46 protein-coding genes and 3 pseudogenes (1 of these 49 running past the window's edge) are annotated in these 57,671 nt (G+C 65.1%); 33 read left to right on the top strand and 16 right to left on the bottom strand.

Features of this window, described 5'->3' with window-relative positions; translation table 11 throughout:
• Positions 1 to 1,298, bottom strand: the 5' portion of a protein-coding gene (locus ACNJ7E_RS04500; protein WP_418339239.1) for a glycoside hydrolase family 15 protein. It extends 463 nt beyond the left edge of the window; 1,298 of the gene's 1,761 nt are visible here — the first part of the coding sequence; the start codon lies at positions 1,296 to 1,298; the stop codon falls past the left edge of the window.
• A gap of 355 nt (positions 1,299 to 1,653) precedes the next feature.
• On the opposite strand from ACNJ7E_RS04500, the gene ACNJ7E_RS04495 reads away from it, so the two are divergent.
• The 7 genes from ACNJ7E_RS04495 to ACNJ7E_RS04465 all read left to right on the top strand — a co-directional run bounded on the left by ACNJ7E_RS04495 (position 1,654) and on the right by ACNJ7E_RS04465 (position 11,263).
• Positions 1,654 to 3,447: a thiamine pyrophosphate-requiring protein gene (locus ACNJ7E_RS04495; RefSeq protein ID WP_418339238.1), complete on the top strand. Its 1,794-nt coding sequence runs from the start codon at positions 1,654 to 1,656 to the stop codon at positions 3,445 to 3,447.
• A 13-nt stretch (positions 3,448 to 3,460) separates the two neighbouring features.
• On the top strand, positions 3,461 to 4,564 hold the full coding sequence (locus tag ACNJ7E_RS04490; protein ID WP_418339237.1) for an enolase C-terminal domain-like protein: 1,104 nt from the start codon (positions 3,461 to 3,463) through the stop codon (positions 4,562 to 4,564).
• Positions 4,565 to 4,681: 117 nt separating this feature from the next.
• A complete protein-coding gene (locus ACNJ7E_RS04485; RefSeq protein ID WP_418339236.1) occupies positions 4,682 to 7,711 on the top strand; it encodes an FAD-binding and (Fe-S)-binding domain-containing protein in 3,030 nt (1,009 codons plus the stop codon).
• Positions 7,712 to 7,734: 23 nt separating this feature from the next.
• Positions 7,735 to 9,291: a phytoene desaturase family protein gene (locus ACNJ7E_RS04480; RefSeq protein ID WP_418339235.1), complete on the top strand. Its 1,557-nt coding sequence runs from the start codon at positions 7,735 to 7,737 to the stop codon at positions 9,289 to 9,291.
• 243 nt (positions 9,292 to 9,534) lie between these two features.
• Positions 9,535 to 9,813 (top strand): hypothetical protein, encoded by a 279-nt coding sequence (locus tag ACNJ7E_RS04475; protein WP_418339234.1) that lies wholly within the window; start codon positions 9,535 to 9,537, stop codon positions 9,811 to 9,813.
• Positions 9,814 to 10,265: 452 nt separating this feature from the next.
• Positions 10,266 to 10,535: an Atu4866 domain-containing protein gene (locus ACNJ7E_RS04470; RefSeq protein ID WP_172652427.1), complete on the top strand. Its 270-nt coding sequence runs from the start codon at positions 10,266 to 10,268 to the stop codon at positions 10,533 to 10,535.
• Positions 10,532 to 11,263: an SDR family oxidoreductase gene (locus ACNJ7E_RS04465; protein WP_172652428.1), complete on the top strand. Its 732-nt coding sequence runs from the start codon at positions 10,532 to 10,534 to the stop codon at positions 11,261 to 11,263. Before ACNJ7E_RS04470 ends, ACNJ7E_RS04465 begins: the two co-directional genes overlap by 4 nt.
• A gap of 495 nt (positions 11,264 to 11,758) precedes the next feature.
• Here the strand turns inward: ACNJ7E_RS04465 and ACNJ7E_RS04460 are convergent, their stop codons facing one another.
• Positions 11,759 to 12,160, bottom strand: coding sequence for an SRPBCC family protein (locus ACNJ7E_RS04460; protein WP_172652429.1), 402 nt, complete (start codon positions 12,158 to 12,160; stop codon positions 11,759 to 11,761).
• Positions 12,161 to 12,322: 162 nt separating this feature from the next.
• On the opposite strand from ACNJ7E_RS04460, the gene ACNJ7E_RS04455 reads away from it, so the two are divergent.
• On the top strand, positions 12,323 to 13,180 hold the full coding sequence (locus tag ACNJ7E_RS04455; RefSeq protein WP_418339233.1) for a helix-turn-helix domain-containing protein: 858 nt from the start codon (positions 12,323 to 12,325) through the stop codon (positions 13,178 to 13,180).
• A gap of 82 nt (positions 13,181 to 13,262) precedes the next feature.
• On the opposite strand, the gene ACNJ7E_RS04450 is transcribed toward ACNJ7E_RS04455, so the two are convergent.
• Positions 13,263 to 13,829: a flavin reductase family protein gene (locus tag ACNJ7E_RS04450; protein WP_418339232.1), complete on the bottom strand. Its 567-nt coding sequence runs from the start codon at positions 13,827 to 13,829 to the stop codon at positions 13,263 to 13,265.
• Between the two features lie 112 nt (positions 13,830 to 13,941).
• Between ACNJ7E_RS04450 and ACNJ7E_RS04445 the strand changes: the two genes are divergently transcribed.
• The gene (locus tag ACNJ7E_RS04445) at positions 13,942 to 14,817 is read left to right on the top strand and encodes a helix-turn-helix transcriptional regulator (RefSeq protein ID WP_172652431.1); all 876 of its coding nucleotides are present in this window, start codon (positions 13,942 to 13,944) and stop codon (positions 14,815 to 14,817) included.
• A gap of 65 nt (positions 14,818 to 14,882) precedes the next feature.
• Here the strand turns inward: ACNJ7E_RS04445 and ACNJ7E_RS04440 are convergent.
• Together ACNJ7E_RS04440 and ACNJ7E_RS04435 are read right to left on the bottom strand one after the other, a co-directional pair.
• A pseudogene (locus ACNJ7E_RS04440) lies at positions 14,883 to 15,305 on the bottom strand (hotdog family protein); the annotation flags it as partial.
• A 63-nt stretch (positions 15,306 to 15,368) separates the two neighbouring features.
• Positions 15,369 to 15,446, bottom strand: a pseudogene (locus ACNJ7E_RS04435) (hypothetical protein); the annotation flags it as partial.
• 518 nt (positions 15,447 to 15,964) lie between these two features.
• Here ACNJ7E_RS04435 and ACNJ7E_RS04430 point away from each other — a divergent pair.
• Both ACNJ7E_RS04430 and ACNJ7E_RS04425 read left to right on the top strand, forming a co-directional pair.
• Entirely contained in the window at positions 15,965 to 16,741 is a 777-nt protein-coding gene (locus ACNJ7E_RS04430) for an SDR family oxidoreductase (RefSeq protein ID WP_418339231.1), read from the top strand.
• Between the two features lie 229 nt (positions 16,742 to 16,970).
• Positions 16,971 to 18,566, top strand: coding sequence for a Na+/H+ antiporter (locus ACNJ7E_RS04425; protein WP_172652433.1), 1,596 nt, complete (start codon positions 16,971 to 16,973; stop codon positions 18,564 to 18,566).
• 594 nt (positions 18,567 to 19,160) lie between these two features.
• Here the strand turns inward: ACNJ7E_RS04425 and ACNJ7E_RS04420 are convergent.
• The 5 genes from ACNJ7E_RS04420 to ACNJ7E_RS04400 form a co-directional block, all read right to left on the bottom strand.
• Complete coding sequence (locus tag ACNJ7E_RS04420) at positions 19,161 to 19,916, bottom strand: GntR family transcriptional regulator (RefSeq protein ID WP_257226539.1); 756 nt, start codon at positions 19,914 to 19,916, stop codon at positions 19,161 to 19,163.
• A 341-nt stretch (positions 19,917 to 20,257) separates the two neighbouring features.
• Positions 20,258 to 21,424 (bottom strand): CaiB/BaiF CoA transferase family protein, encoded by a 1,167-nt coding sequence (locus ACNJ7E_RS04415; RefSeq protein ID WP_172652435.1) that lies wholly within the window; start codon positions 21,422 to 21,424, stop codon positions 20,258 to 20,260.
• A gap of 1 nt (position 21,425) precedes the next feature.
• Positions 21,426 to 22,577, bottom strand: coding sequence for a zinc-binding dehydrogenase (locus ACNJ7E_RS04410; protein WP_283541328.1), 1,152 nt, complete (start codon positions 22,575 to 22,577; stop codon positions 21,426 to 21,428).
• A 19-nt stretch (positions 22,578 to 22,596) separates the two neighbouring features.
• On the bottom strand, positions 22,597 to 24,114 hold the full coding sequence (locus ACNJ7E_RS04405) for an aldehyde dehydrogenase (protein WP_172652437.1): 1,518 nt from the start codon (positions 24,112 to 24,114) through the stop codon (positions 22,597 to 22,599).
• 111 nt (positions 24,115 to 24,225) lie between these two features.
• The gene (locus ACNJ7E_RS04400; protein WP_418339230.1) at positions 24,226 to 25,596 is read right to left on the bottom strand and encodes an MmgE/PrpD family protein; all 1,371 of its coding nucleotides are present in this window, start codon (positions 25,594 to 25,596) and stop codon (positions 24,226 to 24,228) included.
• 446 nt (positions 25,597 to 26,042) lie between these two features.
• Here ACNJ7E_RS04400 and ACNJ7E_RS04395 point away from each other — a divergent pair, with 446 nt between their 5' ends.
• From ACNJ7E_RS04395 to ACNJ7E_RS04385, 3 genes are all read left to right on the top strand, one after another.
• Positions 26,043 to 27,428, top strand: a complete 1,386-nt coding sequence (locus tag ACNJ7E_RS04395; RefSeq protein WP_257226540.1) for an MFS transporter — start codon at positions 26,043 to 26,045, stop codon at positions 27,426 to 27,428.
• Positions 27,429 to 27,443: 15 nt separating this feature from the next.
• The gene (locus tag ACNJ7E_RS04390) at positions 27,444 to 28,184 is read left to right on the top strand and encodes a GntR family transcriptional regulator (RefSeq protein ID WP_418339229.1); all 741 of its coding nucleotides are present in this window, start codon (positions 27,444 to 27,446) and stop codon (positions 28,182 to 28,184) included.
• 101 nt (positions 28,185 to 28,285) lie between these two features.
• Positions 28,286 to 29,545, top strand: coding sequence for an MFS transporter (locus tag ACNJ7E_RS04385; RefSeq protein WP_172652440.1), 1,260 nt, complete (start codon positions 28,286 to 28,288; stop codon positions 29,543 to 29,545).
• 4 nt (positions 29,546 to 29,549) lie between these two features.
• Here the strand turns inward: ACNJ7E_RS04385 and ACNJ7E_RS04380 are convergent, their stop codons facing one another.
• Positions 29,550 to 33,026 (bottom strand): protein kinase domain-containing protein, encoded by a 3,477-nt coding sequence (locus ACNJ7E_RS04380; protein WP_418339228.1) that lies wholly within the window; start codon positions 33,024 to 33,026, stop codon positions 29,550 to 29,552.
• Between the two features lie 247 nt (positions 33,027 to 33,273).
• Here ACNJ7E_RS04380 and alr point away from each other — a divergent pair, with 247 nt between their 5' ends.
• The gene (gene alr / locus ACNJ7E_RS04375) at positions 33,274 to 34,467 is read left to right on the top strand and encodes an alanine racemase (protein WP_172652442.1); all 1,194 of its coding nucleotides are present in this window, start codon (positions 33,274 to 33,276) and stop codon (positions 34,465 to 34,467) included.
• Positions 34,468 to 34,510: 43 nt separating this feature from the next.
• On the opposite strand, the gene ACNJ7E_RS04370 is transcribed toward alr, so the two are convergent.
• From ACNJ7E_RS04370 to ACNJ7E_RS04360, 3 genes are all read right to left on the bottom strand, one after another.
• Complete coding sequence (locus tag ACNJ7E_RS04370) at positions 34,511 to 35,875, bottom strand: MFS transporter (RefSeq protein ID WP_172652443.1); 1,365 nt, start codon at positions 35,873 to 35,875, stop codon at positions 34,511 to 34,513.
• 187 nt (positions 35,876 to 36,062) lie between these two features.
• The gene (locus tag ACNJ7E_RS04365; protein ID WP_054715088.1) at positions 36,063 to 36,842 is read right to left on the bottom strand and encodes an alpha/beta fold hydrolase; all 780 of its coding nucleotides are present in this window, start codon (positions 36,840 to 36,842) and stop codon (positions 36,063 to 36,065) included.
• Between the two features lie 126 nt (positions 36,843 to 36,968).
• Positions 36,969 to 38,288: an MFS transporter gene (locus ACNJ7E_RS04360; RefSeq protein ID WP_095869765.1), complete on the bottom strand. Its 1,320-nt coding sequence runs from the start codon at positions 38,286 to 38,288 to the stop codon at positions 36,969 to 36,971.
• A gap of 347 nt (positions 38,289 to 38,635) precedes the next feature.
• Between ACNJ7E_RS04360 and ACNJ7E_RS04355 the strand changes: the two genes are divergently transcribed.
• The gene (locus ACNJ7E_RS04355) at positions 38,636 to 38,965 is read left to right on the top strand and encodes a helix-turn-helix domain-containing protein (protein ID WP_283541334.1); all 330 of its coding nucleotides are present in this window, start codon (positions 38,636 to 38,638) and stop codon (positions 38,963 to 38,965) included.
• Between the two features lie 94 nt (positions 38,966 to 39,059).
• Here the strand turns inward: ACNJ7E_RS04355 and ACNJ7E_RS04350 are convergent, their stop codons facing one another.
• Positions 39,060 to 39,695, bottom strand: a complete 636-nt coding sequence (locus tag ACNJ7E_RS04350; protein WP_418339227.1) for a GntR family transcriptional regulator — start codon at positions 39,693 to 39,695, stop codon at positions 39,060 to 39,062.
• A gap of 380 nt (positions 39,696 to 40,075) precedes the next feature.
• Between ACNJ7E_RS04350 and ACNJ7E_RS04345 the strand changes: the two genes are divergently transcribed.
• The 15 genes from ACNJ7E_RS04345 to ACNJ7E_RS04275 all read left to right on the top strand — a co-directional run bounded on the left by ACNJ7E_RS04345 (position 40,076) and on the right by ACNJ7E_RS04275 (position 54,814).
• The gene (locus tag ACNJ7E_RS04345; protein WP_257226545.1) at positions 40,076 to 41,563 is read left to right on the top strand and encodes an aldehyde dehydrogenase family protein; all 1,488 of its coding nucleotides are present in this window, start codon (positions 40,076 to 40,078) and stop codon (positions 41,561 to 41,563) included.
• A gap of 26 nt (positions 41,564 to 41,589) precedes the next feature.
• Positions 41,590 to 42,702, top strand: coding sequence for an NDMA-dependent alcohol dehydrogenase (locus ACNJ7E_RS04340; protein ID WP_105417685.1), 1,113 nt, complete (start codon positions 41,590 to 41,592; stop codon positions 42,700 to 42,702).
• Positions 42,703 to 42,913: 211 nt separating this feature from the next.
• Entirely contained in the window at positions 42,914 to 44,092 is a 1,179-nt protein-coding gene (locus ACNJ7E_RS04335; RefSeq protein WP_418339226.1) for a thiolase family protein, read from the top strand.
• Positions 44,089 to 44,493: a Zn-ribbon domain-containing OB-fold protein gene (locus ACNJ7E_RS04330; RefSeq protein ID WP_105417687.1), complete on the top strand. Its 405-nt coding sequence runs from the start codon at positions 44,089 to 44,091 to the stop codon at positions 44,491 to 44,493. Before ACNJ7E_RS04335 ends, ACNJ7E_RS04330 begins: the two co-directional genes overlap by 4 nt.
• Positions 44,490 to 45,623 carry a CaiB/BaiF CoA transferase family protein gene (locus ACNJ7E_RS04325; RefSeq protein WP_054713541.1) on the top strand — a complete coding sequence of 378 codons (1,134 nt, stop codon included), beginning with the start codon at positions 44,490 to 44,492 and terminating at the stop codon, positions 45,621 to 45,623. The genes ACNJ7E_RS04330 and ACNJ7E_RS04325 overlap by 4 nt, the downstream gene beginning before the upstream one ends.
• Positions 45,623 to 46,558, top strand: coding sequence for an SMP-30/gluconolactonase/LRE family protein (locus ACNJ7E_RS04320; protein ID WP_172652448.1), 936 nt, complete (start codon positions 45,623 to 45,625; stop codon positions 46,556 to 46,558). The genes ACNJ7E_RS04325 and ACNJ7E_RS04320 overlap by 1 nt, the downstream gene beginning before the upstream one ends.
• Complete coding sequence (locus ACNJ7E_RS04315) at positions 46,555 to 48,237, top strand: AMP-binding protein (RefSeq protein WP_172652449.1); 1,683 nt, start codon at positions 46,555 to 46,557, stop codon at positions 48,235 to 48,237. The genes ACNJ7E_RS04320 and ACNJ7E_RS04315 overlap by 4 nt, the downstream gene beginning before the upstream one ends.
• A 17-nt stretch (positions 48,238 to 48,254) precedes the next feature.
• Complete coding sequence (locus ACNJ7E_RS04310; protein ID WP_418339225.1) at positions 48,255 to 49,409, top strand: acyl-CoA dehydrogenase family protein; 1,155 nt, start codon at positions 48,255 to 48,257, stop codon at positions 49,407 to 49,409.
• Between the two features lie 3 nt (positions 49,410 to 49,412).
• Entirely contained in the window at positions 49,413 to 49,805 is a 393-nt protein-coding gene (locus ACNJ7E_RS04305; RefSeq protein WP_132476494.1) for a Zn-ribbon domain-containing OB-fold protein, read from the top strand.
• Positions 49,802 to 50,947: a thiolase family protein gene (locus ACNJ7E_RS04300; RefSeq protein WP_132476491.1), complete on the top strand. Its 1,146-nt coding sequence runs from the start codon at positions 49,802 to 49,804 to the stop codon at positions 50,945 to 50,947. Before ACNJ7E_RS04305 ends, ACNJ7E_RS04300 begins: the two co-directional genes overlap by 4 nt.
• Positions 50,944 to 51,441 (top strand): hypothetical protein, encoded by a 498-nt coding sequence (locus ACNJ7E_RS04295; protein WP_054713546.1) that lies wholly within the window; start codon positions 50,944 to 50,946, stop codon positions 51,439 to 51,441. The genes ACNJ7E_RS04300 and ACNJ7E_RS04295 overlap by 4 nt, the downstream gene beginning before the upstream one ends.
• A complete protein-coding gene (locus ACNJ7E_RS04290; RefSeq protein ID WP_172652451.1) occupies positions 51,438 to 52,232 on the top strand; it encodes an SDR family NAD(P)-dependent oxidoreductase in 795 nt (264 codons plus the stop codon). Before ACNJ7E_RS04295 ends, ACNJ7E_RS04290 begins: the two co-directional genes overlap by 4 nt.
• A 217-nt stretch (positions 52,233 to 52,449) precedes the next feature.
• Positions 52,450 to 52,944 (top strand): nuclear transport factor 2 family protein, encoded by a 495-nt coding sequence (locus ACNJ7E_RS04285; protein ID WP_172652452.1) that lies wholly within the window; start codon positions 52,450 to 52,452, stop codon positions 52,942 to 52,944.
• A gap of 25 nt (positions 52,945 to 52,969) precedes the next feature.
• The gene (locus ACNJ7E_RS04280; RefSeq protein ID WP_172652453.1) at positions 52,970 to 53,728 is read left to right on the top strand and encodes an SDR family NAD(P)-dependent oxidoreductase; all 759 of its coding nucleotides are present in this window, start codon (positions 52,970 to 52,972) and stop codon (positions 53,726 to 53,728) included.
• A 318-nt stretch (positions 53,729 to 54,046) separates the two neighbouring features.
• On the top strand, positions 54,047 to 54,814 hold the full coding sequence (locus ACNJ7E_RS04275; protein WP_418339224.1) for an SDR family NAD(P)-dependent oxidoreductase: 768 nt from the start codon (positions 54,047 to 54,049) through the stop codon (positions 54,812 to 54,814).
• Between the two features lie 769 nt (positions 54,815 to 55,583).
• Here ACNJ7E_RS04275 and ACNJ7E_RS04270 read toward each other — a convergent pair.
• Positions 55,584 to 55,877: a hypothetical protein gene (locus tag ACNJ7E_RS04270; RefSeq protein ID WP_054713554.1), complete on the bottom strand. Its 294-nt coding sequence runs from the start codon at positions 55,875 to 55,877 to the stop codon at positions 55,584 to 55,586.
• 379 nt (positions 55,878 to 56,256) lie between these two features.
• Between ACNJ7E_RS04270 and ACNJ7E_RS04265 the strand changes: the two genes are divergently transcribed.
• Positions 56,257 to 57,204, top strand: a complete 948-nt coding sequence (locus ACNJ7E_RS04265) for a phospholipase D-like domain-containing protein (RefSeq protein WP_418339223.1) — start codon at positions 56,257 to 56,259, stop codon at positions 57,202 to 57,204.
• Positions 57,205 to 57,406: 202 nt separating this feature from the next.
• Positions 57,407 to 57,671 (top strand): annotated as a pseudogene (locus ACNJ7E_RS04260) (hypothetical protein); the annotation flags it as partial.

Here is a 57,671-nt window from a genome sequence, read left to right as displayed (position 1 = left end):
ACAATCCGGTCGGCGAGATGGGACCATGGCGCCGACTGCGGGGCCGGGGCAGCGGCGGCGATCGACCGCAGCCCGGCCGCGCAGATCAGCCGCGAGTGCGCCCAGTGCTCGTTACGGAGTTCCCAGATCCCGGCGTCGCGGCGTCGCCAGCGGTGTTCGATCGCGGCCACCGCGATTTCGGCGGACTTCCAGTGCTCGCGGTCGAGCCGGTCGTGGCGGTCGGCGGCGGCGAGCAACAGCAGCGCCTCACCGAAGTTGTCGAGTTGGAACTGGTCGTTGACCCAGTTTCCGGTGCGGGCGTCGCCGCCGGGATAGCCGGGCAGATCGAGGGTGGTCTCGTCCGGGACGCGGCCCCCGCCCACGGTGTAGGCGGGTTTGAGGTCGGGGCCGTCGGCGAGCAGGCGGTCGCTGACGAAGCCGACGGCGTCGTCGAGGAGCGGCAACGGGCCGGCCGCGGCGACGGCGTGTCCGGCGTAGCACTGGTCCCGGATCCAGCAGTACCGGTAGTCGTAGTTGCGGCCCTGCTCGGCGCGTTCGGGCAGGGCGGTGGTGGCAGCGGCGACCATGCCCCCGGTGCTGCTGGTCAGCCCGCGCAGTACCGCGTAGGCGTGCCGGGCGTCGCGGTCCGCCAGCGACCCGTCGATCCGCGGAACCTGCTGGTGCCAGGCGTGTTCGGTGCGCTCCCACAACCGGCCTGGGTCCGGCGCCGTGCCGGGCAGGGCGCGGTCGCCGATCTCGAGGACCAGATCGTGATGCTGCCCGGCCGGAATGTCGAGAACCGCCTCGAGCCGCCCGCTGCGGTGATGCGCCGCCGGCGCCCCGGACCAGCGCACCTGCAGGGGCCCGGCGCGCAGTGTCCGGATCCCGTCCCGGTGGCCGATCTGCTGCATCGGGTGTGCACCGAACCCGGCGGCCACGTCGAGTCGCACCGTGACCTGCGCGTCGCCGTCGACGGCCAGGACCCGGCGCAGCAGGACCGCGGTGTGCCGGTCGCCGGGAAAGGCGAGCGCCTCACGGCATTCGACGATGCCGGTGGTCGTAACCCAGCGGCTGCGCCAGATCAGCGTGCCGTGCTCGTAGTACCCACCCCAGGTGAACCGCCGGTCGGTCGGCGCGAGGGCGTAGACGCCGGGACCACCGAGCAACACCGAGAACACCGCGTCGTCGTGCCAGGTCGGCACGCACAACCACGCGATGTCCCCGCGCGGGCCGATCAACGCGCCGCGCTCACCGTCGGCGATCAACGAATACTCCCGCAGCACGTGTGGGGGAAACAGCGCACCGGCCGTGGTCACCATCGAACCACCCTTCACATCGCAATCTTTGCGCGCTCGCAAACAACTGTCGTCGAATCGAGTTCCCGATGACCGGACGCTCAAACCGTGAACTCGGATTGATCAGGAAAATCTCAGAATGTGCGACCGCCGCGGGGCCGCCGTCGAGATCGGCGAAACTTTGCCTCAGCCCTTGCGCTATCGCAACCTTTGCGCGTACAGATGGAGGAGGACGTCCGCCGCTCGAGAAGGCCACACCCTGCGAGCCGGCGCGGACCGCGTCACGTCGCGGGACGTCGATCCCGTGTCGGTCAGACGCCCCAGCCGGCCGACCCCCGCCGGGCCGAAGACGTCGCACCTGCCGCGAGGAGGACCACCGATGGCCAGCCAGAACGTCGCCGACTACCTACTCGAACGCCTGCGCGCGTGGGGGATCGAGCACGTGTTCGCCTACGCCGGGGACGGCATCAACGCCATCCTCGCCGCCTGGGCCCGCGCGGACAACCGGCCGCAGTTCGTCCAGGCCCGGCACGAGGAGATGTGCGCATTCGAAGCCGTCGGCTACGCGAAGTTCACCGGCCGGGTCGGGGTGTGCATGGCCACCTCCGGGCCGGGCGCGGTGCACCTGCTCAACGGCCTCTACGACGCCAAACTCGACCACGTCCCGGTGGTCGCGATCGTCGGGCAGACCAACCGCACCGCCATGGGCGGCTCCTATCAGCAGGAGATCGACCTACTCAGCCTCTACAAGGACGTCGCCAGCGACTACGTGCAGATGGTCACCGTCCCGCAGCAACTGCCCAACGTCCTCGACCGGGCCATCCGGGTGGCCCTGACCCAACGCGCCCCCACCAACCTGATCATCCCGGCGGACGTCCAAGAACTCGACTACTCCCCGCCCACCCACGAGTTCAAGATGGTGCCCTCCAGCATCGGTATCGACTGGCCCACCACCACCCCCGACGATCAGGCGATCATGCGGGCGGCGGAGATCCTCAACGCCGGCAGCAAGGTCGCGATGTTGGTCGGGCAGGGTGCCCGCGGCGCGCACGAGGAGATCGCCCAGGTCGCCGACCTGCTCGGCGCCGGGGCCGCGAAGGCACTGCTGGGCAAGGACGTGCTCTCCGACGAACTGACCTGGGTCACCGGGTCCATCGGTCTGCTGGGTACCCGCCCGTCCTACGAGCTGATGACCGGCTGCGACACCCTACTCACCATCGGGTCGTCCTTCCCCTACAGCCAGTTCCTGCCCGAGTACGGGCAGGCCCGCGGCGTGCAGATCGACATCGACGGCCGGATGATCGGGATCCGCTACCCCAACGAGGTCAACCTGGTCGCCGACGCGACAACCGCGCTGCGCGCCCTGATCCCCCATCTGATCCGTAAGGACGATCGGTCCTGGCGGGAGGAGATCGAGGCGAATGTGGCCCGCTGGTGGGAAACGATGGACATGCAAGCCCAGGTGGACGGCGATCCGGTCAACCCTCTGCGGCTGTTCGGCGAACTGTCCCCCCGGCTGCCCGACGATGCGATCGTCACCGCCGACTCCGGGTCGTCGGCGAACTGGTACGCCCGCCAGTTGCGGTTCCGCGGGAACATGCGCGGCTCCCTGTCCGGGACGCTGGCAACCATGGGACCCGGTGTCCCGTACGGGATCGGCGCCAAATTCGCCCATCCCGGCCGCCCGGTGATCGTCTTCGCCGGCGACGGCGCCATGCAGATGAACGGGCTCGCCGAACTGATCACCGTCAAGCATTACTGGCGGCAGTGGGACGACCCGCGGCTGATCATCGCGATCCTGCACAACAACGACCTCAACCAGGTCACCTGGGAGATGCGGGCGATGTCCGGGTCCCCCAAATTCGCCGAGTCGCAAACCCTTCCGGACGTCGACTACGCCGGGTTCGCCGCGTCCCTGGGATTGCACGGCGACACCGTCACCGGCCCCGATCAACTCGCCGGGGTCTGGGAGACAGCGTTGTCGGCGGACCGGCCCACCGTCCTGGACGTGCACACCGACCCGAACATGCCCCCGATCCCCCCGCATGCGACGTGGGAGCAGTTCAAGTCCGCCACCGCCGCGGTCCTGGGCGGCGACGAGGACTCCTGGGGGTTCATCAAGACCGGGATCAAGACCAAGGCGCAGGAATTCCTCCCCCACAAGAACACGTGAGCCGAGATCCGTCATGATCGACACCCCGATCACCGACCTGACCGCGACCGCCTACACCATCCCCACCGACGCGCCGGAGGCCGACGGCACTCTGTCGTGGGACTCCACCACGATGGTGCTGGCGCAGGTGTCCGCGGGCGGGCAGGTCGGGACGGGCTGGACCTACGCACCCCCCGCGGCCGCGGCCGTGGTCACCGGGATCCTCGCCGACCTGATCACCGGCGAGGACCCGACGGCTGTGCCGGGCCTGCACGCGGCCATGGCCGCGGCGGTCCGCAACGCCGGCCGCCCCGGGATCGCCGGGTGCGCCCTCTCCGCGGTCGACATCGCCCTGTGGGACCTCAAAGCCCGGCTACTCGCGGTGCCGCTGCACCGGTTGCTCGGCGCCGCCCGCGACACGGTGCCGATATACGGGTCCGGCGGATTCACCACCTATCACCGTCACCAACTCGAGACGCAACTGTCCGAATGGGTGCAGGAGCAGTCGATTCCGCGGGTGAAGATCAAGATCGGCGAAGCCTGGGGCACCCGCACCGACCGGGACCTCGACCGGATCCGGCAGGCCCGCCACGTCATCGGTGACGACACCGAACTGTATGTGGACGCCAACGGCGCCTACGGGCGCAAACAGGCGATCCGGATGGCCGCCGACGCCGCCGACGCGAATGTGGTCTGGTTCGAAGAACCGGTCTCCTCCGACGACCTCGACGGACTTCGTCAGATCCGGCAGGTCGTGCGCCCGGATGTGGCCGCCGGCGAATACGGCTACGACCTGTCCTACTTCGAGCGGATGTGCACCGCCGGGGCGGTGGACTGCCTACAGGCCGACGTCACCCGCTGCGGCGGCATCACCGATTGGCTGCGGGTGGCCGCCGTCGCCGCCGCCCACAACCTGGAGATCTCCTGGCACTGCGCACCCCATGCGCACGCCCATGCCGCCGCCGCGATCCCGAATCTGCAGCACCTGGAGTGGTTTCACGACCACGTCCGGATCGAACAGCGGTTCTTCGACGGCGCGTTCAATCCCGCCGGCGGTGCCCTGCGACCGGACCCACACGCGCCCGGGCACGGGCTTGCCCTGCGCGCACCCGACATCGCACCGTTCCAGATCGCCTGATCTTCCGGACATGAAGGAGTCGACACCGATGTCCAGGACTTACCCCGGTCGCGTCCTCGCCGCACCGGTTCCCGCATGTTGCGAAGCTCTGTCCGCTCCTGACTCGAGGAGCTTGCGGTGACCGCCGAGCACACCCGTACCACTCCCCTGTTCCAGGCTCTCGAACAGCGCCTGCGTGAGACGGTCGACGGTGAGGTGCGGTTCGACCCCGGTTCGCGGGCAGCGTATTCCACCGACGCCTCCAATTACCGGCAGGTCCCGATCGGGGTGGTCATCCCCCGCACCCCGGATGCCGCCGCGGCGGCGATCGCGGTGTGCCACGAGCACGACGTTCCGGTCCTCTCCCGCGGTGGGGCGACCAGCCTGGCTGGGCAGTGCTGCAACACCGCGGTGGTGCTGGATTGGAGCAAGTACTGCACCGTCATCGAATCCCTGGACGCCGAGGCCGGCACGCTGGTGGTGCAACCCGGCATCGCCCTCGACCCGCTCAACGACCACCTTGCCCGGTGGGGGTGGATGGTCGGCCCGAAACCGTCCACCCACGTCTCCTGCACCATCGGCGGGATGATCGGCAACAACTCCTGCGGGTCCACCGCGCAGGCCTACGGGAAGATGGCCGACTCGGTGCGTCGCCTGGAAATTCTCACCTACGACGGGCACCGGATGTGGGTCGGCCCCACCACACCGGACGAACGCGAGCGCATCACCGCCACCGGCGACCGCACCGCCGACATCTACACCGGCCTGCGGAAACTGCGCGACACCTACGCCGACGAGATCCGCGCCCGCTACCCCGACATCCCCCGCCGGGTATCCGGCTACAACCTCGACCAACTGTTGCCCGAGAACAACTTCAATGTCGCCCGCCTGCTCGTCGGCTCGGAAAGCACCCTGGTCACCGTCCTGCGGGCGGAACTGACCCTGGTGCGAGTGCCGGCAGCGACATCGCTGGTCCTGCTCGGGTTCGACGACATCTGCGCCGCCGCCGACGCCGTCCCCCAGATCCTCGACCACTCCCCGGCCGCACTGGAAGGGATCGATCACCGGTTGGTGCAGCTCGAGCACAGCCAGCACCTCGCCGCCGCCGCGCTGCGGGAGCTCCCCGACGGAAACGCGTGGCTGATGGTGCAATTCAACGGCGACACCAAGGACGACGCCGATGCCGCGGCGCAGGCCATGATCGACGACCTGCATTCGGTCACCCCGCACCCGAAGCTCCTCGACAATCCCGACCACGAGAAACAGGTATGGGCCGCCCGCGAGGCCGGCCTCGGCGCCACCGCCTATCCGCCGAACGACCCGGAAACCCACGAGGGCTGGGAGGACGCCGCCGTCCCATCCCGCTTCCTCGGCAACTACCTCCGCGACTTCCGCAGGCTGCTCGATGACTACGGGTACGGAACCGCGTCCCTGTACGGGCATTTCGGGCACGGCTGCGTCCACACCCGCATCCCGTTCGACCTACGCACCGCCGAGGGCATCGCGAAGTACCGGTCCTTCGCCACCGCATCCGCGCAGCTGGTGGTCGACTACGGCGGATCTTTGTCCGGGGAGCACGGCGACGGGCAATCCCGCGGGGAACTGCTGCCGATCATGTTCGGGGACCGCCTGGTCACCGCCTTCGAAACCCTCAAACGACTCTTCGACCCCGACAACCGGATGAACCCCGGCAAGATCGTCCACCCCTACCGCCTCGACGAGAACCTGCGGCAAGGAGTGAATTACCTGCCGATCGAACCGGCCACCCACTTCGCCTACCCCGACGACGAGCACAGGTTCAGCCGCGCCGCCGCCCGCTGCGTCGGCGTCGGCAAGTGCCGAGGCCACGAATCCGGGGTGATGTGCCCGTCCTACCGGGCCACCGGCGAGGAGGAACACTCCACCCGCGGACGCGCCCGGCTGCTGTTCGAAATGCTCCAGGGCGAGGTCATCACCGACGGCTGGAAATCGGCCGCCGTCCGCGACGCCCTCGACCTGTGCCTGGCCTGCAAAGGATGCCTGTCCGACTGCCCGGTGAACGTCGACATGGCCACCTACAAGGCCGAATTCCTCTCCCACCACTACCGGTGGCGGATCCGGCCCCGCGCCCATTATTCGATGGGCGCGATACCCCTGTGGGCCCGGATTGCGGCCGTCGCACCCACCCTGATCAACACCGTCACCCACACCCCCGGACTGAAGACGGTGCTCGAGACCGTGGGCGGCGTCGACCCCCGCCGCCCCATCCCGAGGTTCGCGCGGCGGCGGTTCACCGCCACCTGGCGGGACCGACCACCTGTGGCCCGCCCCGGCAGCCGGGGACGGGTGGTGCTCTGGCCGGACACCTTCACCAACAACTTCGACCCGCAGATCGCCGCCGATGCCGTCACCGTGCTCGAGGCCGCCGGGTTCACCGTCGAGGTCCCCACCCAGACGGTGTGCTGCGGGCTGACCTGGATCTCCACCGGCCAACTCACCACCGCCACCCATGTTCTCCGCCGCACCCTGACGGTGCTGGCGCCCGCGCTGCGGGCCGGCACCCCGATCGTGGTCCTCGAACCGAGCTGCGCGGCGGTGTTCCGCTCGGACCTGCCGGAGTTGTTGCACGGCAACGAAGACGCCCACCGACTCGCCCAACAGACCGTCACCCTGGGCGAGCTCCTGCAACAGAAGGCACCGGACTGGTCCCCACCCGGCCTACGCGGGGTCTCGGCGCTGATCCAGCCGCACTGCCACCAGCACGCGGTCCTCGGCTACGACGCCGACGACAAGGCCCTGCGAGCGGCCGGGGTGGACACCCGCGTCCTCGACGCCGGATGCTGCGGTCTCGCCGGGAACTTCGGGTTCGAAAAAGGGCACTACGAGGTGTCCGTCGCCTGCGCCGAAGACACCCTCCTGCCCACCCTCCGCACAGCGGACCCCGCCACCCTGGTGCTGGCCGACGGGTTCAGTTGCCGCACCCAGATCCGCGACCTGCACCCCGGCGCGTCGCCTCTGCACGGGGCGCAGGTCCTCGCCGCCGCCCTCCGCGGCGACGACCCCACCGACTCCCGGGCACAGACCAAGGTGTCCCGGCCCCTCACCCCGACGCGGACCGCGCTCCTCACCGCCCCCACAGCGGTGGCCCTCGCCCTGCTCGTCCGCCGGATGCGCCGCCCACACCACTGACCCCGCCCGGTACAGGAGAAATTATGCCCAGACACATCAACGATGTCGTGGTCATCGGATCGGGACCGAACGGGCTGGCCGCCGCCGTCCTCTGCGCCCGCGCCGGACTGGACGTCCAGGTCCTCGAGGACCAACCCACCCCCGGCGGTGGGTGCCGCACCGAGGAGATCGCCCTCGCCGGCGCCGCACTGCCGCACGACCTCTGCTCGGCGGTGCACCCGATGGCCGCCGCGTCCCCGTTCTTCACCGCCTTCGACCTCCCCGCCCGCGGGGTCCAACTCAACGTTCCGGCAGCGTCCTACGCGCACCCGCTCGACCGCCGTCCCGCCGGAATCGCCTACCCCGACCTGACGCGGACCGTCGCCGAACTCGCCGAATACGGCACCCCCGGCGACGCCGCCGCCTGGCGGAACCTGATGCACCCGCTGGTCGACGACTTCACCACCCTCGTCGCCCTGTGTCTCGGGGACATGCGCTCGATTCCCCCCGCCGCCCGCGACGTGCCCGGGATTCGGACCGCGCTCGGCTTCGCCGCCCGGGTCCTCGAGCAAGGAACCCGGGCCTGGAACCGCCGGTTCACCGACGACATGGCGCCGGCGCTGCTGACCGGCATCGGCGGGCACGTTCCCGCCCCCATGCCCTCGCTCGCCGGCGCCGCGAGCATGCTGCTGCTCGGCTCCGCCGCCCACACCGTCGGCTGGCCGATCCCCACCGGCGGCTCCCAGGCCATCACCAACGCACTGATCGCCGACCTGCACGCTCACGGCGGGCACCTCGACTGCGACCAGGGAGTCTCGGACTGGCGGCTGCTGCCCCCGGCCCGGGCATACCTGTTCGACACCTCCCCCTGGATGCTGGCCCACATCCTCGGCAACCGGCTGCCGGGCCGGTACCGGCGGGCGATCAACCGCTACCGGCCCGGCCTCGGGATCGCGAAGGTCGACTTCGTCCTGGGCGCCGCGGTGCCATGGGCGGATCCGCGGGTACGGCAGGCCGGGACGGTGCACTGCGGCGGCACCCGGGCCGAGATCACCGCCGCCGAAACCGCCATCGCCGTCGGCCACCACCCGCCCCGGCCGTTGGTCCTGGTCAGCCAACCCACCGTCGTCGACCCCACCCGGGTCAATCGGGACGCCCGGCCGCTGTGGACCTACACCCACGTCCCCAACGGCTCCGACACCGATGTCACCGAGACGATCACCGCGCAGATCGAACGATTCGCACCCGGCTTCCGCGACACCGTCGTCACCTCCCGCTGCACTCCCGCCGCCCGGCTGAGCGCCCACGACCTCAACTACCGCGGCGGCGACATCGCCGCCGGACGGGTGTCGATGTACCGGATGATTGCCCGCCCCGCACCGAAATGGAACCCGTACCGCACCCCGCTCGACGGCGTGTACCTGTGCTCGGCATCCACCCCACCCGGGCCCAGCGTCCACGGAATGCCCGGCTACTACGCCGCCCGGCAGGTCCTGAAAGACAAATTCGGTATCACCACCCGCCCCGACCTCGGGCCCACCCCGGAACAGCGCGCCCCCGTGCCGACGAACATCGACGATCGGAGGCGGCGTTTGCCATGAACGCACACCGGCTCCGCCGCACCGACATCGACGCACTGCGCCCACGCGGCACCCGTGTCCTCGACACCCGCCGACGGTGTCCCGATCACTCTGCGCCGATGCATACCCGGCGAGGCGATCACCGAACTGATCCCGGTCGCCACCCGCCGCGGCATCCCAATCGTTCGCCCTCGCACCGTATCCACCGGCGCCCCACGGCACGGACAACCTCCTACCCACCCCGACTGCACGAGGAGCACCGTCATGACCTGTCGGCACGTGACCACCGACCACAACGAGATCCGCCTCTGGATCCAAACCCACCACGGCGCGCCCGGCCGCATTACTCCCCCGGCCCGCGCCGACGACGCGCAACTGTGCATCGACTTCCTCGGCCTGAGCACCCCGAGCCTCGAGCACCTCGGGTGGCAGGACTGGTTCACCGCGTTCGACGCGCAGTTACTTGCCCTGAGCTACCCCGACACCGCACCATCGGCCGGCCCTGGGCGGTGGGAGATGGTTCACCGTCCCCACGCACGGTGAGAGCCCGGCCCGGCTGCGCGGCGATACCCTGGGCTCGATCAGCTCGCCCTAGCTAGTCCTCTCGGAACGGGCGGTCACCAACGTCGCATCGAGGTCGATAACGGTCGGGGTGATGCGTGATCGTACTGGTCGCCCGCGTGCGATCTGGTCTTCCGTCATGTGGTGGCACGCCGGTGTCGATCGCGCCGAGGACCGCGGGTGTGAGCAACCGAGGTTCATCGCCGCACTCTCGCGACGCCGTGTGCGCAGGTCATCGATGCCAGGCTGCCCGGCAACCCCTCTGTGCGCCCCAGGGTGGAAGGCGTGAACTCCGCCCCATCGGTTTGATATGTCCCACGCGTCGCGCGAGGTCGCGACCTGACTGGGTGCGCGGCACCTAGTCGAGCTGCGTCCTGTCTACGCATCCCACTTCTCGCAAGAATTGGATCACCAAGTTGTGAGAGAGGATCGTGATGGATGAATCCGGAACCACCACCGACCGGGCAGATGTCATCGGCATGTGGGTGACAGCAGACGGCTTCATTCGCCAGGAACTGCGTGCGGACGGGCGGTACGACGAGGCGCGTGGCACACGGCTGGGTGCGTACACCGGAAGTTACACGGTGACAGGAAACCATCTCGACTACATCGACGACCTTGGTTTTACCGCAACAGGAGACATCAGTGACGGGGTGCTGTTCCACGAGCATCTCGTCCTATACCGAGAGGACAAGCAGTCATGAGCGAGCACAAGGTAGTCCTGATCACGGGGGCAAGTAGTGGGATCGGGGAGGCGACAGCGCGGAAGTTGGCGGCCGACGGCCACCAGGTCTTTCTCGGCGCACGGCGCACAGAACGCCTCGAGCACTTGGTGCAGGAGATTGGCGATGCCAACGGCGGTGCAGCATTCCGCAAGTTGGACGTCACTGACGTAGCCGACGTCCAGTCCTTCGTGGAGACTGCCCGCGAGCGTTTCGGTCGCGTCGATGTAGTGGTCAACAATGCCGGAGTCATGCCCCTGTCGCCGCTGGCCGCGCTGAAGATCGACGAGTGGAACCGGATGCTCGACGTGAATGTTCGTGGCGTTCTGAATGGTATCGCCGCAGCGCTACCGGTCATGCAGTCACAAGGTAATGGACATTTCGTCAATATCGCATCTGTCGGGGCATATGAGGTGGTGCCGACCGCGGCGGTCTACTGCGCGACGAAGTTTGCGGTGCGCGCGATCTCCGAAGGGCTGCGCCAAGAATCGTCAGGCGATGTCCGTGTCACCGTCGTCTCTCCAGGTGTGACGGAATCTGAATTGGCGGATAGCATTTCGGACGACATCGCACGCGAGGACATGAAGGCATACCGCGCCGTCGCACTTCCGGCCGCTGCGATCGCAAATGCTATCGCGTTCGCTATCGATCAGCCGGCTGATGTGGACGTGAACGAGATTGTCGTTCGCCCCGCAGCGAGTGCACAGTAGTTCAGTCGGGCAGGGGCGGTCGTCTCTCGGCGAGACGGCCACCTCAGACCACTCGTCAATTTCCGGATGTCGTCATGCCGATTGCCGATATCGCCCTCAGATACACGGCATTTGGTCGCAGACGCTGTGGCCCGGCTGGACAACACTAGTTGGACGGGTTGGTGACATCTGCGTACGTCCTCCCCCTGATCTGCCTTGTGTGCTCGCTGTGACGGGCACAAGCGTACCGAGGATGATGAAACCCGGAAGCGACGCCGTATCTGCAGCCAGGCTGGGCGGTCCGGTTGCTACTACAGACGGTGCTGAGGACTGTCCTTTGCCCGCTATAAGATGCAGCGGCGAGTTGACCGCATGTCCCGTGGCCGGTCCGGCCCGATGCTGCCGCGTTTTGCAGACCATCCTCGGAAGGGCGTCATCACAAACGTTTCCAGGGCGTCATTTCGAGGACAGTTCGTGAAGAACGGCGTCCTCTCGGGTCGCGGATGCTCCGAAACGTCACCGCACGGCGGCAGCCAACCCGCCTTCGTAGAAGCCGGTGATGAGCTGGCGAGCCTGCTCGGCAGGGATTCTGTCGGCGTCGAACTCGGCGTCCCAGGAAACAACGGTCTCCCCTGACTCGCCGTCCCGGGCGACGGCAACGGTCGCCTGGTAGTTGCATACGGGAATGGACCCACCAACCATCTTGTAACTGTACGACTGCTCGGTCTGATTGATCAGTTCTTCGATCGCCTCACCACCACCTTGCAGAGCGACGCAGCGGACGTTGTTCCGGCTGTCGTCGCGTGCAGTGTGTTCGGCATTGGGATGCCAACGATGGATGGCAAAGAAGTCTCCGATTCTCCCCCACACCAACTTCTGGTCCAGCGGGGTACGAACTTCTGCATGAACTGTCAACATGCTCCTCGGATCCTTTCGTGGGTTGCGGTGGGTCGTGTGGTCCGGATTCCGCGCCGGACGCTGGGCGTCGGCGATGGTTCCACTGTCGCCGAAGACCGGCCCGTCTGTCGTGGGTGCAGTGCACCCACCCACTACCAGGCAATTCAGAACTAACATTGGGAAATGCCTTCCAGCGAACTCGGACATTTCCTTCGGTCACGTCGTGCTCAGGTTTCACCGAAGGACGCAGGAATTCACGGCTATGGCACTCGAAGAGTTTCAGGCCTTCGACGTGAGGAAGTCGCGATCCTTGCGGGACTGAGCTCCGATTACTACACCCGCTTAGAGCAAGGGCGCGAACGTAATCCGTCCGCTCAGGTGCTCGATGCTCTCTCGCGCGCGTTGCGCCTCGATGCCGACCAGGAAATGCACCTGTACCGGTTGGCCCGGCTGGTGCCGAGCGCCCGCGGGTCCAGTGCACGGGAGTCGGTCAGTCCGGCACTTCTCCAGTTGATGGATACCTACGACTCGACTCCGGCGTTCGTGTTGAATCGGACACTCGACATTCTCGCGTGCAACCGGCTCGCCGAAGCGCTCTTCTCGCCGTTCACCGCTGCTGACAATCTGCTGCGGATGGTGTTTACCGATCCAGCGGGAGCGTCTTTCTACGCCGAGTGGCATCGCGCGGCACAGGCCACCGTCGCAACATTACGTTTGGCCGTCGGCCACGACCCGGATGATGCTCGTCTCACCCAGTTGGTCGACGAGCTGTCGGCGGCCAGCCCCGCGTTTCGCCAGTACTGGGAAGAGGGGCAGGTGCGGGGCAAGACACTGGATGCGAAGGAGATCGTTCATCCCGATGTGGGAACGTTGAGCTTGACGTTTCAAGCTTTCGATGTGCGTGACAAGCCGGGACAACAGTTGGTGATTTATCAGGCGGAGCGCGGGTCCCCGAGTGATCAGGCGCTGAAGTTGCTTTGTTCGCTCACTGCGACCAGGGACCGGGAGCGGCGGGAGGCGGAAGCAAGTTCGCCCGACTGACGTCGCGCGGCTACCGACCCCCCACTCCTGCTCCCATTTGCCGAGCTTGAAACGGGGCTGCACACGGGTGCCGGGATATTGACTAGTCGATCAACGATGGCCACTTCGTCATCCGCTCACGGAGGTCGATCGCCTCACCGTTCTCGGAGAACGTTCCGTCGCCGCGGTGATGGATCTCGCCCGTGCCTCGCTTCGAATCGTCCACCCACACATGCTGGGCCTGGACAATCCAGAGTCCGTAGTCATCGACGAGGCGATCGTCGACGACGCGGCATTCGATATTCGCGAAGCACTCCGCGACGAGGGGGGCCGCAACGGATGCCGATGCCAGCGGGGTGAGGCCGAAACGCTCCCACTTGTCGACGTCCGCACCGGATACGTTCCCGACGTCGACGACTTGCTCAGCGAGTTCGATGGCCGGGATTGCAATGACGCACTTGCGGGTGTCGCGCAGCGTGTCGAAGCTGTAGTCCCACGGGCCGAGCACGAATCCGATGAGACCGCCATGTTGCACGGGCATGTTGAAACCATTTGTCATCAGATTGTCATGCCGTCCGTCGGACGTCGAAATCATGATCACAGGGCCTGGCTCGATCAGTCTGTGCACTTTGGAAATTGGGTACGGGGAGAATTGATCCGGACCAGTCATGCGGTTTCCTTCCGATCAGGTTGATTACCTATAGTTTTCAGGGTTCAGCTGATGGTCGCGTGGCCCTTTCGCACCCCCCTTGGAACTTGACCGGCTGCCTTAGAATCAAGCCATGGCGAGCACTGAGTTGGGGGAATTTCTGCGGGCCCGACGTGCTGCCGCATCACCGGATTCTGTTCCGTTTGCGTCCGCGGGACCTCGGCGAGTGCCGGGGTTACGCCGGGACGAAGTGGCCATGCTGGCCGATGTCAGTCCTGACTACTACCGCCGGCTGGAGCAGGGCCGTGAACGTCACCCGTCCCAAGCGGTCCTCGAGGGGCTCAGCAAGGCTCTGGTTCTTACTTTCGAGGAACGTCGGCACCTCTACTCGCTGGCAGGTGTGGCGTGGCGACTCGACGGTGCCGAGCTTCGCCGGGAGGTCGATCCCGCGTTACTGCGTTTGATGGAGTCCTGGGAGCGCTCCGGTGCGTTCGTACTCGATCCGGTCTTGGACATCTCGGCGATGAACTCCCTGGCGGTGGCGCTGTTCGAACCGTTCGCTGATACGACCAATCTCGTGGAGATGGTTTTCTGTGATCCGGCCGCCCGTGAGTTCTTTGTCGATTGGGAGGAGTCGGCGAAATCAACGGTCGCCAGTCTACGAGCGACCGCCAAGTTCTCCTCGACTCCCCACCGGTTCACCGACCTCATCGCCCGGCTCGAGGCCGGAAGCCCTCGTTTCTGCGAGCTTTGGGCCCGACATGAGGTACAGCCGAAGACTCATGAAGTCAAACAACTGCGCCATTCCACCGCCGGCGAGCTCACGATCGAATTTCACGCATTCGGTGTCCCAAGCGCGCCCGGTCATCAGCTTCTGGTGTACCAGGTCGAGCCCGGCTCGCTCGGCGAGATCCGTCTGCTCGACCTGGCGACACACCGCATCGATGCCGGTGTACGTAGCGCACAGCCCGCTGGTCAGGCGGACCGACCCACCGCGTCAATGGATTAGATACGAAAGCAGGCCGAGCAGCGCCGAACCACCCAGCGGCTTCATCGGGGTCGTGCACTTCAGACTCAAGCCGTAAGGGCGGAGAACCGCCAGTCGAGGACGGAGGCGTCGGTGCGGTCGCGGTGTGTGAGAAACACCAGTGAGTGAAGGTGCAGGCCCTCACGGTCGCCGAGGGCGTCGGTGCCTTCGACCTGCAGTTCGCCTATGAGGATGTCGCCTTCGGAGACCGGCCCGGTGTGATCGCAGGAGGTCCAGCTCAGGACCGTTCACCAGGTTCGGGAGGACACGGGTGGCCTGGCCGAGGCGATGCCGATGATGTGCCGCCGTAGACGAGGCGGCCGGCGGCGCTGACCCGTTCGTGGTGGGTGGCGGCGATGTTTGAGCGTCAGCCGCGCCAGTTTCGGGGCGCTCGAGACCATGTCGCCGCTGCTGCCGAACACCGCCCCGAGCCCGGCATCGAAATGCGTGCCCGGCACCCGCGTGCGGTACGCGTCGATGCCGGTCAGCGCCTCATCGACGATCTCGAGGTCGCGTGCGGTCTCGGTCTTCGGGAGCACGATGTTCGCCAGGCCAGGCCAGGCGCACGCGGCGAGGTCGTCCCGTGTCCAGGGGGTGGTCAGCCCGTTCACCCGCACCGACACACTGCCCTCGCGCGTCGGTCTCGGTCACCAGTCGGCGCACGAGGTCGCGGGCCTGCTCCTTGTTTCGGCGGTGACGGAGTCCTCAAGGTCGAGACCCACCCTCCCCCGCGGTCGAGGCCAGCGCCTTGCGCGCCTTCCGTTTGTCGGAACCGGGCGCGATCAGCACTGACCGCCGCCGAGTAGCGATCTCATTCACCACAGGCTCCTTCGACCCTATTCATCCGGTTGTTTTTGGTTTGCAGCACGCCTGATGGGGGTGAGCGAGAACATGCACTGATCAGTCAAATCATCTACTAACACACAGTTTCATCGGTTGCACTGTGACCGAACCGCTAATTCATAGGGAGGATACGTACGGATGAATTGGGTGACGGTTTTGCGGTTTGCCTGGGTGTGGTGCACCTAGGCAGACCGCGGCCTGTTCGCCCACCCCGATCACGCCGACGATGGATCCCGTACCCCGAGGAACCACACCTCGAAACACCACCGTCAAGGAGACACACCCCATGAGCCAGGTCCTGACCGGAACCCCCCTCACCGGCCGCATCGCCGTCGTCACCGGCGCCTCCAGCGGAATCGGCGAAGCCACCGCCGAACGACTCGCCCAACTCGGCGCCAAGGTCGCCCTCCTCGCCCGCCGCACCGACCGCATCACCACCACCGCCGACCGCATCAACGCCGCCGGCGGCACCGCGATCGCCGTCACCACCGACGTCACCGACCGCACCGCCCTGCAAGCCGCCGCCGACCGCATCACCACCGAACTCGGCCCCGTCGACCTCGTCTTCGCCAACGCCGGCGTCCAGCTGATCTCCGAAATCGTCGACCTCAAGGTCGACGACTGGGACACCCAGATCGACCTCAACATCAAGGGCGTGATGAACACCATCCAGGCCTTCGTCGAACCCCTCGTCCAGGCCGCCGCCGACGACAAACCCGACGACCTGATCACCACCTCCTCGATCGCCGCCACCCGCGTCCTCGAAAAGTTCCAGGTCTACTCCGGCACCAAGGCCTACATCAGCCAGCTCACCCGCCTACTGCGCACCGAACTCGGCCGCAAGAACGTCCGCGTCGCCACCATCGAACCCGGCATGGTCGACACCGAACTGCCCGACCACGTCACCGACCCCGACGCCAGCAAACTCATGGCCGACCTGATCGACCAGATCGACGTCCTCCAATCCGAAGACGTCGCCGAAACCGTCGCCTTCCTCACCGCCGTCCCCAAGCACGTCAACCTCACCGAAATCACCATCCTCCCCACCGCACAAGCCATCTAAACCCACCCACACCACCGTTCCCGCCTCCCGGGCAACCCGAGGGCGGGAACGGTCCCCACTGGATCAAAGAGGGACGAACATGACGGGGGTCTCCGACCCCCGTCGTGCAATCTCATTCCGGACCCGCCTCGAGGCGGGGCCGACAACGTCAGCCTGGCGCCGACCCACATCCCTCCGCCAGCGCACTTAGCACGTACCCCGCAGCACTCAAATAGCCATGAGGTGACCATTGCAGTCGATTCAACTACTCGTCGCAGCGCTCGGTACGGTCATCATCTTCACCGTATGGGGCGCTCGGATTCGGATGGTCCAACCGGCCGCCCTGCTGCTCGGTGGCTGCCTACTGGGTTTGAACCCGACTATTGCTGCTTTCGAGTTGCCCCCCGAGTGGGTCCTCGTCCTGTTCCTTCCTGCGATCTTGTACTGGGAGGCTCTGACGACCTCTACGCGAACAGCGAGTCGCGATGCCCGCTCTGTGGTTCTGCTGGCGGTCGTGCTCGTGGTTGCCACGACCACCGCAGTGGCCGCCTGCCTGCATTGGATCCTGCACATTCCGTGGGCGGTTGCGTTCGTCGTCGGGGCCGTGCTTGCCCCGACCGATGCCGCCGCCATTGCCGCGCTGGCTCACCTCCTACCGCCCCGGTTCATGACGTTGCTGCGAGCGGAGAGCCTGATCAACGACGGGACTGCGCTGGTTCTTCTGGCCACCGCCGTCCCGGTCGCGACCGGCGCGCGTCATCTCGATCTGCTGCAGATCAGCTGGGCTTTCGCGGCAAGCTATCTTGGCGGGGTGCTGTTCGGTGCCGCGGTCGCCGGGACCGCACTGGTCGCTCACCGGTTTCTCCGAGACTGGATGCTCTCGAGTGTGCTCAGCGTCTTGACGCCGTTTGTGGCGTACCTGCTTGCCGAGCAGATACATACCTCGGGTGTCATTGCCGTCGTGACGGCGGGTTTCCTGCTTGCCCAGCGTGGACCGCGTGTCATTCCGCCAGCCACTCGAATGCAAACTCAGCCTTTTTGGTCACTGATTACATATGTTCTCAATTCGGGACTGTTCGTCTTGGTGGGTACTCAAATCCCCTCCGTTGTAGATGATCTGGCGCCTCAATCGTTGACGATGGGGTTGGCAGCGGTGGCCTTCGCCGGTTTCGGCGTGATCGGCTGTCGGCTGCTGTACTTCTACACGATGCCTTCCGTGTTTCGGGCCATCGACCGCCGCGGTAGTCAAGTTTCACGCCGGATCAGTGCGCGGGAGCGTTTTCCGCTCGCATGGTCCGGTGTCCGTGGCGGGGTATCGCTGGCCGGCGCGCTCGCTGTTCCCGACACCATGGCAGATGGGCGTCCCTTCGAGTACAAGAGCCTGATCGTGTTCATCACAGCTGGTGTCATCGTTGTGACCCTGTTCGGGCAGGGCATGTCCCTGCCGCGCGTGATCACATGGGCCCACTATGACTCCATCGACGACTCTGCCGGACAGCGGACAGCGGAAATCGCTCTGACCGAGGAAGGGTTGCGGTATGTGACGGACCCGGCTCAGCGCGACACCGCCCCCCTCCCTGCCGATCGGCTCGACGCCGAGCTGCAGGAGCACCTGCGCGCCCTGACTGTCCGGCAGGGGAACCCGGTGTCGCTCCAGATACAGATACTGACGATGCGCCGGGCGATCCTCGCTGCCCAGCGCAGTCGGCTTCTGACCATGTTTGAACGACACGAGATCGACGATGCCGTGTTCTTACGGGTCCAGTCGCTGCTGGATACAACCGAAGCGAAACTGAACTCGACGGTGACGTCCTGCCCGGATAAGCCGAGCGCGAAAAAACTGTAGCGAACAGCTCTGTGGCGGCGTTTAGTCGTCGAGATGCGCGCGAGGGCGCGCGATGTCGACACTCAATGCAGACTTCGGACGGTTGTACAAGGGGCCAACCAGGGCCACTTACAGCGGCCTAATCGTTCTCTCGGCCCGGACAGACAAACTGTTACAAGCGCAGCGGACACCACGGAAAACTAACTCGCCGCCTTCCTGCGGACATGCCGGGCACTGACATCGATCAGGCCTTGATGCCGGCATTTGTACTGGGATGCCCTCTGGACGTCCTGGCACATAATCGTGGTCTGGCGCATTGGTCACCGACTTTTCAGCGTTGCCCGCCGGTGACCGAAATACAGCCGAATTCGTCTTCCTCGACCCGCACGCGCGTGAGCCCTACATCGACTACTAGTCGACGCCGAGGCCATGAACTTGTCAGAACGGTCCCCTAAACCACCGACGCAGGCTGGCGCTCATGTATCGGCGCGGGCCTCGACGGGGTCTTCTTCACCACACGAGCCGCACTTGCGCCCCGCCGTAGTCGTAGCGAAATGTACGACTCGCCGACATTCGCTTATAACGGCCGCGAGTCACACCTTCACTTCTTCGTGCTCAGGCTCCTCGCCGCCGCAATTCCATGCGGTACGAGTACCGGCGCGGATTGAAGTGAGAGGACGTGAATTCCACGAATTTCCCGTCGGCGTCGTAGTAGAGGCGCTCGATCAGCAGTATGGCGTCTCCTGCCTGGCATCCGATCAGCTCGGCTTCGTACTCCGGGGCGTTCATGGCGGTGATCTCTTGCCGTGCCCCCATGATCGGCTTGGTGAGCAGTTTTTCTGCGGCCCCGATCACGGTTCCCTCGCCGACCGACGGGACCCCCTCCGCGGCCAGTTTCGCACCGAGGTCGGGTTCGACGTAGTGGCGCGTCAGGACAAAGGGGATCCCCTCAAAGGAACGGCGAACGGTGGCCTTGCTGACCTCGATGTACGGCAATTCCAATCGGGACGCGATGGAAGGCTCGACGACGACCGTGAATGGTTCGATCACCTCGGTGTTCGTGTCGGGCCAGACGATGATTTCGTCGAGGGATCCGATCGAGCGGACGTAGCGGCCCCGGGTGTCCTGTTGGCGGCCGCTCACATAGGTTCCGCTGCCTTGCACCCGGTAGATCAGCCCGTCGGAAAGCAGTATCTGCAGGGCTTCGCGCACGGTGTGGCGGCTGACGTTGTGGACCGACTGCAGCACGCTTTCGGTGGGCATCTTCCGTCCGACCGAGTAGACACCGGCCTCGATGTCGGTCCGCAACTTCCCGGCCAGCACTTTGTACGCAGGGACACCACGCTCCGCGGGAGCTACCTTGTTCGTCACCACGGGCCCTCCTTCTCCCCTGATGCGGTCGGCAGGGTTCCATCCACCACACTAGCGCTCGTACGGATGAATCTTCAACGTGGATCACTCGCGATTGGTGATCTACTGCGCCACCACATTATTCGTGGCAACAGGCTCCATCTCAACATATGTAGCTCGAGAATTGATACCGATCAATCAAGTATGGAGGTGTGACCGTTGCGATCACACCTCCATTCTCAGCCCTTCCGGCACAGGAGTCGGGCAACCGGCGGATGTCTACCACGACAGCACGGCGATCCGGATGTCGGCCTCATCGCGGCGGTGCTGGTGTCCCCGCCGCCTCATGTCGGCGGGGTGCGTCAGGCGGTGGTGGGTTGCACCTCCGTAAACAGTTCGTCGTTGTGCTCGCCGAGTTGAGGCGCCGAGTCGGTGCGCGGTTCGTCGTAGGTGTCGGTCAAGAACGGTGTCCGGATCATCCGACGGCGACCGGCATACGGATCGTCGATCTCGAGGAACATGCGCCGCGCGTCGAGGTGTGGGCACTGGTAGAGCTCGTCGATGGTCTGGCTTTCTCCAGCGGGAAGCCCGTGCGCGGCGAAGTGTTCGACGATCTCGCGGCGGGTACGGGACCGCGTCCACCGTTCGGCTTCGGGGCGGATCACCGATGCGAAGTTCTCGGCCCGGTGAATGACCGAGTCCAGCAGCGGATGCTCGAGCAGGTCGGGCCGCTCGATTGACACACACAGCCGCCGCCACATCTCATGGGTGGGCAGAATCAGTGCAACGTACCCGTCCTCGGCTTCGAGGGCGCCGAGTGGAGAATACCGATCCACCCCGCGCACTCGATGCTCGCCCGTGAAATCCCACAGCATGAGTTCGCGTTCGAGCAGGGACGCCACCGAGTCGTACATGCTCTGATCGACGAACGCACCCGTACCGGACTGGTGACGGCCCTCAAGAGCGGCGAGCACGCTGACGGTGGCATGCACGGCAGTGAAGACGTCCGCGAAACCGGTCACCGTCGGCAACGGCGGGCCCCCCGGTTCTCCGGTCACCGCCATCAGCCCACCAATCGCCTGGATTGCGGTGTCGAAGGCCGGCCGTTCGGCGAATTCACCCCGATGTGTCGACAACCTCCCGTATCCGCTGATGGCGCAGTAGATCAGGCGTGGATTGATGTCCTTGAGCGCGTCGTATCCCACTCCCATGCGGTCGACTGCCCCGGGGCGAAGGTTCTCTACGACGACGTCGGCGGTCGCCGCCAAAGCCAGGTACCGTGCTCGGTCACTCTCCGCGCTCAAGTCCAGGGTGACGGACTTCTTGTTGCGGTTGTAGCTCAGGAACCCGCCGCTCATGGACCCGGTCTCGGTCTGCTCGAGCGGATCATAGATTCTGCGCGGATCGCCGCCGTCGGGCCGCTCGATCTTGATGACCTCCGCACCCAGGTCGGCCAGCATCATCGCACAGTAGGGGGCGGCGATGTACTGGCCCATCTCGAGCACACGAATGCCGTCGAGGGGCCTCACGTCAGATTCCTTCGGTTCCGTGCGGGACGAGCATCGGCTTGATGTCCTCCTGCGCCCGCATCCGCGTCAGCGCCTCGGTGGCCTGGTCGAGGCGGTACCGGTTCGGGACCAGTGCACCGAAGTCGTACTTGCCGTGCGTGTTCTTCATGAATTCGAGAGCCTTGCGGTACTCGGCGATGTGTCCGGACCAGGTCCCCATGATGGTCAGCTGCTGTCGGGTGATGAAGCCGGGCCGGACCGGGACTTCCTTGCCAGGGCCGTCGATCTGGCCGGTGACCATGTAGCGGCCACCCTCCTTGATCATTCCCAAGCCTTCCGGGAATGCGGTGCGTGCGCCGGAGAACTCGAAAACCACTTCGGCGCCGTGGCCGCCGAGCAGGTCGCGGACCGCGGCGATCCGGTCTTCGGGTTCGGGATGTTCGGCGACGGAGACGAGGTCGGTGGCCCCGTATTGCTTGGCGATGGCCAGGCGGTTGTCGGGAGCGCCGATGGTGATGATTCGCCCGGCGCCGAGATGATCGGCGAGGGCCGTCGCGAACAGACCGAGCGGGCCGGCGCCCTGGATGACGACGGTTTCCCACGGGTTCATCTTGCCGATGCGCTCGAACGAGTGCACGACCGTTCGCAGCGCGCAGCTGGCCGCCGACGCCCAGGAGGTTTCCACCTCGTCCGGCACCCGCACGCGTCCCGAGTTGGGGAAGACGTAAGCGTATTCGGCGAAGCCGCCGACCAGATACGGGGGACGTTCGCAATTGGTGAACATGTAGTACTGGCGGTTGGTGCACAGGGTGGGCTGGTTGTCGAACCGGCAGTGGTCACACTGGTTGCATGAGGCGTGGGTGAAGCAGATGCGATCGCCGAGCTCGAGCGGTGTACCGAAGGTGTCCCGCTCGGCGCCGTCACCGAATGCGATTACCCGGCCGACCATTTCGTGTCCGGGTATGACGGGCAGATCCAGGGCCTGGCTGCCGCCGAGGGAGCCATCCCAGAGGTGCAGGTCTGATCCGCAGACCGTCGCGGCTTCGACCCGGACCAGGAGTGCGCCCGGTTCGAGTGTTTGCGGCACGGGAATTTCGCGGATTTCGAGCGGCTCGCTGTGCTTGGTGAGCACCGCCGCCCGGCTGGTCTTGGGGATGTCGAAGGTGGTAGTCATCAGTTTGCTCCTTGTGCGCTCAGCCGAGTTTGAAGGGGTCGCGGCTTTCGCCGGTGAGTTCGACCCAGATGGATTTGGTCTGCAGGTAGGCGTCGAGGCCTTCTATGCCGTTTTCGCGGCCGATGCCGCTCTGGCCGAAGCCGCCGTAGGGGACGTTGTTGGCGAGCACACGGTAGGAGTTGACCCAGATCGTGCCGGCGTTGAGGCGGTGTGCGACGCGGTGTGCGCGTTGGATGTCTTTGGTCCAGACCGCCGCGGCGAGTCCGTAGGTCGTGTCGTTGCCGATCTGGACCGCCTCCTCTTCCGAGGTGAAGGTGATGACCGACAGCACCGGTCCGAAGATTTCTTCCCGTGCCACGCGCATCGAATTGTCGACGCCGCTGAGGATGGTGGGCTGGAAGAAGTACCCGTCGGCCAGGTCGGCGTCCTGTGGACGCTCTCCGCCGCACACCACCGTGGCGCCTTCGCTGGCTCCGAGGTCGACGTAGTAGCGGACCTTCTCGAGTTGCTCGGCGAAGGCGATGGGGCCCATTTCGGTTTCGATGTCGAGCGGATCGCCCATCTTGATCTGGGGTGCGCGCTGGGCGAGCCGTTCGACGACGGCGTCGCGGATGGATTCGTGGACCAGCAACCGACTTCCTGCGATGCAGGTCTGGCCGGTGGCGGCGAAGATTCCTGCCATCACCCCGTTGACGGCCGCATCGATGTCGGCGTCGGGGAAGATGATGTTCGGGGACTTGCCGCCGAGTTCGAGGGTGACCTCCGCGATGTGGTCGGCGGCGCTCTTCATGACCGCGATTCCGGTGGCAGTCGATCCGGTGAAGGTGACTTTGTCCACGCCGGGTTCGGCGGTCAGCGCGGCTCCTGTGTCTCCGGCGCCGGTGACGACGTTGAACACTCCAGGCGGGAAACCGGCTTCATCAACGAGTTTGGCGAACTCGAGGGTCGAGGACGGCGTCTGCTCCGCCGGCTTGGCGACAAATGTGCAACCGGCGGCCAAGGCGGGCGCGAGCTTGCTTGCCAAAAGGAACAGGGGGCTGTTCCAGGGCAGGATTGCGGCGACCACGCCGATCGGCTCGCGGCGAGTGTAGGTGAAGAAGTTCGTCTGGGGTGCGGAGATGGTGTCACCGAAAATCTTGTCGGCAGCGCCGGCGAAGAATTCGTAGGTCGCCGGTAGCCCGGCCATCTGACCGCGGGTCTCGCGAATGACCTTGCCGTTGTCGGTGGTCTCGATGCGCGCGAGATCGTCTGCGTGGGGCTCGATCAGCGCCGCCAGCCTGCGGATCAGGACACCTCGCTGCGCCGCGGACATCGATCCCCACGGCCCGGACAGCGCCCGCCGCGCAGCATCGACAGCCTCCTTTACGTCGGCCGGTCCCGCGAGTGGCGCAGTGGCCCAAGCCTGCCCGTTGTATGGGTTGATGGTCTCGAAAACCTCACCGGAGATCGCATCGACCCAATTGCCGTCGATGTACATCTGTCGGTGTTGGAGTTCGCTGTTTCGCCTTTCGGCGATGGCGACGACGTTCTCGGTCATTGTGCTCTTTCTCGTTTCACGGCCGGACCGAGTGCCCGGCACTGTCACATGGGAGGGCGGTGGCGGGCTTCGATGTACCGCGCACGTTAAGCGGGTGAGGGAATGGCGCCCTCACGTTCCGACGGAGATTCCCGCCAATGTCGCCCGGATCAACGGGTCGACGGAAGACGCCTGCGGCAATGTGGCCACGCTGTCAATCAGGGTCTCCAATTCCTCTGTGGACAGCGGGGTCTCGGATGCGAGGCGTTCGGCATTGCGCACGACGCCGTCCATGTCCCACGACAGCATCGCATCGGAGTCCTCGATGGCGTCGTGGACCGTGGTCCCGTCGACCAGCACCGTGGTTGCGTGTGCGGTTTTCGCTGGGCGTCCCGGCTCGGCGACGAGGTCGATCTTGCCGATGAGGTCGAGTACCTGGGGATCGGTGAAGTGTTGCAGCAGGTCGTAGCTGATGTCGCCGTAGATGAGACCGGTCGCGAAGGCGAATCTGGCGCTCATCAGTGTCTGTGAGGTACGGGTGAAGGGCCCCCGCGAGGGCATGCCCGGATAGGTGGCTTCGCGTTCGTTCATCCGCAGCCGGATCGACGCGACCTCGTCCGCGCGGAGACCGGACTCGCGCAGCCGCACTGCGAGCATGGCCGGTGCCTGATTGAACGCACACACCGGGTACGGCTTGAATGTTACTGCGAGTGTGTTCCAGGACCGCCCGAGCTCGCGGGCGAGTGATTCCGTAGCCTCCCGCGATCGCGAGAAGCAGTCGAGGAATCCCGCTTCGGCCTCGAACGCCGTCCGGGACCCCGTGACCCCGGTTTCGGCGAGTTGCGCCGCCATCAGCCCGCTCGTCGCCGCGATCCCCGACTGGAAGTGCCACTCGTCGGTTCCCGCACCGAACGATTCGGACGTGCCACCCGAGATCGATGCGGCGATCGCCAGTGCGGAGGTCATACGTTCGCCGCTCAGCCCGCGGATCCGTCCGACAGCAGCTGCGGCAGCCACCGGCCCGAACACCGCCGTCGCGCGAAAGGGCGGGGTGGTCAGGTCCGTGAGCGGCCCCGACAGGGCAATGCCCACCTCGTAACCCGCGACAATCGCCGCCAACAGAGTGCGGCCGTCGACAGCGCTGGACTCTGCGGCCGCCAGGGCGGCGGGTATGACGCTTACACCTGGATGGAACGTGCCGTGTGTGTCTTCCTGCGCCCGGGCATGCAGATGCACTCCGTTGATGAAGGCCGCCGTCAAAGCCGGATGCCACTGCCCGGTCACCAGCGAGCGGGCGTATCCCTCGTTGTTCGGCGGCGAGCTCACACCAGGGCTAGCCTGCTCGGCCTGTCGCCCGAAGCCGGCGGCCGAGCCGGCCATTCCCACTGCCAAGGCGTGGAGGAGGCACCCTGTGGCCCGCTCGATGACCGGTAGTGGAAGCGCATCGACCTCCAGACCCGCGGCGAAGACGCCGAGTCGTTCGGCGATCGTGCTGCCAGCCATGCGCACATCCTTCCCATGATTCGTGGACACGTCAGTTGCGGTTGCTGCGGGAGGGGCCCGCGGACGCGGATCCAACCACCGCCGTCGCAACAATTTGTCCGTATGACTTGAAACACTATTGCGAACCCTCGCATCTGTCAATCGCGATGCGAATCGAACCCAACCCTCCCCGTTCCGCTTATGACCTAGCCTCCACTTACAGTAAATAACCAGGCAAAAGCATTTCATTCGTCTAGTTTTCATGCCGGAACCGGCCCGCAACCTACGAGGGGTTGACGCACGCACCAACCCTGACTAACTTCAAGTCATCCGTACAACTGTGGCCCACTTCACTGCGAGCTGCCAGGCGGAGGATCATGGGCGCGCCGAAACACCGATCAGATTCCCGCAGGACCAACTTCACGTCGTGGCGAAAGAAATCCACGACGCTTCCCGAGGAGACCTCGATGACGAACCCACCCCCCGTATCGCCGTTACCCCCCACGATTCCGGGAGATGCACCGACGACTGATGCGCTGACCTCATCGGGGACCCTGGCACCCAAGGTCTCCCGACGCGTCGCCATCGCCGCGGGCATCGGCCACTTCCTCGAGTGGTTCGACTTCGCGGTGTACGGGTTTCTGGCCGCGACCATCGGGACGCTCTTCTTTCCGTCCGGCAACGCCACTACGTCGCTGTTGGCCTCCCTCGCCGTTTTCGGCGTCGCGTTCCTCTTTCGTCCGCTCGGGGGGCTGCTGATCGGAGCTTTCGGCGATCGCGCCGGTCGCCGCGCGGCGCTCTCACTCGCAATCGTCGTCATGGGTATCTGCACCATCGGCATCGGCATCCTGCCGACCTACGCCACCATCGGCCTCGCTGCTCCCGCCCTTCTGGTGCTCCTTCGGTGCGCCCAAGGATTCTCCGCGGGTGGCGAGTACGCCGGCGCAGCTGCCTTCCTCGTCGAATATGCACCGGCCCGCCGGCGCGGGCTGTGGAGCAGTGTGGTCTCCGCCGGCGCCGGCATCGGGGTCATGGCCGGGGGTGCAGTGACCTTGCTGCTGACCACCCTGCTGTCCGACGACCAGATGACGACCTGGGGTTGGCGCGTCCCCTTCCTCGTCGCCGGTCCGCTGGCCGTCCTCGGTCTCTATGTCCGGCTCCGACTGGAGGACACTCCCGTGTTCCAGGAGCTCCAGCGCGCTCACGAGGTCGAGCACGCCCCCTTGCGCAACGCCGGCAAGCACAGCCGATCCGGAATCCTGCTGGTGTTCGTCTGCACCGCGGTGACCGGCCTCGGCTTCTACTACCTCGCAACCTTCGTGGTCACCTTCCTCACTGTCGAGGTCCACATGACCAAGACCTCCGCCCTCGAACTCGCGGTGCTCGGGTTGCTCATCTACTCGCTCATGTGCCCCGTGGCAGGGATGATCGGCGACCGCATCGGCCGCCGACGCACAATGCTGATCGGCGCCGGCGGTATCGCGCTGACCGCGGTCCCCTGCTTCGTTCTGCTCTCGACCGGCACCTGGTACCTCGCCCTGATCGGCCTGGTAATTTTCGCGGCCTTCGAGGCCCTGGCCAATGTCATGCTCGGCGTTCTCATGGTCGAGCTCTTCCCGGCCCGACTGCGGGTGACGGGTAGCTCGATCGGCTTCAACGTCGCACAGGCCCTCATCGGCGGGCCCGGCCCGTTCATCGCCACCGCCATCGCAGCTGCCGCAGCGCTCATCGTCGCCCCCGCTCTCTACCTGGTCGCGATTGCAGCGCTGTCGTTCGTGCTTCTGCTGCGGTATCTGCCCGAGACCCGCGGGGTGTCGCTGTTCAGCGAGGAAGCACCCTCCGCGAGGAAATGACAGACAGGCCAGATTGTGGAGACGCATTCGTATCTCAGGCGTCCCGCGTACCGGCTCGTCGCCGAACAACTTCGGCGGCGAGCCGAACGCGGTGAGTACGCCGTGGGAGACAAGCTGCCCACCGAAGACCAACTTCGGCAGAGTTTCGGCGTCAGCAGACACACGATCCGCCAAGCGATCAGTCACCTGGTCGAGGAGGGCATGGTGCACCGCGTCCAGGGCAGCGGCACGTACTTGATTGGGCACGAAACGAACTCAGGTCGCTACCAGCGTGCAATCGGATCGCTCGACGAAATCATGAGCTGGCCCGGCACCACCACCCGGTTACTCGAGCCTTTCCGACCGGGAGTGAGCGAGCCCGCGATCGCCCGCCACCTCGGTGCGGATATCTCAGACATCCGCTGCGCACTCGTCCAACGCTGCTACAACCATGCGCCTTTCGCCTTGACCCGGCACTACATGGTTTCCTCATTGGCGGACAACGTGATCGAGCGGGGACTGTGGGAGACCGACAGCACGATCATTCAATCGGCAGAGCGACTACTACCCGGTAGCATCGTCTCCGCAACTCAGAATATCCACGCCACCCAAGCCGAAGAGGCGGAGAGCCAACTGATCGGATGCTCGGCAGGAGACGCCGTCTTACTCATCGAGCGGCTCTACCACGACGCCGGGGGGCGGCCGGTCGAGTTCACCACCTCGCGACTCAATCCCCGCCGCTACAGCTACCGGATGGACCTGCGCCGGAGCCGCTGATGGGGCCCACGATCCGTGCCCGGTGTGCTACTGGGCCACCACGAAGCGATAGGCGCGACCATCACACGGTTCACCCATCAGGAACGCACGAAGGAGGCGGTGTGGACCTACAGCCGAACACCGACATCGGTCCGATCAACGTAGTCCGGGATCGATATGGCCCGTCCGGACGAGTAATCGTCATCCTCACCGCTACCGCCATCACCGCGGTCGGACAGATGTACTCGGTACTGGCGCTACTTCCGCAGATGGCCGCTACCTTCGGTGTCGACCCTGCACACGTGACGGCAACCTCCACCGTATTCGGGGTCGCCTATGCTCTCGGCTTCCTCGCCGCGGGGCCGCTGGCGTCGCGGTTCGGGCCGCATACCGTGATGACTGTCGGCCTGCTCGCCGCCGCGGCCACCACCCTGCTGGCAGCGCTGCCGTCCACGCTCCTTCTGGAGTTGATCGCCCGGGCGGGGCAGGGCTGCACAGCCGCCGCCTTCGCCCCGGCCGCGTTCACGTATATCGCCGAGAGCATCGATCCGCGCCACCGCCTACTCGCCTTGAGCTGCTTGACCAGCAGTTTTCTCGCCGCCGCGGCGGTCGTTCCCGTCGCTGCGCAGATGATCGCCGCGGCTGCTGGCTGGCGCGCGGTCTTTGTGGTCGGCGCAGGCGAGCTCGTGGTGGCAACCGTGGCAGTTGCTGCGTTGGTTCCGAGGGCGCGGCCCAGGGACCACCCCTGTGGTACGCGGCTTTTCGGAGTCCTGGTGACGATTCTGGGCAGGTGGCGGTTGGTCGCGCTGTTTGGTGCTGCAGCCACTTTCCTCGGGGCGTATGTCAGCGTCTTCACCACCATCTCGCTGGTGGGGCCGCCTTCAATTGCCGGAAATCCCGAGGCCCTGCAGGTGCTGCGATTGGCCACCGTGCCGGCGCTGCTCGTCATTCCATTTCTAGGTCGAGTGCTGCGACGGTGGCAGCCGGTCCATAGGGGCGCGGCGGCGATGGGTGTGGCGGCGATGTCTGCGGGCGGATCGGTTCTGTCAGACTCCCTGGTTGCCTTGTCGATCACGGTGCTGGTGCTCGTAGCGGCCATCGCCATTACGGCGTCGGCCATCGTCGAATCACTCCTGGCGCAGGTACGTCCGGAGGAAACGGGCGGAGCAACGGCACTGTACGGATCATTTACCTTCCTCGGTGCCAGCGCCGGTCCGGCGCTCGCTTCGGGGGTCAGCCCGTGGGGATTTGGCATCGGCATGCTTACGGCAGCCATCTGGCTCGCCATCGGGGCGGGCCTGATCCTTTTCTCTGCCGCGGGAACCGTGGCCCGGCGGTCAGTTCAGCACAACACCGACGATGCAGTGTCACCCCCAAGGTAGGGGCTTACGGCAAGCCGGCGTCAGCCGCGAGCGCCGCCAACAAGAAGTCGCGGGGCACGTCCGACGATTGCGGCGGATGAGTTGGTGGATGGTCGGTGTCGACGATGTGTTGGAGGGTGTCCATGACGTGTTCGCCCCCGTCGGCGAGGAACCACACCAACCCGGCCTGCGAGCAGCGGGCTACCACCTCGGTGAGCACCTTTCGGGCCTCTGCGCTGCGGCCGGATGCGGCGAGGCAACCGGCCAGCAGTCGGCGGGCCCGCAGCGCGGCCCGGTGGCGTTCACTGTCCGCCAGGCGCTCCGCCCACTCTCTGGCCCACTGGCATGCGAGGTCGGTATTCGCCGGGGATCCGGTTCGCACCAATCCCCGGATTGCCGCCTCCTCCAGGTACTGCGCGATCGCCTGGTCGAGACCGGACACTTGCTCGGCGCGTTCGGCATAGGTGAGGTCCGCAGGTTGTGCATCTGAGGACGGCAGGACGAGATCCAGGCGCGCCGCTTCGTTGACGATGGCGCTGTGGAGCCTCGGCAGCTGCATCTGCATGGAGAATCGTGCGCCCTCGTCCAGCCGTTGAACCGCCGCCGAACGGTCACCGCGAATCGCTTTGATTCGGGCTCCGACGACGTACCGGGCGATCTTCAAGTCGACCGCGCCCGCGTGTGGCCCGAGGTCGTATCCGTCGTCGAGCAGTCGCTCGGCCTCGACGATCTGACCCTTCTCGTACAGAACTTCACCGAGCAGGCCCCCGGCCAGCCGAGCTGTGTACGACCGGCGTCCATCCACTTGCTGAGCGATCTTCATCGCGGTTCGGAAACTCGATTCCGCCAAGCTCACGTCGAGTTGCTCGAAGGCGGCTATACCCACCCAACAATGTCCGTGCACCGAGTTGTACGGCCCGTTGTTCCGCTGGTGATACGTTGCGGCCCATTGCTGAAGGGCATGGGCGGCGCGATAGTCCGCTCGGCAGATCGCGGCGAAGGTCGCGACGTTCGCCGCGACGGATACGACCCACGGCCTGAGGTCATCGGGTCGATCGAGACACGGACGCACCAAGTCGTCGATGCGAGAGGCGCGGTCGGCGCGCAATTCCACGACTGCTCTGACCACCGACGCTTCGGCGGCCAGCGCGGGGGTGTCCGGGTCGCTGCGGTGGGTGAGCGCGGTATCGACGCGGTCGAGTGCCTGCAGAGCCGGGTCGGGGTTGTAGAGCAGGATGTTCGACCAGGCGGCGGCGAGCTGCAGCCGCGGATTCGATACCGCGCTGTCGATCGGCAGCTTGTCGACGAGTCCACGCAACGTCGACATCTGCGAATGCTCGAGCAGATACGTCCCGTGGCGTTCGATCAGTTCCACCGCACCGGTCGTATCGCCGGCACGCAGTGCGTGATCGACCGCTTCGCTGAGGAAGTGGTGCTCGGCGAACCAGGTGGAGGCGGAGCGATGCAACTGCGCCGATCGTCCGGGAAAGTCGGTGTCGAGGCGGCCGCGTAGGAATTCGGCGAACATGTGGTGGTAGCGGAACCAGTGTCCTTCGTCGTCGACTCGGCGCAGGAACAGGTCGCGTTCTTCGATCAGCTCGAGCATCGCCTGGCCGCGTCGCACGTCGGTCAGGGTGGAGGCGAGGTCGGCGCAGATGCGGTCGGGGATGGCGGTGGCCAGCAGAAATGCGCGTGTGTCCGTGTCGATGGAGTCGAGGACGTTCTCGGCGAGGAAATCTCCGATCGCTTGATGGCGGCCCGAGAGGTGTTCGATGAAACCGGCGGGGTCCGCGGACGAGCGCAGGGAAATCGACGCCAGCTGGATGGCGGCGGCCCAGCCGTCGGTCGACCTCGCCAGGTTGGCGATGTCACTTGTCGCCAGGTCCACTCCCGATGTTTCGGTGAGGAAGGTGCGTGTTTCTTCTTCGTCGAATCGCAGTACTGCCGAATCGATCTCGATGAGTTCGTCGAGAACGCGCATTCGGCTCATCGGCAGTCCTGTTTTGCGGCGACTGGTCACGATGACCTGGATGTGGTGGCACCCGTTGTCCAGTAGGTACGTCAGCGTCGCGACACTCGAGGGATCCGAGACCCGATGCCAGTCGTCGACGACGAGGGCCAGGGGTTGGTCCTGATCGTGCAGTGTGCTGATCAGCGTTGTCAGCACGTGCGGGCATGCGTGGTCACCGTGTGCTTCGAAGGTGTCCCGCAAGTCGGTCGCCACGGCCGGCAATGCGGTGGTGACGGCTTCGATGAGATGTGCGAGGAACCACAGCGGATTGTTGTCGTCTCGGTCGACGGTCAACCATGCGGTGGCGATGCCCTCATCGGCGAGCTGACGGAGCCACTGTGCCGCCGTGGTGCTTTTTCCGTAGCCGGTGGGTGCGTGAATCACGGCCAGGCGGCGCCGTCGATCGGTGTGGAGAGCCTGCATCAGGCGGGCACGGGGGACCAGGGTGCGGCTCGGTGGTGGTGGTCGGAATCTGGTGGCGGGCGTGGGAGGTGCCGAGTACCGACCGGAGGGTGTCGGCGTCCGCGAGTGCGGTGACGGGGATCGGAAACCGGATGCTGATGAATTGTGTTCCGGGTCGGCGCTCAATTCTGGCGCGATCCCCTCGGGTGCGCTGCTCTCGGAGTTGTGGTGGACGCGGCGTAACTGGTCCGCAAATTCGGCTGCCGCACGGGGACGGTTGCCGCGATCGCGGTCCATGGCATGCTCGATCGCAGTGCAGAGTTCCTCGGGGATGTCTCCCCGCCAGTCGCGTAGCAGGGGGCCGGTCGAACTTGTGATGCGCCGGAACTGGCCGATCAGAGGCTCACCGCTGCGCCGTTCGAAGGCCGCGTGTCCGGTGAGCGCGCTGAACAGGGTTGCTCCGAGGCTATAGATGTCGCCGGCTGGGCTGGGGGGATGCCCGAGCAGCACGTCGGGGTCGGTGTAGGCGGGTGATCCGGTCACCACACCGCCCGTGGTCTCGAATCCGCCGGTGATGCGGGCGATGCCGAAATCTGTCAGCTGCGGCTCTCCGAAGGTGTCGATCAAGATGTTCGCGGGTTTGATGTCTCGGTGCAGGATGGATTGTTGGTGGGCGGCCTCGAGCGCGTCGGCCACCTTGATCCCGAGGTGCAGGACACGGGTCCAGGAAATCGGCCCCGACTCGATCAGTGCCTGGAGGGAGCCCGGCTCGTGGTAGTGCATGACGAGGTACGGTTGGCCGGCGCCCGTCGTTCCAACTCGATAAATCGTGACTATGTTGGGGTGCCCGGACAGGCGTCCCATTGCTTTTTGCTCACGGAGAAAGCGGGCCACGACTTCCGAGTCGTGATAGGTGGTGAGCACCTTGACCGCGACGACGCGATCGAGAGTCCGCTCTTCGCAGCGGTACACCACCCCGAAGCCGCCCCGTCCGATCTCGGTGGCGCACTCGAATCCCTCCGCCGCCAGCTCCGTGGCGATGTCTGGAGTCTGGTCGCGCTGTGTTGCCCCCGGATCGGTCTCGGCCATCTATCACCTCGGACCGGCATCTGGTGCCTTGAATCGGCTCATCACCCACCTCGCCTACTGAATCGAGGATAATCTGGCCGTCGACCGAACTGGCCCCGAACGCGGTCAAATTACATGCCCGATGACCGAGGTTGTGGCCGAGTAAGGTGTCAGGCAGAATTCGCAGCCTCGTCCGAGGCACTACCCGTCCTCCCCCACCCAATATGTGGGTGGCCGCTGCTTGCCATTCGAATCGAGGGCCGTAACCATGTCAGCCTTCCACTCGGGGGCCGATGTCGTTCCCAACGCCGCACCGCTGGAAGGCCGGCGACCTGCGATCGAGGCCTATGTCGATCTCGACGCCGTCTCCCGGAACACGACTGCCCTGACCGCTCGGGCCGGGACGGCGTCGTTGATGGCGGTAGTCGAGGCAGACGCGTACGGCCACGGTGCGGTGCATGTCGCGGCCACCGCCTTGGCGGCTGGAGCGCGGGAACTGGGGGTTCGGACGATCGCCGAAGGGTGCGCACTCCGCCGGGCCGGTATCGGCGCCCCAGTCCTGGCGTTCGCGCCCGTACAAGGGATCGGGGACGACTGCCTCGACGCGGGAATCCGAACCGGCATCGCCGTAACAGTTGAATCCGCCGATCAGGTGGCGGCCGTGATGGCGGCGGCACGACGCGGGACAACTGCGACGGTCCAGGTGGCCGTCGACTGTGGACGTCCCCCCCAGCGGGTAACGCGCTGGGCAGATCTGCTCCGGTCGCTACGCGCCGCTCAGTCGGAGGGGACGGTGCACGTTCGCGGCATCTACTCGTCGATTGGCGACGACACGCATGCCGACGCTGTGGTGGATCGAGACCGCGACCATTTTCTCGAGTACTTACAGTCCGCGCGCGCGGCCGGGGTGACCTTCGATTCCGCCCATCTCGCCGGCGCACAGGCGCTGCGTCGCAGTGACTTACGCTTCGACCTGGTCCGCGCCGATCTCGCTCTGTACGGCGTCGCGCCAACCGGTTCTGCCCTCGAAGCGGAACTGGTTCCGGCCCTGACGTTGTCGGCGGAGGTGGCGCTGGTGAAGAAGATCGCGGCGGGAGACGGGGTCTCGTACGGGTTCCGGTGGGTGGCAGAGAGGGACTGTTCGATTGCACTGCTGCCTGTGGGGTACGCGGACGGGATTCCGCGTGCGCTGGGTGGCCGCATGTCGGTGCTGCTGGGCGGTGGGTGGCGCCCTCAGGTCGGGCGGGTATGCATGGATCAAATACTGGTCTACCTCGGGACGGACACCGATGTGGTCGAAGGAGATCGCGCCGTGTTGTTCGGGGGAACTGTGGGCAGCACCGCGGGTGCGCAGCGGTGGGCTCACGCGCTCGGGACGACACCGGATGAGATTCTCGGCGGACTGCGTGGTCGGATCGAGTGGCGTTATGTCGGTGGCGCGCCGGGCACCCCCGGTTCATAGCTCCGCGGATGTGCTATCCGCGGAGCTACGGGCATCCGCGGAACTATTCGTGGGTGCCGGTCAGTTGTCGTGACGCACCGAGTCGGGGGTCCCGGTCGGTATCGGCCGGTCGCTGTTCGGCATCGTCGATCGCGCATGGTCTCCTGCTGAGCGCGATCGTCGAGACGGCCCCAGCCACGCTCCAGAGTGCGAGCCAGGTACAGATCAGCCAGGTGGAGTGTGTCCAGCTGTAGAACAGCGTCGCCATGAACGGGGCGGTGCCTCCGATGACACTGACTGACAGCGCCTGACTCAACGCGACGCCGCTGAACCGGACATCGACACTGAATCGCTCCGCAAGGAACGCCGGTTGCGGGGCTTGCAGTGCCGAGTGCACCACCGCCAGCATGAAGGTGATGCCCAAGAACGCGGCCCACCCCGACCCGGTATCCATCAGCGCGAACAGCACAAAACCTCCGAACAGAGCGGTGAAGCACCCCGTGAGAATGACGATGCGGCGTGAGAACCGGTCACTCAGATGGCCGGATACCGGCAGGCTGATCAGATAGACGAGCGATGCGGCGAGGAGCGCATTGAGCATCGTGGTGCGGCTGAGGTCCAAGATGGTGGTGCCGTAGGAGACGGCGTAGGTGGACACCAGATAGAACAGAATGCCTCCAGGAGCGATGACGCCCGCGGCCAGTGCGACTTCCCGCCATTGATTGCGCAGTAGTGAGCGCACCGGGGTGCTTTGCTGGGCGGACGCGGTCTGCAGTGCCGTGAAGTCCGGAGTTTCCTCGACGCCGAGGCGGATGAACATCGAGATGGCGAAGAGGACTGCGCTGAGCAGGAACGGGATCCTCCATCCCCAGGTGTCGAAAGCGTCGCCGGAAATGTGGTCACTGACGGTGATGGCGATGGTCGACAGCAGGAGTCCGCCAGGTACCCCCATCTGGACGGTGCTGCCAAACAGCCCGCGCCGGTGCGGGGGTGAATGCTCGACGAGCATCAGAGCAGCTCCACCCCATTCTCCGCCCATCGCGATGCCTTGCACGAATCGGAGGGTGACCAGAAGGAGCGGAGCGAACCAACCGACTTGCTCGAATGTCGGAAGTACGCCGATCAGAACCGTCGCGGTGCCCATCATCAACAACGAGAACACGAGTGTCTTGCGCCGACCGACCTTGTCCCCCATTCCGCCGAAGAGAACACTGCCCAACGGCCGAGCGAGGAATCCGACCGCGAAAGTCGCGAAGGAGGCGAGGGTCCCCGCCAGCGGGCTGTATGACGGGAAGAACAAGGGCCCGAACACGAGGGCTGCGGCGGTGCCGTACAGGAAGAAGTCGTAGTACTCGAGGGCAGTGCCGGCGAATCCTGCTGCGGTCACGCGCAACATCTTTGTGGTGGAGCGTTTTTCAGACACGCTCATGATGGTTCCTCCAGAGAAGCAGTAAACGTGCGGGGGTGGGCCACGGCGTGGTACACGGTGGCTGGAGTCGAGAAACTCTCATGCGGATAGCTCGCCGTCGATCATCAGTTCGGCGCGGCGTCGATGACGAAGCCGCTCGACGGGGCGGGCAGGTAGTTCATGGTTGGTCAAAACTGCATCGCTGGGTCTACCAACGCGGGAGCGCATCGAGGAAGGTGGTCAGCGCCGTTGTCACGGCATCGGGGTTCTCCTCGGTCACCAAGTGACCCGCACCAGGGATTCGCGCGAAAGCCGATCCCGGTATCCGGGCGTGCATCCGTTCGGCGGCGGAAATGTCGATGCCGTTGTCGTCCTCACCGTGCACGATGAGGGTCGGAATCTGTATCTCGGACAGGCGGGAGAGGCGTTCACTCTTGCTGATCCACGAGTTGTATTCGCCCCATACCGACCGTGATGGTCTAGTCCGCCACTTGTGCACCCACGAATCGATCAAGGCGGGACGGTTCGCGATGGCCTGCGGGCCGAAAATGATCGGAACAAAGGTCTGCGAAAAGCTCGCGGGGATGGGGTCTTCGCTCTTCATGGGGCGGAACACCTCTGCGAACTGCGTCTTCTCCTCGCTGGTATAGGCGTCGGCCATCGTGTCCATCAGGATGAGCCCGGCCAGCCGTTCCGGGTACTTCAGGGCCAGCTCGATCGCCATGAAACCGCCCACCGACATTCCCACCAGTACGAATCGGTCGATTTCTGCTCGGGCGGCCACTTCCAGACAATCGGTGACCAGGGAGTCGAGGTCGTATTCGGTGCCGTATTCCGACGTTCCGGCCCTGCTGGTGTAGGCGACGGTTCGATAGCGATCAGCCAGAGCAGCGGTTTGCTCGGCGAACATGGTCCGGTCCAGGAGCGTGCCGTGGCTGAAGAGCACGGGTGGGCCGTGCCCCTGGTCTGCGACGTCGAAAACTTTCATTGTGTTCTCCCTTCTGGCCAGTGCGTCGTGTCGCTCGGCCGGAGGCAGGTGGGGCGAGGCGGGGTAGTTGCATTCGACAGTGGGGGTGCAAGGCTCCGGTTGGTTCCGTTTGCGCGGCAGCGCATGTCAGTGCACCAGGTCCTCGAGGTTGGAGTTGAGTGCCTTCGGCCGTGGGACCATCCACAGGCCGACCAGCGCGATCAGCGGTAGAACGGCACCGAAGACGATGACCAACACATTCCAGCTGTAGACGGTCAGCAGAGGGGCGACAATGAGCGCGAGAGTCCCGTAGCTGGTCCACAGCATGCCCGAACCCCATGCTCCGCCCGTGCCACGAATACGCGTGGGGAAGGCTTCCTGGAGAAAATTCGAGGACCCGCCCCAGAGACCGATGGTGATCAAGACGTACACGATGAACCAGGGCACGATCGTCGACGGTGTCGCCAGGTACACCATGAAGAGTGCGCATACGGATCCAAGCACCCCGACGGCGGTGAGGGTGTAGTGGGCACCCTTGCCCCGTGTGACGAAACTGGCGGCGAGGATGGTGACGATCCCGAGCCAGTTTGCCCAGGTGATCGCCCGGTTGGCCTCGAGGAACGAAATGTCCTTACCCTGCAGGAAGCTCAGTCCGAAGTAGGACATGATGGCGTATTGGGGCACGATGAAGAGGAAGAACAGGGTCACCCCGATGGTGCGGCGACGCATATCGGCCGCCCACAGCTGGGAGAGCACACTCTTCTCCGTCTTGGCGACGTCGATGTGGAACCTGCTCGACCCAGTTCGACGGGCATGCTGGAGATCCTGGAAGTGCGGTGTTTCCTTGATGACGAAGGAGACGGCGATACCGAAGGCCAACGGGAGTATGCCGACGATCCAGAACACCGCCCGCCATCCCATGCTGGCGGCGATGTGTTCGGAGAAGAAGGCCGATGATCCGAATCCGATTGCCCACCCCACTGGAACGGTCCCGGTCATCCATCCGCGATGCTTCGCGGGTACCGATTCCGCAATGAGGACGGTAGCCAGCCCCCACGAGACATAACCGATGGTTGCAATCGACCGGAGAATTCCGAATGACGTGGTGTTCCAAGCAAATCCAGTAAGAATCGTGAACGCCGAGCAAATCGCGATAGCCGCTACGAAGAGAGGCTTACGGCCGAATCGGTCCGTCAATGGGCCGATGAGGAACATGGCGATGACACCGCAGGTGAAGAATCCGCCTGCATAGATGTATCCGACAGCGCTGTCGGAGAAACCCAGGCTTTGTTGGACGAGTGGGTAACTGGTGGGGAAAATTGCGGCGTCGGCCGCGATGGTCGCATAACCGAGCACCCCCAGCACCATGACAGCCCAGTGATAGGGCCGCAGCCGATCATCCGCGGCAAGAGTGGTGGTTGGGGGTCTTTCGCGCAAACCGTCGTCGTCAACGGCAATTTCTGTCATGGGGTCTCCTGGTGGCGTCGAGGGGGCTCAAGGAGGAGCGAGATCGCGCAGTGGCGTGCGCCACATAGTTTGCGGGTTTTTGCATCACTTATCAAGTTTTTGTGCGGTTTCGGCACGGGATTCCACGAAGCGCTCTCGCTGAACAGCCGTTACCTGCAGTTTTTGAGACACAGGTCTTCCGAACGTGTCATCGCCACACCGACCAAGGAGGCCGATTTGATACAATCGAGGGGCGTCGAGTAGTGAAAGAGGAGCAAGTGTCGACAACCCTTCCTGATCGTGACCGCTGCCATTCGCGGAACGAGGCAGTTCTCGGCGCCTCCGGGTGGCTTGCTGTCCACCGTGCCGTGACGGCACTGCGATCAGATGGGCTCGATGACCGCGCGGCCCGTGGCGCAGCTCTCGACATCCTGGGCCAGCTCATCGCCGTTCCGTGCCACACCGATCACGGGGGCGGTGGAACGCGCGGCGCATCATTGAGCGGTCGAGAACGCGACGTGCTCGAGTGCCTGGTCGACGGCTCGTCCAATCGAGAAATCGGACAGCAGCTCTACATTGCCGAGAGCACTGTGCGCTTTCATGTGAGCCACATCCTGCGGAAGCTGGGCATGCGGACACGGACGGAAGTCATTGCGCTCGTCTTGAACCAGCGGCGATTCGACTACCCGATTAACTGACAAGGCGGACGCCCGCCAGCGCCAGGGCCATTTCTTCCCGTCGTCGACGGGTAAGTCCGGTGCTCCCGGCCACTGACTGGTCTTTCTCCTGCCGTTAGTCGTCGTCGGCGAGGATCCCATCGCGCTTGAGCTTGGCGATCACGTACTCCCCCTCGAACTGAACGTGTTCGCGTGATGCAGCGTCTGCACCTGCCCCGTCCCCCCGCTCCAAAGCCTCCAGCATCTTCTGGTGACTCCGGTTGGCTTCGGGGCTCGCACCGGGGGGTGCCTCGTATACGGCCCGTGGCAGATTCTTGGCAAGCTGCCGCAGCACCGACAGTAGGCGCCGGCTGCCCCCCGTTTGGTTGATGAGGGCGTGGAACTCCCAGTTCAGGTTGTGCAGAAGGTCAGGATCGTCGCTCTTCTGCATGAGTTCGTGCAGCTCGTGCAGCCGGGCAAGCGTTGGCTGGGTGATCCGGGATGCGGCGCGGCGCGATGCGAGCCCCTGCACCATTCCGTAGATCCGGTAGTGATCGTCGATGTCCTCGCGCAGGATGGGAACGACGAAGGAACCACGATGCGGTTCGGAGTCGATCAACCCCTCGGCTTCGAGGGCGATGAGCGCTTCCCGCACCGGCAGGCGACTCACCCCGAGATCTTTGGCGATTTGGTCCTGGGGCACTCGCTGCCCCCGGATCAAAGACCCGTCGAAGATCATCGTCTTGATGTAGTCGACGACCTGACCACTCATGTTCCGCCGCGGAACCGGACGAGCGTCCTCACGTCGGCCACCGTTGCGTGCAGCACGGCTCGGCACATCGATTCCGGCGTCGAACGCTGTCATATCGACTCCCTTATTTGATCAATCATCAACACTGGTTAGTGTAGCGCTGCCCCGCCGGCGCAGCGTTACGCCACCAGCCGACAGCTTCTCCCACCAGCAGTGGCATCAGATAAATTGCTCTGAACAGGCTCTTCTACAGTCTATGTTTCGCCGAGGCGGCGTAAAGGCCGCGTGTCGGACACGCTGGGCGGTTGGACGAACTCGACTTGAAGCACCTAGATGACGTAACGTGAGTCACACCTGATGTATCACATATCCATTTGAGAGGGACGATGACAATCACCGCATTGACTGATCACCTTCTGTCCTCCGCTGTCGTCGAGCGTCTTCAGACCGCTCCGCACGTTTTCATCGACGGCGAACGACGCTCAGCGCTCAGCGGAGAGGAGATACCCGTCTTCGACCCGGCAACCGGCCGCCAGATTGCGGTTGCGGCGTCCGGTGGGGCGGACGATGTCGCCGACGCGGTCGATGCCGCCCGGCGCGCCTTCACCGAGTCCGCCCCGTGGCGGCAGATGAGTCCGCTAGACCGCGGACGCATCCTCCACCGCATCGGCGATCTGATCTACCGGCACGCCGACGACTTCGCCCAGCTCGAGGTCCTTGATGCAGGGAAGGTTCTCGGCGCAGCACGAAACATCGATGTCGAGTTCGCCGCGCGGGCGTTTCACTACTACGCCGGCTGGCCGACCAAGATCGTCGGTTCGACCGTCCCGGTGTCTCATCCCAACATTCACGTACGCACCGAACTCGAACCGGTCGGAGTGGTGGGCGCGATCACCGCGTGGAACTTCCCACTTCTGCTGTGCGGATGGAAGATCGGTCCCGCCCTTGCGTCCGGGTGCACGATGGTCCTCAAGCCTTCCGAGGAAACACCCCTGTCGGCGCTGTGGCTGGCGGAGCTGGCCATCGAGGCCGGACTGCCCCCCGGCGTGCTCAACGTCGTGCCGGGCACAGGCGGCACCGCTGGTCAAGCACTGGTCACCCATCCCGGGGTCAATAAACTCACGTTCACCGGTTCGACGAAGGTCGGCAAGCACATCGCCCGCCAAGCTGCAGACGACGTCAAACGGGTGACCCTGGAACTGGGCGGCAAGTCCGCCAACATCATCCTCCCCGATGCCGATGTGGAGGAGGCGGTGACCGGTTCCGCGGGTGGGATCTTCTGGCACTCCGGCCAGACCTGCAGTGCCCCTTCCCGTTTGTTCGTTCACAATGACATTCACGACGAGGTAATCGAGCAGCTCACCTCGATTGCAGGGCAGTTGAGGATTGGACACGGAATCGACGAGGGCGTCGACTTCGGGCCCCTGGCCAACGGTGCGCAACTCGAGCGCGTCCAGGGATACGTCCAACGGGCAAAGGACGAGGGCGCCACGGTCTATCAGCCCGCGCAGGTTCCCGCCGATCTGACCGGACACTTCTACCCCCCGACGATCATCGCCAACGTGACCGACGACATGGAATGTGTCCGCGAGGAAATCTTCGGTCCGGTCCTCGTGGTTCTTGCCTTCGACCACATCGACGAGGTCATCGAACGAGCAAATGCCAGCGACTACGGTTTAGCCGCGGGTATCTGGACGAAGAACGTGAACACTGTCCAGGCGATGACACGCCGGCTGCAGGCCGGGACCGTCTACGTCAACGGCTGGGGATTGACCGATCCAGCAGCTCCCTTCGGTGGGTTCCACCAGTCCGGCTACGGCCGTGACCTGGGCCCGGACAGCCTCGACGGATACCTGGAAACCAAGTCCGTCTGGACCATGCACAGCTGAATCCCCCTCGAACGATCGGAAGAACAATGAAGACACGCGCTGCCGTACTGACCGCACCCCACGCCCCCTTCGAGATCGTGGAGCTGGACATCGACGATCCCGGCCCCGGGGAGGTCATGTTGCGGATGTCTGCGGCCGGACTGTGCCATTCGGATCTGCACATGATGGACGGCGATCTAGCCGTGCGCTATCCGATGGTGGGCGGACACGAAGCAGCGGGCATCGTCGAGAAGATCGGCCCCGGAGTGAAGAAGGTCGTGGTCGGTGACCATGTCGTCTGCAGCTTCACACCGAGTTGCGGCATCTGCCGGTACTGCTCGACCGGGCGCCAGAACCTCTGCGATGCCGGATCCACAATTCTCGAGGGCAGCATGCCGGACGGCACTTTCCGGCTGCACAAGGACGGCACCGACTACAGCGCCTTCTGCATGCTCGGGGCGTTCTCCGAATTCGCCACCGTGTCCGAGTACTCGGTCGTCAAGGTCGACGACTGGCTTCCACTCGACAGCGCGGTGCTCGTCGGGTGCGGCGTCCCGACCGGATGGGGCACCGCAGTCAACGCCGGCAACGTTCGCCCCGGAGACACCACCGTCATCTACGGGATCGGCGGACTGGGCACCAACGCGGTCCAGGGTGCGGTGCATGCCGGAGCGAAGTACGTCGTGTGCGTCGACCCGGTCGAATTCAAGCGAGACACCGCGCTCAAATTCGGCGCGACCCATGTCTTCTCCAGCGCCGAGGAAGCACACGAAAAGGTCACCGAACTTACCTGGGGCCAGGGCGCCGACCAGGCTCTCGTGCTCATCGGCACCATGGACGAGGAAACCATTACGGCGGCCTTCAAGGTGATCGGAAAGGGCTCGACAGTGGTGGTCACGGGCGTGTCCAACGCCGCCAACCTCACTGTCCACGTGTCAGGCCAGGAAATGGTGTTCATGGAGAAGACCATCAAGGGCACTCTGTTCGGTTCGTCGAACCCGCAGTACGACATCGTCCGGCTCCTGCGACTCTATGATGCCGGTCAGCTCAAGCTCGACGAGCTCATCACCACCCGCTACACGCTCGACGAGATCAACCAGGGTTATCAGGACTTGCGGGACGGAAAGAACATCCGCGGAATCATCGACTTCTCACTCTGAACGCTCGCCGCGCACTCGGCAGCCTTCCGGTCTCCTGAGGCCGGGAGGCGCCTTGGCTTGCCCGCACCCGGTAAACCCGCCACACCAATCCCCCAGCAACACACTGATTCCCGACCTCATCTACGGGATCCGCCTTCCCTTGCTAAAGCACTGCTGAACATGGCACAGTAAAAGTTGTCCGTACGTATCAGTTATCCAATTTGGAGTTTCAGTGCAGGTACACCGTCGCCCATATCGCGCCGCACTTCGCGCGGCCACCGCGGTGGTCGGGGTCGGCACGACCGAATTCGGCAATCTCACGGGTTCCTCCGCCGACGATTTGGGCTTGGCCGCCCTCGAGGCCGCACTCGACGATGCCGGATTAACCGCGCGCGACCTCGACGGGTTGATCGTGAACCGGGTGAGCAGTTACGAGACGGTGGCCTCGCGGATGGGAATCGAGCCACGCTGGACGGCGCAGCTGCCGGCAGAGGGACGCATGACCGGCATCGCCATCCAGATGGCGGTACTGGCCATAACGACCGGGATGGCCTCCACCATCGCGCTGGTGTACGGCAACAATGGGCGCTCGGGTGGGCACACCTATGGAGGCGGCGGCGCGAGCGCCAGCGCGGCCGCCGAGGGATACGGCACCAATCCGGCGCTGACCTTGCCGTACGGGATGACCTCGCCCGGAGCCTTTTACGCGATGATGTTCCAGCGGCACTGTGCGCAGTACGGCACCACCGCCGAACAGCTGGCGCAGGTCGCGGTCACCCTGCGAGACCACGCATCGCTGAATCCCCACGCCGTGTTCAAAGATCCCATCTCACGCGAGATCTACCTCGAGTCCCGATTCATCGTCGAACCGTTGAAGATCTACGACTACTGCCTGATCAACGACGGCGGGGTGGCCATGATCCTCACCTCGACGGACCGGGCCCGCGACTGCGCTCAACCGCCCGTGCATGTCCTGGGGTTCGGACAACAAGGGCAGCTACGCAACTCCGATTTCCCCCCGGACGACTTCTGGCGCGAGGCGATCGCCACCGCAGGGCAGCAGGCGTACACAATGGCCGATTGCAGCCGGGCCGACGTCGACGTCCTGCTGGCCTACGACAACTTCAGCCCCAATGTGCTTTTCACCCTGGAGGGCCTCGGATTCTGTGCACCCGGCGAGTCCGGAGCATGGATCCAGGACGGCCGAATCGGGCTGCGCGGTGAGCTGCCGATCAACACCTCCGGCGGTCATCTGTCGGAAAGCTACATGCAAGGGTGGGGGTTGAACGTCGAGGCCGTCCGCCAGCTGAGGAGAACCTGCGGAGACCGCCAGGTACAGGATGCGACAATCGCCCAATACCTGTGCGCCGCTCCCGTAGTGACCTCAGTCGTGTACGGAGCGCAGGCATGAACCCCCGCTATCTGTTGACCGCCCACCTCGAGGGACTGGCCCGCCGCGAGCTGTTGATCAGCGCATGCGCGGCCTGCGGAACCCAGCAGTTCCCCCCGAAAGCGGTCTGCACTCGATGCGGAAGCACGGAGATCCCCCGGTGGAACCGGGTGAGCGGCGAGGGACAGTTGTGGACGTATGCAACCTTCCACAAGACCTACCTGACCGGTTTCCATCTGCCGAGCCCGTACGTCGTCGCAGTCATCGAACTCGACGAGGGCGCCAAGATTTACGGAAACCTCGCCGGAGTGCCAACGTCCACCTCGCTCCGGATCGGGCAGCGAGTCCGCGCCGAATTCACCACCACCGACGACGGAGAGTCACACCTGATCTTCGTCCCAGCCGACAAGGAAGGCACATGACCCACACAGCCCCCTCTCGCGGCCCGCTCCGTGGACTGCGCGTTGTCGAGATCGCCGCGCTCGGGTCGGCACCGTTCGCCGCGATGATGCTCGCCGACGCCGGCGCGGAAGTTCTGCGCATCAACCGGCCCGGCCAGAACACACACGACGTCGGCATCCTCGGTCGAGGCCGGGCCGGCGAACTGAGTCTCGATTTGAAGGACCCACACGAACGCGACCGTGCTCTCGATGCCATCGGACACGCCGACGTGCTCATCGAAGGATTCCGGCCGGGTGTGATGGAACGTCTTGGCCTGGGGCCTGACATCTGTCTAGGACGAAATCCTGCATTGATCTACGCCAGAATGACCGGCTGGGGGCAGGAGGGACCGCTCGCGAATACCGCTGGGCACGATATCAACTATCTCGCGCTGACCGGTGCCCTCCGGTCCATCACCCGCCAAGGGGAAGTTCCCGTTCCGCCGCTCAACCTCGTCGGTGATTACGGCGGCGGCGGAATGCTCCTGGTCACAGGAATACTCGCCGCGCTCTACGAGCGCGTGACGAGCAATGTCGGTCAGGTCGTCGACGCCGCGATGATCGACGGAACCAGCTTGCTGATGAGCGGTATCTGGAATCGGAAGTCCACCGGGAACTGGTCGAGCGAACCCGGCACGAATAGCATCGACAGCGGTTCGCACTTCTACAACGTCTACCGAACCGCGGACGACGCTTTCATGGCCGTGGGCAGTATCGAGCCGCAGTTCTACCAGCGGCTGCTCCGCGGTCTCGGACTCGCCGACGCCGACCTGCCGGCACAACAGGACCGGGCGCAGTGGCCGGCCATGAAGGATCGGTTCGCGAGTATCTTCCGGACGAGAACCCGCGAAGAATGGACGGTGGTCTTCACCGAACTCGACGCGTGCGTATCCCCCGTCCTCACGCTCGACGAGGCGGTGACCGACCCGCACATGCAGTCCCGGGGCACCCTCCTCCGGGAGGATTGCGTCGAACCGGCGCCCGCTCCCCGATACAGCAGAACACCGGGCGCCGCCAACGGCGGCGAGAGCAAGCCCGCAGAGACCTTGATGACGCAGTGGGCCTCGACCATCTGCGCGACGGCGGCGACGACCAGAACAGGACAGCACTGATGGCGGCACCCTCGATCACCACCAGAACGGTCGACAACGGCCTGACCCTCGCCGAGAACATCGGCTTTACCGAGGGACCGGTGTGGACCACCGACGGCCGATTGTTCGTCACGAGTGTCAGCCGCGGCGCGCTGTACGAGGGCTTCCTCGACGGTCGCCCGGCTGTGGCGGCCGCCGAAACTGGTGGCGGACCGAACGGCATGACGCTCGGCTACGACGGGCAACTGTGGATCACCCAGAATGGTGGCGACGTGATGCCTACCCGATCACAGCTGCCGGTCTCTCCGTCCATCCAAGTCTGGGACTACCGTGCTTCCACCACGCCGAGCACCCTCTTCAGCGGAAAAGTAGACGCCCCGTCGGACTGCACGTTCGGGCCGGACGGCGCCCTCTGGTTCACCGACCCGAACGGACACGGCTTCGGCGACGCGGCCCTGCCAGGTCGCGTCTGGAGATACGATCCCGCGGCCGATCACGCAACGGTCGTTCTCGACGACGTCTTCTTCCCCAATGGCATCGCGTTCGGGCCCTACCCGGAACACCTGTACGTCGCCGAGACCGCCCGAAACCGGGTACGCCGCTACCTGGTCACAGCATCGACCGCGACCGTCGATCATGACTTCCCGGAGATCACCGTCCCAACCCCCGACGGCATCACCATCGACGCGCAGGGCGGGCTGTGGGTGGCGGGCAGTAAATCGGGAACCGTCACCTACTTCGACCCGGCCGGGCAGATGCGCGAGCAGTTGGCGATCGGTGAAGGAACGATGCCCACCAGCGTCTGCTTCGCCGGCGACGCGCTCGACCGTCTCATTGTCACCGTCGCCAAGGGCGGGCGCGTACTCGCCTTTCCCGTCGAAATCCCCGGCTTACCCACCCCGCCTGCAGCTGACCCAATCGTCTCATCGCCTGCACAACCCGAGGAACCCCAATGACCGCATCAGCTCCTACCGCACACACCTGGGGGGCATTGCTGCACGAAATGGCCGACCGCTTCCCCACCCGCGCCGCGATCTCTTTCGAAGGCACCGATGTCACCTTCGCCGAGCTCGATCACGAGGTCAGCCGATGGTCGAAGGCACTGCTAGCCATAGGGATCGGCCGCGGTGACTCGATCGCCATCTTGGCAGGTAACCGACCCGAATGGCTGTACACCGCGATGGCCGGGGCCCGGATAGGCGCCGCCGTCGTGCCGATCAACACCTGGTACAAGACCGATGAGCTCTCGTACGCGCTCGACCACGGCGATGTGAAAGCCCTGCTGTTCTTCGACCGGCTGCGCGGCACGGACTATGTGCCCATCGTCGCGGGCACCGTCGCGGCGTCCACCAAGGAACCCGGCACCGACGGCGTACTCCACGACACAGCATTGCCGGCGTTGCGCCAGGTCGTCGAGCTCGGAGAGCACCGCCTCCCGGCTGCGGTACCGCTACACCAGTTCCTCGGGCGCGGAGAACAGATCAGCGATGGGGTACTGGCCGGAGCCGAAGCCGCTGTCGAACCGGACGACCTCGTGTACCTCATCTACACCAGTGGCAGCACGGCCCGACCGAAGTGTGTCGCGCTCGAACACCACCACGCCATCGTTAATACCTTCAACATCGGCGAACGGCAGGCGCTCGACGAGCAGGACCGGTCCTTTCTCGCGACGCCGCTGTTCTACGGACTCGGCGTCGTCCAGGCCCTCGGCGCGACCTGGACCCACGGCGCGTGCGTGGTTCTCATGGAGGTGTACGAACCCGGCAGAGCCCTCGAACTGCTCGAACGTGAACGCTGCACCGCCTACTACGGACTGGGCAACATGACCCGAAGCCTCGTCGACCATCCCGACCGCGCTCGCCGCCAACTCAGCCTTCGCAAGGGTGTCCTCGGCCTGAGCAAAGCCGACCGCCAACTCGCCCGTGCCGAACTCGGCCTGACCCTGGGTACCAGCATCTACGGATTGACCGAGTCCTACGGGTTGTGCGCGCTGACCGATGCCCACGACCCCGTCGAGCGGGCCGAGGGCACCATCGGCCGCCCCCTCCCCGACTGGGACATCCGCATCGCCGACCCGGAAACCGACGACCCGCTACCGGCCGGTGAAATCGGACAGATCCTGATCCGCGGACACGTCATGCGCGGGTACTACAAGGATCCCGACCGCAATCGCGAGGTCATGACAACCGACGGCTTCTTCCGCACCGGCGACCTCGGATACCTGGACGAGCACGGGTACCTGCACTTCCACTCCCGACTCTCGGAGATGATGAAACCCGGCGGCATCAACGTCAGCCCCCTCGAAGTAGAGCTACTGGTCGGGGAGATCGCCGGCGTCCGTGAAGTGCATGCCGTAGGCATCCCCGACATCGTCCGCGGTGAGGCGATCGTCGTCTTCGTCGACGCCGACCGCGACGACGTCACCCTCACCCGGATCCAGGACCACGTCCGCAGCAAGGCCGCCAAATACAAAGCCCCGCACCATGTGATCTACGGAACCAGCGCCGGCTTCCCGCGGGTCGCCAGCGGCAAGGTACCCAAGGCCCGGCTACGCGAACGTGCGCTCATCGAACTCGGGCTCGACGCCACCGGGATGCCCACCCCGTCGGTTCCCACTCCGCTCGCCGACCACTGACACGGATGGACTCTCACGTGAATTTCGACCTCCCCGAGGAAGAACAACTCCTCATCCAGACTGTCCGTGACTTCATCGACCGCGATGTGAAGCCTGTCGTGAACGAGATGGAACACCAGAACGAGTACCCCGAGAAATTCATCGAACAGATGAAGGAAATCGGCATCTACGGGCTGGCCGTTCCCGAAGAATTCGGGGGCGCCCCGGTCTCGATGCCGTGCTATGTCCGGGTCACCGAGGAACTCTCGCGCGGCTGGATGAGCTTGGCCGGCGCGATGGGCGGTCATACCGTCGTCGCGAAGCTGCTCACCACCTTCGGAACCGCCGAGCAGAAGGCCACCTACCTTCCGCGGATGGCCACCGGCGAACTGCGCGCGACCATGGCCCTGACCGAGCCCGGCGGCGGCTCCGACCTCCAGGCGATGCGTACCCATGCACGCCTCGACGGGCACGACTACCTCGTCAACGGTTCGAAGACCTGGATCAGCAATGCACGCCGGTCCGGGCTCATCGCCCTGCTCTGCAAGACCGACCCCCAGGCCACCCCGAAGCACAAGGGCATCTCCATCCTGCTCGTCGAGCACGGCCCCGGTCTGGCCGTCTCGCGGGATCTCCCCAAGCTCGGATACAAGGGGGTGGAGACCTGCGAGATCTCCTTCGACAACTTCCGAGTTCCCTCGTCGGCGGTACTCGGCGGCGTCGAGGGACACGGTTTCGCCCAAATGATGAAGGGCCTCGAGACCGGTCGGATCCAGGTCGCCTCCCGCGCCCTCGGTGTCGGCCGCGCCGCGCTCGAAGACGCACTGCGATACGCACAGGATCGACAGTCATTCGGTAAGCCGATCTGGAAGCATCAGGCCATCGGTCACCAACTCGCCGACATGGCAACCAAACTCACCGCCGCCCGTCAGCTGACCCTGTTCGCGGCCAGTCGATTCGACGCCGGGCTCCGCTGTGACATGGAGGCGGGAATGGCGAAGTTGTTCGCCTCCGAGACAGCGATGGAGGTCGCGTTGTCCGCGCTGCGCATCCACGGCGGATACGGCTACTCGACCGAGTACGACATCGAGCGGTACTTCCGCGACGCCCCACTGATGATCGTCGGTGAGGGCACCAACGAAATCCAGAAGAACGTCATTGCAGCGCAGCTAGTTCAGAGAGGCGGAATGTAGACCATGACTTCCACAGGTTCACCACTGAGAAGTGATGTCGTCAGTTTGGAGCCGCAGGGCATCAAGGGTGTCGCCTGCCGGGTGTGCAGCCGACGCTCGTTCCCGGAGCGGCCACTGTGCCCCCATTGCGGGGCTGACGCCGTCGACAACGTCATGATGGCCGGCCGAGGTCGAATCGTCAGTTGGACCGTCGTGCACCAAGCCCCGCCCCCGTTGCAGACGCCGTACACCCTGGTGACCGTCGATCTCGACGACGGGGTCCGATTGTTGGGCGCGGCGACAGGTGCCGTCGAGATCGACGACGAAGTAGCTGTCGAGTTGTTCACATTGAAGGCCGATTCCTCCGGAGAACCACTGTGGTGGTACCGCTTCCGGGGCACCGAGGAGAACCGATGAGCGAGACCTACATCGCCGGCGCCGGCATGGTGCGATTCGGCAAGTACCCCGTCGACGTCACGTTCGAGAAACTTGCTGTGGGCGCTGCGCGAGAAGCAATGTCCGATGCGGGCGTGAGCACCAAGGACATCGAGTCCGTCTACGTCGGGCATGTCTTCGGCGGCCCGGTCGCCGGCCAACGCGTCGCGGCGCAAATGGGCCTCGGCGGACTTCCCGTCTCCAACCACGAAAATTACTGTGCCAGCGGGGCCACCGCGATCCGCGAAGCCTGGATCGCGATCAAGGCCGGCCTGTACGACATCGTGCTGGTCATCGGTGCGGAGAAGATGACCGACCGTGTCTCCGGTGGGGTCATGCCCGACCCCACGGACCTCGATGCCATCAACGGCCTTGTCATGGCCGCCAATCACGGGATGAGCGCTCGGCGGTACATGTCCGACCACGGTGCCACCCGCGAGCAGATTGCCGCGGTGGCCGTGAAAAATCACGCCCACTCGGTGCACAACCCGTTCGCTCAATACCAGCGGCCGATCAGTTTGCAGGAAGTCGTCGACGCCCGCACCATCGCCGATCCACTGGGACTGCTCGATTGCAGTCCCATCAGCGACGGCGCCGCCGCGGTGGTGCTGTGCAGTGCTGCCGGCCTCGCCAAACTCGGGCGATCATCGGCTCCACGCGTCGCCGGCTGCGCCCTGGTCAGCGGCAAGATCGTCACTGCCGACACCAACCTCAACGACGAGGACGTGTCCCGCCGTGCGGGCGAACAGGCCTGGGACATCACCGGCTACGGGCCCGACGACGTCGACCTGGTAGAAATGCACGACTGCTTCACGATCGCCGAGATCGTCCGCCTGGAAGGCCTCGGCGTCGTCCCCGTCGGCGAGGGCGGTAGGTGGGCCGAGAACGGTAACACCTCGATCGGCGGCAAACTCCCCGTCAATGCCAGCGGTGGCCTCCTCAGTCGTGGACACCCGGTGGGTGCCACCGGTGTCGCGCAAATCTGCGAGCTCACCTGGCAACTCACTGACCGTGCCGGTCAACGGCAGGTCGACAAGGCGAATATCGGGCTTGCCTACTGCAAGGGGGGCACCGTCAGCGGCACCGACGGCGGCTCTGTCACAGTACTGCTGGTGACGCGATGACCACCTCGACGTTCACCACGATCGATCTCGCCGGCACCACCCAGCCCGCCCGCGCACCCGCCTCCTCGGTCGTGGTGCTCGTCTACCGCGGCACAGAGAGTGACCAGACGATCGACACCGCGGACCTCGAGCGGGCGGTGGCGCATCCGCTGATGGCTGCTTTTTCCGCCGTTCAGCATCACTGGCCGGCCATCACCGACGCACGCCATCGCGGCCGGGTGGTCGTCCTCGCCCCGGCGACGGCGGCACTGGGAGACCCGCTCAGGCCGTTGGACTGCGCGGTTACCGGGGCTCTGATCAGCTTCGTCCGGTCTGTCGCCATCGAGCTGCAGCGGCACGGCGGCGCCGCGAATGCAGTCTTCTATGACACCGATCCCAACGAACCAGCCGTTACCGAGCTGATCGCGGCGCTCACCGCCGAGCATGCCGGTGCGGTGACCGGTCAGGAAATTTACGCCGCCAACGGCACCGACCTCGGAAGGCTGCACCCATGAGCTCCGACGAACAGAGAGTTGCAGAACGGCCTCGAGTCGCCTTCATCACCGGTGCTGCGGGCGGTATCGGGCGAGGCATCGCCGAACACTTGGCCGAACTCGGATACAGCATCAGCCTCTCCGACATCTCCGAAACCGGATTGCGAGCAGTGGCGAAGGACATCACTGAGGCCACCGGTGTCGCTATGTCCACATCCGCCGCGGACCTCGCCGACCGGGAATCCGTGCAAGCCGCGGTCGATGCCACCGTATCTCGGCTCGGTGGGCTCGATGTTCTGGTGAACTGTGCGGGGATCCTCAAGGACGCCCGCATCGAGAAGATGGAGCCCGCGGTCTTCCGGCAGGTTCTCGATGTCAATCTGATCGGAATGTTGACCACCACTGCCGCCGCGTTGCCGGCCCTGCGCAGCTCGGAAACCGGCCGCATCATTTCGCTGACCTCCCGCGCCTGGCTGGGCAACTTCGGCTCCACCAACTACGCCGCCTCCAAGGGCGGGATCGCCGGCGTGAGTAGAAGCCTGTCCCTGGCTCTCGCCGCTGACGGCATCACCGTCAACTGCATTGCGCCCGGGTTCATCGAAACACCGATGTCGAATTCGATGCCCGACGAGATCATCGAGCGGGTGCGTCAATCCATCCCGGTCGGTCGAGTGGGGCAGCCCATCGATGTCGCACGCACGGTTGCGTTCCTCGCCGACTCCAACGCCGGTTACGTGACCGGGCAGAGCATCCCGGTATGCGGAGGACGAAGCATCAGCGGCTCGATGAGGAAAGACACCGTTTCGTCATAACAAGACGGGGGCAGAGAATGGCCAGGGCCGAAGTGTTCAGCGAGTCTCCCGAGGGATGACATCGTCCCGATGCTGCGCATAAACGACGCCCGGCCAGCTAAAGCGAGACGAATGATCACCCGCCACTACATGCTCGACGAGATTGACGGCAACTACGTCTTGGCGACGGCACGATCGTTTACGGCAATCCAACGACCCTAAGGACACGGAGGAAAAGATGCCGCAAGTTACTGACATTGAAGCCCGAATCGACCGCCTTGAAAGCCAACGTGCCATCGAACGCCTCATCGCGAAGTACGCCCATGCCTTTGACCTGCAAGACATCGACATACTGCGCAGCATCTGGCACGAAGGCGCCACGCTAAGGCTCGGCGAACCCTTCGGCAACTTCACAGGTGTGGATGCGATCGTAGGCGCGGCCCACCAACTCTGGTCCCAGAGCCCGCGGATGCATCATTGGATGTCGAACGCTGTGATCGACATCGACGGCGACACTGCCACAGCCACGACCGCCCTCGATTGCTTCGTCACCAACATCGAGTCGGGCCCTACACAGGTGGGCGGTATCTACCACGACCGACTCGAGCGACAAGACGGTCAATGGGGCATGGTCGAGCGTGTCTTCGACCTGCACTACTTCACGCCGATCAAGAGCTGGACACCGGCGCACGGCAGCGAAACAACTCCGCTGTCGGTACCTGACCCTCGCTAGTCATACCAACACGAAAGGCATCAACATGACTACTCCCGTCCAAACAAACGATCTCAGCGGCAAAGTCGCAATCGTCACCGGCGCAGCCAGCGGTATTGGGCGAGCCACCGTAGAATTGTTGGTAGAGCGCGGGGTCCGGGTCGTCGCTGAAGACCGCAACGTTGCCGTCGAGACGCTAGCTAGCCCGAGCGTCGCCCCGCTAGTCGCCGATGTCACCGACGAGGACAGTGCCCACCGTGCCGTTGCGCTCGCCCAACAGCGATTCGGCGGGCTCGACATTCTGGTCAACAACGCCGGGATCATCATCAACAAAACCGTCGCCGATATGACACTCGACGACTGGAATTCCATTCTCGCGGTCAACGCCACGGGCGCATTTCTGCACTCCCGAGAAGCCGTGCGGGCTATGACGCCGCAGAAGTCGGGTGCGATTGTCAACGTCGGTTCCTACGCGTGCTTCCAAGCTTTTCCCACAATCGCTGCATACGCAGCCTCGAAAGGCGCACTCGCCCAGCTGACTCGAGCGCTGTCCCTCGAGGTCATCGAACACGGAATCCGCGTCAACGCCGTCGGGTCGGGCGACGTGATCACCCACATCCTCGACGAGATACACGAAGACGGATCGGGCTTCCTCGCCGAGCACGGCAGCGGGACGCCGATCGGCCGCGCCGCCCAACCACGCGAAATCGCGCAAGTCATCGCATTTCTGGCCTCGGAACAAGCAGCGTATCTCGTGGGATCGATCGTCATGGCCGACGGCGGGATGAGCGTCGCCGCCGGATGATGACCAGGTGCGGAAGGGGGCGGGCCGCCGCCACGTCGAGTCCGTCGCCGAGAACTTGTTGATCCGGAGCTCGATGACACAGAAACCACCGCCCGATTCGTCGTCGCCAGCAGCATCGGTCCGGCGCTCGCTATAGGCCGCGTGCTCGGCCGCTGGAGTGCTTACGCAACCGACCGCCGCGGCACTCCCCGCTACGGCGCATCCGCACTCATAGCCAACCCAACTCCAGCTATCTCGACACCCGAGGGCAACCGGTCGCACTCCTAACAGCGCTAGCCACCCTTCCTCGACTCGATCACCCCTATGGGGAGGAATGTCATGAACTCCAGTCCGTCCACAGACACAACTGCCTCGGCGCCCAACCTGGGCGGCGAGACCGCCATCGTCACCGGGGGCAGCCGCGGCATCGGAGCTGCGATCGTCAAAGCGCTTGTAGGTGCCCGCGCCACTGTCGTGATCGCCGGCGGCTCGGAAAAGCACGGCCGCGACCTGGCCACCGACCTAGGCTGCCACTACTTGCCCCACGACGTCAGCTCCGAACAGTCCTGGGAGACACTCCTCTCCCGTGTCCGCGATGACTTGGGCGACGTCACGATTCTGGTCAACAACGCTGGCGTGCTCGATCCGGGTCACGACATCAGCGAAACCAGCGTAGAGAATTTCGAGCGCCACTACCGCGTCAACCAGCTCGGCGTCTTCCTCGGAATGCGCACAGTGGCAGCAGAGATGAAGCAAAGGGGCTCGGGCTCGATCATCAACCTGTCCTCCATCGGCGGTCACCGCGGCTACGCGAATCAGATCGGCTATTCCACGACTAAGTGGGCGGTACGCGGCATGACAAAATGCGCTGCGGTCGAGCTGGGACCGTATGGGGTGCGCGTAAACTCCGTTGCGCCCGGATTCATCAGCACCACGATGATCGACGTCATGCCAGACGAGCAAATCGATGCAGTCACCCATGCCACTCCGTTGCGGCGGCGTGGCACGGCCGACGAGATCGCGCGGGCAGTTCTGTTTCTCGCATCCTCGGAATGCTCGTTCATGAATGGCACCGAACTGGTCGTTGATGGAGGTTTGTCGCTCTAGCTGTATGAGGTCGCATGACAGTTCTATCGTTAGCGACCAATGGCCTCGGTCACGGTACAGAGACTCGGGTTCCCTCAGCCCGAGCGGCGTATGCACACCGGTGGTCGGGGACATGTAGCGGAGCCGTCACTGCTGTGTTCCGGTCGCGACAATGCCGTCGCCGCAGCTACTGGGTCTCGCAGCCGGAGCCAGCGCTAAGGATTCGATCCGAAATTCCCTGGAACGATCGAGCGGCGCGGCGGCGGAACTTGCCGCAGTAGTCGCAGTGCGGGGTGTCCGGGCGACTCCAGCCGTCCAGGTTCTGGCCCGGTGCGCAGAAGCTCACGTAACCGGCTTCCTCCTCGACGAGGCCGGGCGACGAACACCCAGCCGTCGAACCCGATCTGCGGGGCGGACAGGGTCAGGTGCACCCGCTGCTGTGCGGTGGTGATGCCGAGGGCGTTGGTCTCCTCGTGGGCGCTAGGGGTCGAGGACGTAGGTGAACCGTTCGACGATGTTGGTGTGCGCCAGGCGGGTGTTGACCTTGTCGATCTGCGCCAGCGCGGCCGGCAGGTTGGTCATCGGCGGGTCGTACATCACGGCTCCCCCATCCGTCGCGGTCCCACTACTCCATCCCCTGACAATTCGGCATTGCAATGTTGCAACCCGGGAGGGAACCGGCCACCGATCAGCACCGGATACACGCACCGGCCCGGAACCGGACGTGCCCCGCATCGGCATCGATGCGGGGCACTCACCCTCGAGAGGGGAGGGCGGAGGCTGCTGTCGGTTACCCGCGGGAGAGTCCGGGCTGGATCTGGATCTGCCCGGGGTTGGCCTTGGTCTTGCCGACCGTCCATTCGCCGTCCGCACCGCACACCAGAGCGCCATTGCGGTCGCCGGGCTTGCCGTATGTCACCGTCTCATTTCCGTTCGAGTCCGTGTTCACGATCGGGCACGGACCACCGGTGGGACCGTTCGGGCCGATCGGCTCGGCCTGAGCGACGGACGCTGCCCCGGCCGCACTCAGGACCGTAAAGGCAGTGAAGGCGATGGCGGTAAAGGTTCGGCGGGCGTTGATCATTCATTCGCTCCTGAGGATGTCGGGGAAGTGCGTCGGTGACAGAGACAACTCTGCCCACTCCAGCGCCCGAACTGAAGCAACCCCAGGGGGCCCGTTCACCCACCCCAGGCGTGGACGCACCCCACCCCGACACAGGTCAACCTCGATGTATTCGGCCTCGGCATGCATGGGTGGTACCGAGCACCCGAACCGAATCGACCGATGACCGCGCCCGTCACGGCAACCCCCTCACACCAGTAACGGGCTGTGCGAATCGGTCCCCGCGGAAAGGGACGTGTCATCTTCACAGGTCAGCGGCCTGAATCCACTGCACTGTCTGTGAGCCCGCCGATCGCGGATCCACCCAACCGGGTGTTCGCACCCGCTACCGTTTCCGGGTATGGGGACCACGTTCCACGGGCCGAGTCCGTGGCCGCACATCACCCGCGCGATCCGCACGCGCGGGCCCCGCCGTGCTGCGATCGCGCACCTCGGCCAGGACGCGCCCACCCTGCTGCCGCTGCGCGCCGGGGATGTTCTTGTCGTCAACGCCTCCCGCGCCGCGGTGCGCGCCCACGCGACCTCCCCGGTCGCGCTCGCCCACTACGTGGACGCCGGTGTGCGGGTGCTGTCGTCACCGAACCTGCACGCCAATGTCATCGCCACCGACCGGCGGGCGGTCATCGGCTCCGCCAACGCCTCCCACAGCTCCACCCTCGCCGACGAGGCCGTCGTCATCACCGACGACCCGGAGGTCGTCGCCGCCGTCCGGGCGTTCATCGACGGGATCGAGGAGATCACCGAGGTCGACCAGGCGTTCCTCGACAACGCCACCACCGAATGGCAGATCGGTCGGTCGGTGCCGATCCCCGGGATCGGTGGCCGGATGCGCGCCAACCGCGACTTCCTTCCTGCACGGGTGACCCGGATGTTCCTGCGGCACATCGTCGAATACGAACCCGGCCCGGCCGAGCAACAGACCTGGGCCACCCAGGCGGGCCGATCCTCAGCCTCCACCGGCGGGCCGGCAGCGACATATCAGCTGGAATGGTTCCGCCTCGGCGACCGACGTGCCCGCCTCGAGCGTGGCGACGTCCTCATCTTCACCGACGACAACGAATGGATTTACCCTCCGGCGGTCGTGGACTCCGACGCCATCGCGATCCCTCACACGCACAGGGCGTTCGGCCATCTCCTGCTCGTCCGAGCGGATCTGCAGCCGGTCTCGGTTGCGGACGCCGAACAGCAGCTCGCTAATCTCGGGCACCCCAATCCCCGGCTGACCACCGATCACCGGATCATCTCTGCCAGCCTGCGTGCCGCGCTACTCCGACTCTGGAACCTCTGACCTGGATCCGCTGACCCAGCGGCGGATCGGACCATTGAGGACTGACTTTCAGCTGGCGCGACTACTGTCCGGCTGAGCGACACGCCCGAGCGCGTGCGGGGGTCCTTGGAGAAACCGTCACCTAGCGGATTCACTGTCTTCGCGCCAAGCACCGCGCAACTGTCCGACTGAGAAGCTCGTAACAAGAGTGAACAGGAGTGAAATGCCCGAGCAGTCGTGGATCACTGCCCAAGATCTGTACGACCAGGGATATACGGTCGATGGAGCACGTCAGCTCTTCGGGGAGCCAAAGACAAGCCCCGACGGAACCCTCGGTTGGGAAGATGACTGGATCGACCGCGCAGAAGGAAGAGCCCTCATCCCTGTACTGCCCTTCCTTATCGAACGTCTGCGCGGACATTCCGAGGTGGGAGAGGCTGCTGGCGAGCTGGTCAGGCTCTACGAGGAGCTCAATCGTCGAGTAGGAA

It is taken from the genome of Rhodococcus mengyinensis (assembly GCF_048381435.1).
Lineage (GTDB): Bacteria > Actinomycetota > Actinomycetes > Mycobacteriales > Mycobacteriaceae > Rhodococcus_F > Rhodococcus_F opacus_D.
Note: the sequence above shows the minus strand (reverse complement) of the source record. Positions and strands in the feature narration are given on the sequence as shown.

What these genes read in the sequence shown, in the direction of transcription:
- ACNJ7E_RS04495 (WP_418339238.1), top strand. Translation starts at nt 1,654, where the DNA reads ATGGCCAGCCAGAACGTCGCCGACTACCTACTCGAACGCCTGCGCGCG.
- ACNJ7E_RS04490 (WP_418339237.1), top strand. Translation starts at nt 3,461, where the DNA reads ATGATCGACACCCCGATCACCGACCTGACCGCGACCGCCTACACCATC.
- ACNJ7E_RS04480 (WP_418339235.1), top strand. Translation starts at nt 7,735, where the DNA reads ATGCCCAGACACATCAACGATGTCGTGGTCATCGGATCGGGACCGAAC.
- ACNJ7E_RS04475 (WP_418339234.1), top strand. Translation starts at nt 9,535, where the DNA reads ATGACCTGTCGGCACGTGACCACCGACCACAACGAGATCCGCCTCTGG.
- ACNJ7E_RS04470 (WP_172652427.1), top strand. Translation starts at nt 10,266, where the DNA reads ATGGATGAATCCGGAACCACCACCGACCGGGCAGATGTCATCGGCATG.
- ACNJ7E_RS04465 (WP_172652428.1), top strand. Translation starts at nt 10,532, where the DNA reads ATGAGCGAGCACAAGGTAGTCCTGATCACGGGGGCAAGTAGTGGGATC.
- ACNJ7E_RS04460 (WP_172652429.1), bottom strand. Translation starts at nt 12,160, where the DNA reads ATGTTGACAGTTCATGCAGAAGTTCGTACCCCGCTGGACCAGAAGTTG.
- ACNJ7E_RS04455 (WP_418339233.1), top strand. Translation starts at nt 12,323, where the DNA reads ATGCCTTCCAGCGAACTCGGACATTTCCTTCGGTCACGTCGTGCTCAG.
- ACNJ7E_RS04450 (WP_418339232.1), bottom strand. Translation starts at nt 13,829, where the DNA reads ATGACTGGTCCGGATCAATTCTCCCCGTACCCAATTTCCAAAGTGCAC.
- ACNJ7E_RS04445 (WP_172652431.1), top strand. Translation starts at nt 13,942, where the DNA reads ATGGCGAGCACTGAGTTGGGGGAATTTCTGCGGGCCCGACGTGCTGCC.
- ACNJ7E_RS04430 (WP_418339231.1), top strand. Translation starts at nt 15,965, where the DNA reads ATGAGCCAGGTCCTGACCGGAACCCCCCTCACCGGCCGCATCGCCGTC.
- ACNJ7E_RS04410 (WP_283541328.1), bottom strand. Translation starts at nt 22,577, where the DNA reads ATGACTACCACCTTCGACATCCCCAAGACCAGCCGGGCGGCGGTGCTC.
- ACNJ7E_RS04405 (WP_172652437.1), bottom strand. Translation starts at nt 24,114, where the DNA reads ATGACCGAGAACGTCGTCGCCATCGCCGAAAGGCGAAACAGCGAACTC.
- ACNJ7E_RS04400 (WP_418339230.1), bottom strand. Translation starts at nt 25,596, where the DNA reads ATGGCTGGCAGCACGATCGCCGAACGACTCGGCGTCTTCGCCGCGGGT.
- ACNJ7E_RS04395 (WP_257226540.1), top strand. Translation starts at nt 26,043, where the DNA reads ATGACGAACCCACCCCCCGTATCGCCGTTACCCCCCACGATTCCGGGA.
- ACNJ7E_RS04380 (WP_418339228.1), bottom strand. Translation starts at nt 33,026, where the DNA reads ATGGCCGAGACCGATCCGGGGGCAACACAGCGCGACCAGACTCCAGAC.
- alr (WP_172652442.1), top strand. Translation starts at nt 33,274, where the DNA reads ATGTCAGCCTTCCACTCGGGGGCCGATGTCGTTCCCAACGCCGCACCG.
- ACNJ7E_RS04370 (WP_172652443.1), bottom strand. Translation starts at nt 35,875, where the DNA reads ATGAGCGTGTCTGAAAAACGCTCCACCACAAAGATGTTGCGCGTGACC.
- ACNJ7E_RS04365 (WP_054715088.1), bottom strand. Translation starts at nt 36,842, where the DNA reads ATGAAAGTTTTCGACGTCGCAGACCAGGGGCACGGCCCACCCGTGCTC.
- ACNJ7E_RS04360 (WP_095869765.1), bottom strand. Translation starts at nt 38,288, where the DNA reads ATGACAGAAATTGCCGTTGACGACGACGGTTTGCGCGAAAGACCCCCA.
- ACNJ7E_RS04350 (WP_418339227.1), bottom strand. Translation starts at nt 39,695, where the DNA reads ATGAGTGGTCAGGTCGTCGACTACATCAAGACGATGATCTTCGACGGG.
- ACNJ7E_RS04340 (WP_105417685.1), top strand. Translation starts at nt 41,590, where the DNA reads ATGAAGACACGCGCTGCCGTACTGACCGCACCCCACGCCCCCTTCGAG.
- ACNJ7E_RS04330 (WP_105417687.1), top strand. Translation starts at nt 44,089, where the DNA reads ATGAACCCCCGCTATCTGTTGACCGCCCACCTCGAGGGACTGGCCCGC.
- ACNJ7E_RS04325 (WP_054713541.1), top strand. Translation starts at nt 44,490, where the DNA reads ATGACCCACACAGCCCCCTCTCGCGGCCCGCTCCGTGGACTGCGCGTT.
- ACNJ7E_RS04320 (WP_172652448.1), top strand. Translation starts at nt 45,623, where the DNA reads ATGGCGGCACCCTCGATCACCACCAGAACGGTCGACAACGGCCTGACC.
- ACNJ7E_RS04315 (WP_172652449.1), top strand. Translation starts at nt 46,555, where the DNA reads ATGACCGCATCAGCTCCTACCGCACACACCTGGGGGGCATTGCTGCAC.
- ACNJ7E_RS04305 (WP_132476494.1), top strand. Translation starts at nt 49,413, where the DNA reads ATGACTTCCACAGGTTCACCACTGAGAAGTGATGTCGTCAGTTTGGAG.
- ACNJ7E_RS04300 (WP_132476491.1), top strand. Translation starts at nt 49,802, where the DNA reads ATGAGCGAGACCTACATCGCCGGCGCCGGCATGGTGCGATTCGGCAAG.
- ACNJ7E_RS04295 (WP_054713546.1), top strand. Translation starts at nt 50,944, where the DNA reads ATGACCACCTCGACGTTCACCACGATCGATCTCGCCGGCACCACCCAG.
- ACNJ7E_RS04290 (WP_172652451.1), top strand. Translation starts at nt 51,438, where the DNA reads ATGAGCTCCGACGAACAGAGAGTTGCAGAACGGCCTCGAGTCGCCTTC.
- ACNJ7E_RS04285 (WP_172652452.1), top strand. Translation starts at nt 52,450, where the DNA reads ATGCCGCAAGTTACTGACATTGAAGCCCGAATCGACCGCCTTGAAAGC.
- ACNJ7E_RS04280 (WP_172652453.1), top strand. Translation starts at nt 52,970, where the DNA reads ATGACTACTCCCGTCCAAACAAACGATCTCAGCGGCAAAGTCGCAATC.
- ACNJ7E_RS04275 (WP_418339224.1), top strand. Translation starts at nt 54,047, where the DNA reads ATGAACTCCAGTCCGTCCACAGACACAACTGCCTCGGCGCCCAACCTG.
- ACNJ7E_RS04270 (WP_054713554.1), bottom strand. Translation starts at nt 55,877, where the DNA reads ATGATCAACGCCCGCCGAACCTTTACCGCCATCGCCTTCACTGCCTTT.
- ACNJ7E_RS04265 (WP_418339223.1), top strand. Translation starts at nt 56,257, where the DNA reads ATGGGGACCACGTTCCACGGGCCGAGTCCGTGGCCGCACATCACCCGC.